Genomic DNA, 41,504 nt, shown 5'->3' on the forward strand with positions numbered 1-41,504 from the left:
CGCGCGGCGCCGGCCAGTTCGCCGCCGCGGCGTCGCCGGCCACGTCGCGGCCGTCGCAGCGCAGGCGGTACCACGTGCGCGCGCCGCCGTCCGCCGCGGCCATGCCGCGCGTCTGCGCATCGCCTTCCGGTTCGAGGCCGGCGCGTTCGAGACGCGTCAGCGCGGCCAGCGCCTGCGCGCGCGTCAGCAGCGCCTCGTCGAAGCGGCGCGCCATCTCGCCGTCCACGCGCCAGTCGATCACCCACGCGGCCACGCCCAGCACCAGCGCGGCGGCGAGGCCGACCAGCGCGCTGACGCGAGCGCGCAGCGAGAGTTGCGCGAGCGGCGGCGCGTTCACGGGATCAGATAGCCGGCGCCGCGGCGGTTCTCGATCAGCGCCGCGCAGCCGGCGGCGGCCAGCTTGCGGCGCAGGCCGAACACCAGCACCTCGACGCCGCGGTCGGAGGCGGTGCTGTCGCTGCCGGCCAGGCGCTCGTGGATCTCGGCGCGCGCCAGCACGCGGCCGCGGTGGCGCAGCAGCAGCTCGAGCAAGGCGAACTCGCGCGGCGTCAGCGCCAGCGGCGCGCCGTGCACGCACGCGTTGCGCGCATGCGAGTCGAGCGCCACGCCGGCGTGCTCGAGCAGCGGCGACTGCGCCAGCGCCGGCCGCCGCGCCAGCGCATGCAGGCGCGCCAGCAGTTCCTCGAAGGCGAACGGCTTGACCAGGTAGTCGTCGGCGCCGGCGTTCAGCGCGGCGACGCGGTCGCCGACCTGGTCGCGCGCCGACAGCACCAGCGTGCGCGGTCGCCGGCCGTCGCGCGGCAGCGCGCGCAGCACCTCGAAGCCGTCGCGGCGCGGCAGCATCAGGTCGAGCACGACGAGGTCGTAGTCGAAGCCGGCGAGAAAGCCCGCCGCCGCCACGCCGTCGGCGGCGGCGTCGACGACGAAGCCGGCGCCGGCCAGGCCTTGGCGCAGATTGCGGCGCAGGCGTTCGGAGTCTTCGACGATGAGCAGCTTCATCGCATCGCGTACCGCTGAACGAATGTGTCGGGAAACTTGCGGGCGCGGCCGGCCCGCCTCCATCGCCGACCTTCGCGCAGGACAAGTATCCACGACGGCGCGTTGCGCGTGACTTCCGGGGCACGCGGCCGCAAGCGCAGGCTTGCGGGCTGCCGGCACCGCCCGCGCGCGTGCCGCCATCCGACCCGGCGAGGAATCCGTGCACGTGCAACCACGCATCGCCCCGCTCGCCGCCGCCCTGGCGCTCGTTCTCGCGCCCGCCCTGTCCGCCTTCGCGGCGGTGGAAACCTCCCCGTTCGCGCACCCCGCCGCGCGCAACCTCGGCCGCGCGGCCGCCGGCGGCCGCGTCGCCGCGATGCAGCCCTCGCTGAAGACGTTCGAGCGCTCGTTCGACGGGGACGAGGACGCGGCGGCCAAGGCGCGCTACGCCGCCGCGCCGAAGCAGGCCAAGGCGCTCGACGACGAGCTCGGCAAGCTCAAGGACAACGTCTACGCGCCCACGGCGCGGCACGACGTGCTGGAGGACGACCTGCACCAGCCGACCGACCTGCACGCCGCGGTGTCGGCGCTGGCCGGCGGGCTCGCATCGTTCGGCACGCAGACGCCGATGCAGACGCTGCAGCAAGCATCGGACGGCAAGGTCGCCGCGGCGCTCGACCGTTTCAACGCGCTGCCGGCCGGCGACGTCGCCCGCTACAACCAGGCCGCTTACGCAGCCGGCGCGCCGACGCTGATGACCGGCGCGCCGATCGCGGTGAAGACCGCGGCGCCGTAGGCGTCACGCGCGCCGCCCTCTCGCGCGCGAGCTCCGGCGGCGAGGGCGGCGGCCGTTCGCCAGGATTGCCGTGCGTCGGCGCTGCGCATGAAGCGCAGGCCACCTTTACCGCTCAGCGCGAGGAGACGTACTTCTCGCGGCGGATGTGCGGCACCGGCAGGCCGGCTTCCTTCAGCACGGCGAAGGTCTGGTCGACCATGTTCGGATTGCCGCACAGATAGGCGATGTCGTGCGCGGGATCGGGCGCGAGCTCCGGCAGCACGTTCTGCACGTAGCCGAGACGGTCGTGCGGGCGCGGATCGGGGCGCGCGCCGCGGCTGAAGCACGGCACGAAGCGGAAGCCCGGATGCCGGCGCGCGAACGCCTCGAATTCCTCGCCGTACAGCAGCTCCTGCTCGTTGCGCGCGCCGTACAGCAGCACCGCCTCGCGGCCGGCGGCGGCGAGCTTCGCCAGCTTCGGCAGCATCGCCCGGTAGGGCGTGACGCCGGTGCCGGTGGCGATCAGCAGGTAGCGGCGGTTGGCGTCGTCGTCCATCAGGCAGAAGCGGCCGTAGGGGCCGCTGGCCTCGACGGTCTCGCCCTCCTTCAGGCCGCCGAGCAGCCGCGTGGCGGCGCCGCCCTCGACGTAGGACACGGCGATCTCGATCTGCTCGACCGGCCCGCTGCCGTCGCCGACGGTGCCCACCGAGTAGCTGCGCTTGGTCGGCTTGCCGTCGTCGTAATGGAAATGGATCTGCACGAACTGGCCCGGCACGAAGGCGAACGGCCGGCCGTCGGCGCGCTCGAACGCCATGTGGCGCACGCTGGGCGCGAGCATGTAGCTGGAGGCGAGGCGGAGCTGGAAATGGTCGGCCATGGCGGGCGGGCAGGCAGATCGGAAACGGCGCGTTCGCGCCGGCGCACGCGGGCGGGCGCGCAAAGGCCGATATAATAAGGGTCTTGCCCCTGCCCCGCACCCCATGAGCACCCTGCCTGCCCTGGAGGTCCGCGACCTCCGCAAGACCTATGCGAACGGCGTCGAGGCGCTGAAAGGCGTCTCGCTGACGGTGCAGCAAGGCGATTTCTTCGCCCTGCTCGGCCCGAACGGCGCCGGCAAGTCCACGCTGATCGGCATCCTGTCCTCGCTGGTCAACGCCAGCAGCGGCGACGCCGAGGTGTTCGGCATCTCGGTGACGCGCCAGCGTAGCGCGGCGATGCGCCTGATCGGCCTGGTGCCGCAGGAACTGAACTTCAACATGTTCGAGAAGCCGCTGGACATCTGCATCAACCAGGCGGGCTTCTACGGCATCCCGCGGCGCGTCGCCGCCGAGCGCGCGGAGAAGTACCTCAACGAGCTGCGCCTGTGGGACAAGGCCGAACAGCCGTCGCGCATGCTCTCCGGCGGCATGAAGCGCCGCCTGATGATCGCGCGGGCGATGATGAACGAGCCGAAGCTGCTGATCCTCGACGAACCGACCGCCGGCGTCGACATCGAGATCCGCCGCTCGATGTGGCAGTTCATCACCGGCATCAACCGCGCCGGCACCACGGTGATCCTCACCACGCATTACCTCGAGGAAGCCGAGCAGCTCTGCCGCAACATCGCCATCATCGACAAGGGCCGCATCATCGAGAACACCTCGATGAAGCGCCTGCTGGCCAAGCTCGACGTCGAGACCTTCGTGCTCGACCTGGCCGACGGCTGCGGCGCGACGCTGCCCGAAGTGGCGGGCGTCAAGCTCGGCCGCGTCGACGACCACACCCTCGAGGCCGAGATGTCGCGCACTCACGATCTGAATTCGCTGTTCACCGCGCTGTCGGCGGCGGGCATCACCGTCACCTCGATGCGCAACAAGGCCAACCGCCTGGAGGAGCTGTTCGTGCGCCTGGTCGAGGGCGGCGCCCGGGAGCAGGCCGCATGAGCACCTCCGCGAACCTGGTCGCGCTGTACACCGTCACCCGCCGCGAGGTGGCGCGCATCCTGCGCATCTGGAGCCAGACCCTGCTGCCGCCGGCGATCACGATGACGCTGTACTTCGTCATCTTCGGCACGCTGATCGGCGGCCGCATCGGCACCATGCACGGCTTCACCTACATGCAGTACATCGTGCCCGGCCTGGTGATGATGAGCATCATCACCAACAGTTACGGCAACATCTCCAGCTCGTTCTTCGGCTCCAAGTTCGGCCGCTTCGTCGAGGAGATGCTGGTCTCGCCGATGCCGAGCTGGGTGATCCTGAGCGGCTACGTCGGCGGCGCCGTGCTGCGCGGGCTGATGGTCGGCGCGATCGTGCTCGGCATCTCGCTGCTCTTCACCCATCTCACCGTCGCGCATCCGCTGGTCACCGTGGCGACCGTGCTGCTGGCGGCGACGGTGTTCTCGCTGGCCGGCTTCGTCAACGCGGTGTTCGCCAAGAAGTTCGACGACATCGCCATCGTGCCGACCTTCGTGCTGACGCCGCTCACCTACCTCGGCGGCGTGTTCTATTCGGTCGACCTGCTGCCGCAGCCGTGGCGCTCGCTGTCGTTCGCCAACCCGATCCTGTACATGGTCAACGCCTTCCGCTACGGCGTGCTCGGCGTCAGCGACGTCGGCCTGGCCGAGGCAATGCTGGTGATGCTCGGCTTCGCCGTGGCGCTGGCGGCGCTCGGCATGTGGCTGCTGAAGCGCGGCATCGGCTTGCGCAGCTGAGAGGCTGTAAAAACAGCCTCTCGGGCGAGCCATGGACGGCTCGCGCGCGAAGCGAGCGCGCCAGCGCTTGCTTCGCGGGAGTGAGTCCGGACATGTGCCGGGCTCACGACTGAAAAAACTCACGGGACGCGAGTTTTTTCACATGCGCTGAGCCCGCGCGCGGCGCGGCATCTTGTCGCCCTCTCCCCGACGGGGAGAGGGGCGGGGTGAGGGAGCCGTCCACGGGACGGACGCTGTTCTGCGGCAACCCGCAACGCATCACGGTCGCCTGCAACGACGCTCCCGCGGCCAGCAGCCGCGCAAGCGACCCGCTGCGCCCGCATCGACGCCATCGAACCGCGCATGACCCCCGGCGCTGGCCCGCGCGGCGGCGCTCTGCTAGAACGGCGGCTCCCCCACCCTCGGGAGATCCGCCATGCGTCCGCTGCCGCTGCTGCTGGGCCTCGCCCTCGCCGTTCCCGCCGCGCGGGCCGCCGATGCGCCGCCGCCGACCGAGCATCCGGTGCTGCGCGAGATCGCCGGTCAGGTCAGCCCCGACGCGCTGCACGCGACCATCGCGAAGCTGGTCGGCTTCGGCACGCGCCACACGCTGTCGGACACCACATCGAACCGGCGCGGCATCGGCGCCGCGCGGCGCTGGGTGCAGGCGCGGTTCGAGGCGTTGTCGAGGGACTGCGGCGGCTGCCTCGAGGTGGTGACGCCGTCCGACACCTTCACCGGCAAGCGCATCCCGCAGCCGACCGAGGTGATGGACGTGGTCGCGATCCAGCGCGGCAGCACCGATCCCGACCGCGTGATCGTGATCAGCGGGCATCTGGATTCGCGCGTCAGCGACGTGATGGACGCCCGCAGCGATGCCCCCGGCGCCAACGACGACGGCTCCGGCACCGCCGCGGTGATCGAGGCGGCGCGCGTGCTGTCGAAGTACAAGTTCCCGGCGACGCTGGTCTACGCCGCGCTGTCCGGCGAGGAACAGGGGCTGTACGGCGGCAAGGTGCTGGCCGCCTACGCCAAGGCGCACGGCTGGCGGGTCGAGGCCGACCTCAACAACGACATCGTCGGCAACACGCGCGGCCAGGACGGCGTGATCGACACCACCACCGTGCGCGTGTTCTCCGAAGGCACCAAGGCGACGGAGACCGCGCAACAGGCGGCGTACCGCCGCTACCACGGCGGCGAGAACGACTCGCCCTCGCGCAACGTCGCGCGCTACATGGCGGAACTGGCCGACGCCTACCTCACCCACTTCCACGTGCGCACGGTCTACCGCACCGACCGCTACGCGCGCGGCGGCGACCAGGTGCCGTTCCTCGAGGCCGGCTATCCGGCGGTGCGCGTCACCGAAGGCCACGAGAACTACACGCGCCAGCACCAGGACCTGCGCACCGAGGGCGGCATCCGCTACGGCGACACGATCGACGGCGTCGACTTCGACTACCTCGCGCAGGTGACGCGCCTGAATGTGATCACCATGGCGTCGCTGGCCTGGGCGCCGGCGCCGCCGCAGGGCGTGGCGATCGACGGCGCGGTGACGCCGGACACCACGGTCACCTGGCGGAAGGTGCCCGGCGCGGCCGGCTACCGCGTGTGGTGGCGCGACACCGCCGCGCCGCGCTGGCAGTACCACCGCTGGGCCGGCGACAGCGACAAGCTGGTGCTGAAGGACATCGTGATCGACGACTGGAACTTCGGCGTCAGCGCCGTCTCCGCCGACGGCTTCGCCAGCCCGGTGGTGTTCCCCGGCGACGCCGGCAGCTTCGTCGGCGCGGTGCCGGCGGAAGCGCCCTAGCGCCTCGCCTCGAGCGCCGAGGGCGGCAGACCCCTCGGCGCGACGCGTGCGCCGGCCCCGCACGTGGCGCCGCGCACAGACCGCGCGCGCCGCGCTTGGCGGCGCACCCGCGCTCTGCTACACAGCGCGGACGGTGCGCCCAGGGTCGGGGGATCCGGCACCGCTCCATCCAATCGACAGGGGAATCCACCATGTTCCGAGGCGCTATCGCCGCCGCGCTGGCGTGCCTGCTTGCCGTCCTGCCCGCCTTCGCCGCCGACGCCGACCAGACGCAGCAGGAAGCGAAGCTGCGCGCGCTGCTCGACTCCTTGCAGTTCCGCACCGGCGCCATCGCGATTCCGGGCGCGGACGCGACGCTGAACGTCGCACAGGGCTTCAGCTATCTCGACGCCAAGGACGCGCAGCGCGTGCTCACCGATCTGTGGGGCAACCCGCCGCAGCCGGACGTGCTCGGCATGCTGCTGCCCGGCACCGACAAGATGGCGGTGCTGGACGAGAACAACTACGCGGTGGTGATCACCCACAGCGACGACGGCTACGTGTCCGACGAGGACGCCGCCAAGATCGACTACGACCAGATGCTGAAGGATATGCAGGAAGGCACGCGCGACGCCAACACGGAACGCGCCAAGCAGGGCTATCCGAATGTCGAACTGGTCGGCTGGGCCGAGCGCCCGCACTACGACGCCGCCAGCCACAAGCTCTACTGGGCGAAGGAGCTGGCCTTCCAGGGCACCGACGTGCACACGCTCAACTACGACATCCGCGTGCTCGGCCGCGGCGGCTACCTCAGCCTCAACGCCGTCGCCACCATGCCGCAGCTCGCCAAGGTCGAGGCCGGCATGCAGCAGGTGCTGCCGATGATCGACTTCGACCAGGGCCACCGCTACGCCGACTTCGACGCCAAGACCGACAAGGTCGCCGCCTACGGCATCGCCGCGCTGATCGCCGGCGGCCTCGCCGCCAAGGCCGGCCTGTTCGCCAAGCTGCTGGTGGTGCTGGTCGCGGCGAAGAAGCTGATCATCGCCGGCGTGATCGCCGTCGGCGGCTTCCTCGCGCGGCTGTTCGGGCGCAAGAAGCAGGCTTGAGCGGCGCGCGTCGCCACGGCGGAATCCGCGGTGCGGATTCCGCCCCACCCGCCGAACGTGCGAAGCGCGGGAAACATCACGATCGCGCTGCACAACAAAATGAATACGAGCGCTTCGACGGCAAGCGCGTAGGGTGGGTTGAGCGCAGCGAAACCCACCGTCGTTGCGCGACACAGCGCCTCGACGGCACCGTCGCGATGGGTTTCGCTGCGCTCGACCCATCCTACCCGGGATCGCGCGGTGCGCTCAGCCGCGCGGCTTGGCTCGATGCGTCGGCGTGGCGCTCCAGGGGTCGTCGGGCCAGGGGTGCTTGGGGTAGCGGCCCTTCAGTTCCTTCTTCACTTCCGGGTAGGTGCGCTCCCAGAAGCCGCGCAGGTCCTGCGTGACCTGGATCGGGCGGCCGGCGGGCGACAAGAGGTGCAGCGTCACCGGCACGCGGCCCTGCGCGACGCGCGGCGTGTCGGCGAGGCCGAACAGTTCCTGCAGCTTCACCGCCAGCACCGGCGGCTGCTCCGGCACGTATTCCAGCTTGCGCGTCATGCCGCTGGGCACGGTCAGCGCGTCGGGCGCCTGTTCGTCGAGCGCGCGGCGCTGCGCGTAGTCGAGCATCGCCGCCAGCGCTTCCGACAATTCCGCCGGCGCGAGCGCATCCAGCTTGCGCTTGCCGGCGAGGTACGGGGCCAGCCAGGTTTCCAGCGCGGCCAGCAGCGCCTCGTCGGAGACATCGGGCAGGCCGAGTTCCGGCATCCAGCCGCGCAAGGCCTGGATGCGCAGGCGCAGACGCCGCGCCGCGTCGCTCCACGGCAATGCGTCCAGGCCTTTGGCGCGCACCGCGGCCAGCAGCGCCGGCACGGCGTCCTCCGGTTTGACCGGCACGCCGCGCCGCTCCAGCACCAGCGCGTCGAAGCGCTGCTCCTCGAACGCCTCGACCGCCGCGCTGGCCTCGTTCCAGCGCACCGCGCGCACGCGCGCGAAGCGCTCGGGATAGTCGCGCTCGAGCAGCGACGCATCGAACGGCGCGGCGGCGAGGATCAGGCTGTCGCGCGCCTCGAAGCGCAGGTCCAGCGCCAGCAGCCACGGCTCGCCGTGCAGCGCGGTGGCCTCGTGCAGGCGCGCGCCGCGGCCGTTGGCGAGCTGGTAGCGCAGCGGGTTGTTGGCATCGCGTTTTGCGACGCGGTCGGGAAAGGCGTGCAGCAGCAGGTCGCCGACCGCGTGGCTGTCGGGCACGCCGCTGGCGGCGCTGCGCACGCCGAGGCGGCGCCGCCAGCCGGCGCTGGTCTGCTCGATCGCGGCGAGCGCGCCGGGATCGCCGCCGTGGCTGCGCGCGGCGCGCGCGCCGCCGTCGCGCCAGGCGTGCAGCGCGGCGACGCGCGCGCGGAAGTCGTCGCTGCGCGCGCCTTCGCCGCGCAGCGGCGAGCGCGCTTCCATCAGCGCCAGCAGGTCGGCGACCAGCGGCCGCAAGGTTTCCGGCGCGCGCAACGCCGCGGCGGCGAGGCGCGGCGCCGCACCCAGTTTCAACATGGCGCGGCCGAGCGCGGTGATGCGCTGCGCCTCGTCCAGCGCGCCGAGCCGCTGCAGCAGTTCGCGCGCCTGCGCCAGCGCGCCGGCGGGCGGCGCGTCCAGCCACGGCAGCGCGTCGCTGCCCCAGGCCGCCAGCTCCAGCGCCAGGCCGGACAGCTCCACCTGCGCGATCTCCGGCGTGCGCGCGGCTTCCAGGCGCCGGCTTTCCGGCCACAGCCGATAGGCCACGCCCGGCGCGACGCGGCCGGCGCGGCCGGCGCGCTGGTCGGCGGAAGCCTGCGAGATGGTCACCGTCTCCAGCCGCGTCAGGCCGGAGCTGGGATCGAAGCGCGGCTCGCGCGCCAAACCGCTATCTACCACGGCGCGGATGCCGGGCAGCGTGACGCTGGACTCGGCGACGTTGGTGGCGAGGATCACGCGCCGCGTGCCCGGCTCCGCCGGCGCCAGCGCGGCGCGCTGCTCGGCCAGCGACAGCTCGCCGTGCAGCGGCAGCACCTCGAGCGCCGGAACGTCCAAGTTTGCCAGCACGTCCTGCGCGCGCGCGATCTCGCGACGGCCGGGCAGGAACGCCAGCACGTCGCCGCCGGTTTCCGCCAGCGCCAGTTCGACGGCGCGGCGCAGGTGCGATTCCCACGGCTCCTGCGTGCGCGCCGGCGGATGCGCGATGCGCACCGGGAAGCCGCGCCCGGGGCTGGCGATGCGCGGCGCGTCCAGCCAGCGCGCGACGCGCTCGCCGTCCAGCGTCGCCGACATCACGACCAGGCGCAGGTCCGGCCGCAGCGTCGCCTGCACGTCCAGCGCCAGCGCGGCGCCGAGATCGCCCTGCAGATGGCGTTCGTGGAATTCGTCGAACAGCAGCGCGCCGACGCCGGCCAGTTCCGGGTCGTCCTGCAGCATGCGCGTCAGGATGCCCTCGGTGACCACCTCGATGCGCGTCGCCGCGCTCACCTTCGCTTCGAAGCGGATGCGGTAACCGACGGTCCGGCCGACTTCCTCGCCGAGCTGCTGCGCCATGAATTCCGCCGCCGCGCGCGCGGCCAGCCGGCGCGGTTCCAGCATCACGATGCGGCGCCCGACCAACCAAGCCTCGTCGCGCAGCGCCAGCGGCACCTGCGTGGTCTTGCCCGCGCCCGGCGGCGCTTCCAGCACCAGGCGCGTGCCGGCGGCGAGCGCGGCGCGGATCTCGGGCAGCAGCGGAGTGATCGGGAAGACGGCGGACATGGGCCGCGCGGATGGTAGCCGATCGCCGCCGCGGCGCGGCGCTATACTCGGGGCGTCCGCCGCGCCGATGCGGGGAGATTCGCCGATGCCGCTGGGCCAGACCGCGGTGGAGCGCAAGGTGCTCGCGGCCTTTGCCGTGGCGGCGCTCGTACTCGGCACGCTCGGCGCCATCACCTATCGCCATGCGAACGCCTTTCTGAAACTGGAGGCGCAGCGCCTGCACGTGCGCGACCAGATCGCCGTCCTGCACGCCGTGCGCGCATCGGCGGAAGCGGCGGAAGCCGGCGTGCGCGGCTATCTGCTCAGCGGCGATGCCGCGCATCTCGAACCCTACCGGGACGCGCAGCGCGACCTCGACGCGCGCCTCGTCGCGCTGCGCCAGGCCTTCGCCGACGCGCCGGCGGACGCCCGATCCGTCGACGCGCTGACGGAGCGGACGCGCGCGCGCATCGAGCATCTCGGCCTGATCCTGGAGCTGTACCGCCGCGACGGCCTGGCCGCGGCGCAACAGGAAGTGCGCAGCGGCCGCGGCAAGCGGCTGATGGACGACATCCGCGGCGACGTCGCGCGCCTCGAGGCCGACCGCGAGACGCTGCTGGCGGACGCCGTCGCGCGCGCGGGCGCGAACATCCGCGCCACGCGCATCGCCGCGACGGCGTTGCTGGCGTTCGCGCTGCTGGCCTTCGTCCTCACCTACGTCGCGGTGGTGCGCGAGCTGCGCGAGAAACGCCGCCTGCGCCAGCAGCTCGGACTGATCGCCAGCCGCGATCCGCTGACCCAATTGCACACCCGCAGCGTGCTGCTCGACTGGATGCGCTACAGCCTCGCCCTGGCGCAGCGCGAGGGCGGCCGCACCGCGCTGCTGCGCATCAATCTCGACGGGTTCGCCGAGGTCAACGCGCGCCTCGGCGCCGACGCCGGCGATGCGGCGCTGCGCGAGGCCGCGCGGCGCTTCGCCGACACCGCGCGCGAATCCGACCTGCTGGCGCGCATCGACGGCGACGAGTTCGCGCTGCTGATCCCGAGCGCCATCAACGCCGGCGAGAGCGCGACGCTGGCGCGGCGCTTGATCGACGCACTCGGCCAGCCGCTGGTGTCCGGCCTGTTCGAGCACCACATCGGCGCCAGCATCGGCATCGCCGAATACCCGCTGGACGGCGCCGCGCCGGCGCACCTGATGCAGGCGGCGGACGAGGCCCTGCGCCGCGCCAAGGCCGAGGGCAAGAACCGCTTCTGTTTCTACAGCGACGCGCTGCAGGCCGGCGCCACGCGCCGCGAAATCCTGAACCGCGACCTGCAGCGCGCGCTGGACCGGCGCGAGTTCCATCTGCACTACCAGCCGCAGATCGCGCTGTCGGACGGCCGCGTGAGCGCGGTCGAGGCGCTGCTGCGCTGGGAGCATCCGCAGCTCGGCCGGGTCGGCCCGGACGAGTTCGTGCCGCTGGCCGAGCGCAACGGCATGATCCTGCCGATCGGCGTCTGGGTGCTGCGCACCGCGCTGGCGCAACTGGCGCAGTGGCGCGCCGCGCTCGCGCCCGGGCTGCGCCTGGCGGTGAACATCGCGCCGGAGCAGCTCGCCGACAGCCACTTTCCCCACGCCCTGCTCGACGCCCTGCAGCGGCACGGATTGCCGCCGGACGCGGTGGAGCTGGAGATCGTCGAGCGCGCCCTGCTGCAGGAGCACCGCAACAGCGAGCTGATGACGCTGAAGGCGTACGGCCTGCGCCTGGCGATCGACGACTTCGGCACCGGCTACTCCTCGCTGGGCTACCTCAAGCGCTTCGCCATCGACGCGATCAAGATCGACCGCAGCTTCGTCGCCGGCCTGCCGCACGACACCCACGACGCGGCGCTGACGCGCTCCATCCTGGCGATGGCGCGCGAGCTCGACATCACCGTGATCGCCGAAGGCGTGGAGACCCGCGCGCAGCGGGACTTCCTGCAGGCGCACGGCTGCGGCTTCGCGCAGGGCTTCCATTTCTGCCGCCCGCTCGACGCCGACGGGCTCGAGCGCTGGTACCGCGGCGGCGCGCGCGCCGGCGCGCCGGCCTGAACGGCGGGCGTTGCGCGCGGCGGCGCGGCCGGGATAATGCGCGCTCCGAAGCGGAGCGCGGCATGCAACTGGTCGACATCGGCGCCAACCTCGCCCACGAATCCTTCCGCCACGACCTCGACGCCGTGCTCGAGCGCGCGCGCGCGCACGGCGTGGTGCAGATGGTGGTGACCGGCGCCAGCCGCGACGGCAGCGAGCACGCGCTCGGCCTGGCGCGCGCGCACCCCGGCGTGCTGTACGCCACCGCCGGCGTGCATCCACACCATGCCATCGACTACGACGCCGACACCGACGCGCTGCTGCGCAAGCTGGTCCGGCACGACGAAGTGAAGGCGGTCGGCGAAACCGGGCTCGACTACTACCGCAACTACTCGCCGCGCGAAGTGCAGCTGCGCGTGTTCGAGCGGCAGCTGGCGATCGCCGCCGAGTGCGGCAAGCCGCTGTTCCTGCATCAGCGCGACGCGCACGCCGACTTCCTCGCCCTGCTCAGGCAGGCGCGCGACCGGGTGCCCGCCGCGGTGGTGCACTGCTTCACCGACAGCCGCGAGGCGTTGTTCGACTACCTCGACCTCGACTGCCACATCGGCATCACCGGCTGGATCTGCGACGAGCGTCGCGGCACGCACCTGCGCGCATTGGTGCGCGAGATCCCCGCCGACCGGCTGATGCTGGAGACCGACGCGCCCTACCTGCTGCCGCGCACGGTGCGCCCGCAGCCGGCGCACCGCCGCAACGAGCCGATGTACCTCGCGCACATCTGCGCGGAGGTGGCGCGCGACCGCGGCGAGGACGCGGCGACGACCGCCGCCGCCAGCACCGCCGCCGCGCGCGCGTTCTTCGGCCTCGCCGCGGCTGCGGCATAGGATGGATCGGCGCAACCGTTTCGCGGTGGACGCGCGCCGAGCCGGACTCAGCGCGTGCGGCCGACGCGCACGTGGAACTGCCAGCGCACCTCGCGCGGCGTTTCCGCCTCGCCCCACGCCGCCGCCATCGCCGGCGCGACGATCGCCACCGGGTCCTCGCCGCGCGCCTTCAGGTAGCGTTGCGTCGCCGACCACGAGCGCAGATAAGCGAGGAACTGCGGCAGCGTCCACACGACGCGCATGGTGAACGCGGGCGCGGCGATCTCCTCGAACGGGAACGGCAGCGTGCGGTAGCCCTGCTCCAGCAGGCGCCGCTCCGGCGGCCAGCAGTCGTCGAGCAGGTCGACGTACAGGCGGTCCTTGATGCGGTCGATGGCCGGTTCGATGCTGCAGTCGGCGTAGGCGGTGGCGGCGATCACCCCGCCCGGCTTCAGCACGCGCCGCGCCTCGGCGTTGAAGCGCGCGTGATCGAACCAGTGCAGCGCCTGCGCGACGTTGACCAGGTCGACGCTGCCGTCGGCGAGGGTCGACTGCTCGGCGGGTTCGACGCGGTATTCGACGCACGGATGCGTTTCGGCGTTGGCGATCTGCGCGGCGCTGGGATCGGTGCCGACCACGCGGGCGAATTGCGCGGCCAGCGCGACGCTGGCCTGGCCGTTGCCGCAGCCGGCGTCCCAGGCGAGCGCGCGCGCGGGCGCCTGTTCCGCCAGCCAGGCGTACAGCTCGGGCGGGTAGTGCGGGCGGGCTTCGCGATAGATCGCGGCGTGGCCGGAGAAGTGGTCCTTGAAGGACATGCGCGGGCCTCGGGCGGGAATTCCAGCATAGCCGCGCAACCGCGGCGCCGCCACGGCGGGAGGGCCAAGGCGGAATGTTTCGGACGCGCATTTGCGCGGACGGGCGCGGATGAAGCAGGGCCGAGATCCGCGTCGATCCGCGCCAATCCGCGTCCCCAAAGCCTCTCGCTCGGCTCAGGCGAGCACGCGCGTCATCCCCGGCGCCAGGCCGTCCAGCACCCAGTCGCCGATGCGCGTGCGGATCAGGCGCAGCGTCGGCAGGCCGACGGCGGCGGTCATGCGGCGCACCTGGCGGTTGCGCCCTTCGCGGATGGTGATCCGCAGCCACGCGGTCGGCACGGTCTTGCGGAAGCGCACCGGCGGATCGCGCGGCCACAGCCAGCCGGGCGCCTTCGCCAGCAGCTCGACCTCGGCCGGGCGGCACGGGCCGTCGTTCAGCACGACGCCGCGGCGCAGCGTCGCCAGCGCGGCCTCGTTCGGCACGCCTTCCACCTGCACCACGTAGGTCTTCGGCGCGTGCCTGCGCGGATCGGTGAGGCGATGCGCCAGCGCGCCGTCGTCGGTCAGCAGCAGCAGGCCTTCGGAGTCGTAGTCGAGGCGGCCGGCCGGATAGACGTCCTTCTGCGCGACGAACTCGGCGAGCGTGCACCGCCCCTCGCGGTCGGTGAACTGGCAGAGCACGCCGTAGGGTTTGTTCAGCGCGATCAGCATGCGGATGCCTGCTTCGTCCGTTGCGCGTCGGGTCGGGCGCAGACGGTCCGGCGGCAGCGGCTTTGCCGCTTCCGCCGGACACCCCTGCGTCCCGCGGCGGCAGCGCCGCCGCGCGGCGATTCCGCCCTACGGCGCCGCCGGCGCGTTCTCGGCCGGCTTGACGAAGCGCAGGGTCATGCGGTCGCTCTCGCCGATCGCGAGGTACTTGTCCTTGTCGCCGAGCTGCAGCGTCGGCGGCAGCGTCCACACGCCCTTCGGATAGTCCTTGGTGTCCTTCGGGTTGGCGTTGATCTCGCTCTGCGCGTCGAGCTTGAAGCCGGCGTCGGTGGCGAGCTTGATCACGAAATCCTGCGGCAGGTAGCCGGAGTCCTTGGTCTTTTCCACGTCGCTGCCCGGCGGCGCGCGGTGGTCGACCACGCCGAGCACGCCACCCGGCTTCAGCACGTCGAAGAAGGCCTTGAACATCGCCGGCGCGGTGCCCGCCTCGACCCAGTTGTGCGCGTTGCGGAAGGTCAGCACCATGTCCGCGGAGTTCGGCGCGCCGAGGTTGGGGGTCTTCGGATCGAACTCGATCACGTGCGCCCTGCCGTACTCGGCGGGATCGGCGGCGAACTTGGCGCGCAGCGCATCGGCCTGCTTCTTCGCGAAGTCGCTGCTGAGCGGCGAGGCCACGGCGGCGTAGTAAGTGCCCTCGTCCTTCAGCAGCGGCGCCAGGATCTCCGCATACCAGCCGCCGCCCGGGGTGATCTCGATCACCGTCATGTCCGGCTTCAGGCCGAAGAACGCCAGCGTCTCCTTGGGATGGCGGTAAGTGTCGCGCGCTTTGTTCTCCGGCGAGCGCCAGGCGCCGGCGAGGATGGGGTCGATGCGCTCGGCGTAGAGCTGCGCGGCGCTCTTCGGCGGCACCGGCTGCGCCGGCTGGTCGGGGGCCGCGCCCTGCGCCGGCGCGGCCGGCGGCTGCTGGCCGCCGCCGCAGGCGGCGAGAACGAACGGCAGGACGAACGCAAGGGCGAGCTTGTTCATCGGGATCCTCCTGAAGGGCGCCGCCTGAAGCGGACGCAACCCCGCAAGCCTAGCACAAGCCCCTGATGCACAAGGTGCTTTTCGACGCGTTCAGGGCGCGGCCGGGATCGGCTCACGGTCGATTCATGCGTCGGCGGGCTCCCTGAAAGGGCAACCGCGGCCGTCGTGTCCGGTTGCCTCAACCATGCAAGGAGGTCGACCGATGCGCAAGCAGACCCGATTCCATCGCAGCCTGATCGCCGCCGGCATCGTCGCGGCGCTGTGCGGACTGCCGCCGATCGCCGTGGTGGCGCAGACGCAGGGCGCCGCGCAGGACGTGCCGGTCGGACAGAAGATCGACAACGCCGCGATCACCGCGACGATCAAGACCAAGCTGATGGCGGACGGCCGCACCAAGGCGTTCGACATCAACGTCGACACCGACGGCACCGGCAAGGTGACCCTGCGCGGCACCGCGCCGACCGCCGCCTCCAAGGCCGCGGCGGAAGAGATCGCGCGCGGCGTGAAGGGCGTCACCGCCGTCGACAACGCGCTGATCGTCGCCCCGCCCGGCAGCGCCGCCGCGAAGAGCGCGGAGCCGGCCACCGCCTCGCAGAAGCTCGAGGCGCACGGCAAGCACGCCGGCAAGGCGATCTCGGACGGCTGGATCACCACCAAGGTGAAGTCGGAGTTCCTCGCCAGCCGCCAGGTGAAGGGCCTCGACATCAACGTCTCCACCCACGACGGCGTCGTCACCCTGGCCGGCGTGGTGCCCACGCAGGCGATGCGCAGCCGCGCGATCGAGATCGCCGCGGTGGTCGACGGCGTGAAGCGCGTCGATGCGCAGGCGCTGAAGGTCGAGGCGCCCGCGCAGAAGAAGTGACGCTGCGCTGCGGCCCGCATGCGTCGCGGCGCGCCAGGGACGGGCGCGCCGCGGGGGGCAGCGCGGCGCGCTCAGCGTCGCGCGCGCTTCTTCGCCGCAGGCGCCGGCGCCTTCACCTTCGGCGCGTTGGCGCGCTGCTCGGCGGCGGCGTAGACGCGCGCCTCCTCCAGCATCCAGTCGCGGAAGGCCTCGAACGCCGCCTGCCCGCGCATGCGCGGCGGATAGACCAGGTAGTGCTGGTACTGCGAGCGCATGCGCTCGTCGAACAGCGTCACCAGCATGCCGTTGTCGAGCAGCGGCCGCGCCATGGTCAGGCGGATCATCGCCACGCCCAGTCCCTCGCTGGCCGCCCGCTGCAGGGCCTCGCGATCGGAGAAGTGGGTGACGAAACGGCGCGGCGGCTGGCCGCCGTACAGCTCGAACCACTCCTTCCAGCTGCCGGACGGATCGCCCAGCAGCGGCCACTGGCCCAGCTCGTGCAGCTTCGGCCGGCCGAGGCGCTGCAGCAGCGCGGGGCTGGCCACCGGCGTCAGCCACTCGTCGAACAGGTGCTCGGCCTGCACGCCCGGCCACTGGCCGGGGCCGTAGCGCATGGCCAGGTCCACCGGCTCGCGGTCGAAGTCGACCAGCGCGCCGTTCGACTGCAGGCTCAGTTCGATCTGCGGATGACGGGCGACGAAGCGCGGCAGCCGCGGCACCAGCCAACCTGATGCCATCGACGGCATCAGGCTGACGGTGAGCGCGTTGTGACGCGGCGCGTGGTACTGCTGCAGCGCGTGCTCGATCGATTCCAGCGGCACGCCGATCAGGTCGAGCAGACGACTGCCGTCGGCGGTCGGCGCCACGCCGCGCGGGCCGCGTTCGAACAGGCGGCGGCCGAGGCGCTCCTCCAGCCCGCGGATCTGGTGGCTGAGCGCGCTGACGGTGAGGTTCATCTGCGCGGCGGCGCGCGACAGGTTGCCGGTGCGGGCGGCCAGCACGAAGGCCTGCAGGGCCATCAGGGGGGCGCGGCTCATGTTGAATGTCCCTCAAATCTGGCTTGCAAACATATCGCTTTTTCGCCGCATGCGCAGCGCCTATCTTGGACAAACCTAAAGACGCCCCGCGCGCCGGAGACCCTCCCCATGCTCGCCGAGATCGCCAAGGGCCTGTTGCTGATGCACGGCCACCTCACCGACCCCAAGCTGCTGAAGGCAGCCGCGCCGCAGCCTGCGACACGCGCCGCCGACGCGCCGCAGCCCGCGACGGACAGCGCCGGCCGCAGCGCCGCCACGCCGCGCCCGCTGCCCACGCGCGCCGCGGTCTGCTGCTGACGTCCCCGCAAACCGCCGCTCCCTCCTCCTCTACCCTGCGGCGGCCACCTCGACGGCCCGTCCGGTTCGCCGGCGGGCCGTCTTCTTGTCCGCGCCGGGGCGACGGAGGCGGGGATTCGCACCGGAACGACGGCGGAAAAACGAACGGGGCGCCGCAGCGCCCCATCCGCATGCGACAGCCCGATCGGCCGGCCTACAGCGCGGCGATCAGCGCGTCGCCGAACTCCGAGCACTTCACCTCGGTGGCGCCTTCCATCAGGCGCGCGAAGTCGTAGGTGACGCGCTTGGCGGCGATGGCCTTGTCCATCGCGGCGATGATCGCGTCGGCGGCCTCGTTCCAGCCCATGTAGCGCAGCATCATCTCGCCGGAGAGGATCACCGAACCCGGATTGACCTTGTCCTGGCCGGCGTACTTCGGCGCGGTGCCGTGGGTGGCCTCGAACACCGCGTGGCCGGTGACGTAGTTGATGTTGCCGCCCGGGGCGATGCCGATGCCGCCGACCTGCGCGGCCAGCGCGTCCGAGAGGTAGTCGCCGTTCAAGTTCAGCGTGGCGACCACGTCGTACTCGGCCGGACGCAGCAGGATCTGCTGCAGGAAGGCGTCGGCGATCGCGTCCTTGATGACGATGCCGGCGCCCGGCTTGCCCTCGGGGATGACGTGCCAGGGGCCGCCGTCCAGCTCCACCGCGCCGAAGAAGTCGCGCGCGACCTGGTAGCCCCAGTCGCGGAACGCGCCCTCGGTGAACTTCATGATGTTGCCCTTGTGCACCAGCGTGACCGACTTGCGCTTGTTCTGGATCGCGTAGCTGATCGCGCTGTGCACCAGGCGCTCGGTGCCGAGCCGGCTGACCGGCTTGATGCCGAGGCCGACCTCGACGCCCAACTCGCGGCGCGGCGCGCCGATGGCCTCGAGCTGCTTCTGCCAGCCGTCCACCTTCTGCTGCGTGCCGAAGCGGATCTTGTCGAACGCCTTGGGGAAGGCCTCGGCGAGGAACGCCATCAGCTTGGCGTTCTCCTCGGTGCCCGCGGCGTATTCGATGCCGGCGTAGATGTCTTCCGTGTTCTCGCGGAAGATCACCATGTCGACTTCCTGCGGCTTCTTCACCGGCGAGGGCACGCCCTTGAACCAGCGCACCGGGCGCAGGCAGACGAACAGGTCGAGCATCTGCCGCAGCGCGACGTTCAGCGAGCGGATGCCGCCGCCGACCGGCGTGGTCAGCGGCCCCTTGATGCTGACGAGATACTCGCGGCAGGCCTCGACCGTGCTGTCCGGCAGCCAGGTGCCGAACTGGTTGTAGCTCTTCTCGCCGGCGTACACCTCCATCCAGTGGATCCTGCGCTTGCCGCCGTAAGCCTTGGCGACCGCGGCGTCGAGCACGCGCACCGAGGCGCGCCAGATGTCGGGGCCGGTGCCGTCGCCCTCGATGAAGGGAATGATCGGGTTGTCCGGCACCTGCAGGCGGCCGTGCGCGTGGGTGATCCTGGCGCCGCCGGCGGGCGGCGTGAGCTTGGGTTCGGTCATGGAAACCTCCGGGGGCATGAATCGGAGCGGCCAGCGCCGATGCGATGGCAAACAGCCCATTGTCGCCTGTTCGGCGTGCGGATTGAAGCGACGCCCGCGCTTCGGCAGCCATCCATGGATGACGGGGCGGTCGAGCCGCAGCGTGGCCGAGAGGCGAAGGGGGCGTCCGCCTGCACATCGACGAAGCCGAGAGGCGCTGCTCGTGCCACCGTGGGCATCGTCGCATCTTCGCAGGACGTCACCCCGCATACTGCAGCCCGCTTGCAGGCACGGATGACCCCACTGCCCGGGCACCATCATCGGCAGCATCTCCCGGCCGCGAACCGGATGCCCTCGTTCCGGGCCACGGCGCGGCTCGGGCACCGCCAGAGCACTGATCTCTACCTGCTCGCGCCCACGCGGCATCACCAGGCCCGCCCCGCCACGTTCGGCCACGGGATGCCGCTGTCCAACGAGGCCGAGCGACATCGCTGAATCGAGCTTCTCACTTGATTCCCGGCAGTCGACCGGCACCCGACGCCGTGGTCGATGTTCGTCCGAGGGCGCCTTTCCGCGGCCGTTGGCAGCGAATCCAGAAACCGCGTTGCGAGCGCTTGGCTACAGACGCGCTCGATGGATAACGCCGTGGCCGGAGTACCGACATGCCTCGGTCACTCGCGCGACACGATTCGCAACGATCGCGTCTCATGTCGTGAGACACGCTCGTGGCATCGATTTGCCGCTCGGCGCGTGCCGGCCTATGCTGTCGCAGGGGGAAGCGTATGGATACGCAATACGCATATCGCCATCCGGCGAGACCGTCCTTATCCGCCCGTCCTGCCCTTGCGGCAACGCCACGGCTGGCATGGCGGCGGGCGGCAATTCCTCGTGCCCCCGCCGCGGCACGTAAACCTAGCCAAGCGGGCCATGCTGGCGACGTGTCAGGCGCCGTCGCTCCGATCCACTCCCGCTTCCGGGACCCTGACCGGCGAGCGCAAGAAGAAAAACCGACGACGCCCGTGCCTCAGCAAGGCCGCATCGTCCCCCGGCCAGGCGTTCTTCTCCGCCGCGCTGGCGCAGCACGCCAGCCCGATCGAGTTCGGCGCCGAGAACCGCGTGATCCCGGCCAGCCCGACCATCTCGATCGCCCTGCTCAAGGCGGTGGCCTACGGCTGACGTCAGGAAGCCCTGGCCAAGAACGCCGAAGAAATCGCCGTGCTCGGCAAAGACCTGTACGAACGCATCGCCAAGCTCGGCGAGCACTGGGCCAACGTCGGCGACCGCCTCAACAAGGCCGTCACCGCCTACAACGAAGCCGTCGGCTCGCTGGAGGCCCGCGTGCTGCCCGCCGCTTCCGCGAACTGCGCGCCGCCGGCGACGCGCGCGAGATCGAAACCCTCGAACCGCTCACCACCGAAGCGCGCGCGCTGACGGCGGAGGAGGTGGTTGGGACTATGAGGCAAGAATGACGACTGGCGAGAACAGATCCAACGCTTGCGGGATTTGTATCCGCCCAGAAAGAAGTCCAACTTGTTCTGCTTGGAAGAGCAGCAGCGAGCCTTTGACGCAATGGCGCGGAAGGTATGCGAGAAAGCCGGCTTGGTCTCTCGCTCGGACAAGCATGACGAGCACACAGACGAAGGGGCGTATCCAACCCGCGAGTGAACGAATATCCCCGCGGCTGCTGCATCGTGGTGAATTTTAGATGGCATCAACTGGAGAAAACCAATGTCCCTGAGTCTTGAGCAACTTAAAAAGTTTGTCGTCGACGACATAGTCGCTATTCGTGGCACGGCAATGCTGGAACCCGCGGGAGGGCCGGGAGACAAGATCTTCCCCCCAACCCATTCGGTGGATGACAAGAACAAGAGGCCTGGCGCCAAGTATGCTTTCGAAACTCGCCGTATCGACGGGCACGACGTGACGTGCGTGCTCATCGATTCCGTACAGAGTCAGGCGAATCGGATGGAAGAGGCGCTTCAGACGCTATGGGACGACGGAAAGATCGCGCTTCCGGTCATCAGCGTCGACTTCTCGTCCGTTGCACCCGAGGTGGGACGCGTCACCTCGCTCACAGCACCCCACCGCATCGCCGACGCGCTCCTGCGTGACAGTCTGCTCAACGATCAGCTCTTTCGGCTTTCGGAGATCGGCAAGTCGTTCACCGACGCGAGCACTAGAGATGCGACCGCCTTGTTCAAGGTCTGTCCGACAGGGCTCGTCTTCGGCCTGTGGGACAGCACGGGGCCGAAGGGTGGCCTCGGCGCCAAGTTCCAGCGCGCGCTGGTCTCGGAGATCGTCGGCATCAACGCCGTTTATGGCACGAAAACAGCTAGTCGAATAGATCCTCTCAACATCGCAAAAGACGCCGTCGTCCTGTACAAGGCATCCGACGGCAATGAGATGTGGACTGCAAATCCCGATGAGGCAGAGATCAAGGACGGCAAGCCCGTCAAAGTCGGCAAGTCAGAAAATGCCGGAAAACCGTCGGCGGTTCTTCACGGCAACATCGTGCCCAGCATCGACTCAGTCGGGGGAGGCGTGACGATCGACGATGCAAGGCACACCGTGGTGCTCTCGCTGGCGTCGCTGCGACGTTTGGGGTTCACCACGGGAGCGAAGGAAGCCCGTACGGTGCTGGCCGCACTCGGGTTGCTCGCCATATTGGCTGCGGAAAGCCGCGGACATGATCTGCGCTCCCGCTGCCTCCTCGTGCCGAAGAAGGGCTCCGCACTGAAGCTTGAAGCCGTCGCCCGCGATGGGAGTACGACTCCCGTAGATCTCGACCTCGCTGGGGCTATCAAGCTCTACAACGATGCAGTCGGCGAGCTCCCTGATGGCGTCAGGTTCGACAAACCTGCGGGCGAAGCGCTCGCGGAACTAACGCCCTCGCCTAAGCTCGCCGATCTCGTGAAGAAAAGTCGTGAGCTTGCTGCAACAGAAGCTGATTTCGGAGATGAATGATGCTCGCGATCGAGGTCGAGCTTCTTACTGGCCGCTACGCTGCGACCGCGCACAATGATCGGTGGCGCGCGGAGTGGCCACCACATCCCGCGCGGTTCTTTTCGGCGCTTGTCGCAGCGCTCCACGACTACGACAACGTTGATCAAGCCGAGCGGGAGGCGCTTCTGTGGCTTGAACGGCAGGGCGCGCCGTCGCTATGGGTCGATCTCGAGCCGAGGGTCGGAAGGCGGCAGGTGCAGGGCGTCTACGTGCCGGTCAACGACATCACGCTCGGCGGCGACGCAGCAATCCGTGAGGCTGAAGCCAAGCTGGCGGAGGCCAAGACGCCCGCAACCAAGCGGAAGGCCGAGGCTGCGCTCGAAAAGGCCAAGAGGAAAGCTGTGGCCGTCGACCCTCAACCTTCGGACAAGGCCCTCGAGACGGCCACGGCGCTGCTCCCCGAACGGCGCACACGCCGGGTACGCACGTTCCCTGTCGTGCTGCCCGAGACGCCCACCTTCGCGTTCCTTTGGCCCACTGTCGATCCTTCGCCGCATCGAGCCTCGCTCGAGCAACTCTGCGCACGTGTGACCCGCTTGGGCCACTCCTCCTCGCTCGTGCGATGCAGCGTCGTCGATCGCAACTTCACACCGATGCTCGTTCCAGGCGACGATGGCGATGTCGTCCTCCGTGTGGTCGGTTGCGACCAGCTTGAGCGCCTCGAGCAAACCTACAAACACCATCAGGGCGTCGAGAGCCGCGCACTCCCGGCGCGTTCTCAACGCTATCGCTCGGCATCCAAGGGCACTGCGCCTACTCCAACGGCGGAAAGCGTGTTCTCGAGCGACTGGGTACTCTTCGAACGTGTCGGCGGGCCACGACTGGTTGCCTCACGCGGAACCGATCTCGCGCGTGCGCTGCGTGGTGCATTGATCGAAGTCCACGGTAGCCAAAATCTTCCGGAAACGCTCTCGGGCCACACGGAGAGCGGCCCGACAGCACAGCCGCACGTCGCGTTCGTCCCGCTGCCGTTCGTCGGGCACGAGTACGCCGACGGCGCGATTATGGGTTGCGCATTGGTGCTCCCGCGTGGGCTTGCCAAGAACGATCGCGAGCTGCTGCTTCACCTCGTCGCGAAGTGGGAGAAGCAGCGCGCCGACCAGCGCGGCAACCTGACGCTCGCAGCTGGGACGCTCCCGCCTTTCATCGTTCGGCGAGTGGACTTGTCGGCGAAGACCACCCTCGATCCGGCGCGGTGGTGCCGTGCCTCCACGCGCTTCGTCACCGCGACGCCGATCGCACTCGACAAGAATCCGGGCAACCTGCGCAGCAACAAGGACGGCACCGCGCGCAAGGCTGCGCTGGAGGCGCAACAAAACATCAGCGACGCATGCCTGCGCGTCGTCGGGGTCCGTCCCTCCTTAGTCGAGGTGTCGCTCGCACCGCTGCTCCCGGGCGCGCAGCATGTGCGTGATTTCCTGCCATGGCCCGGACGCCCTGGTCGAACGCCCCGTGTGCGCGTCCACGCCGACATCCGGTTCGAGGCGCCGGTGAGAGGCCCACTATTGCTTGGCGCCGGGCGTTACTTCGGCCTTGGGCTTTGCCTACCCGTGGAGGACCGATGACACTCTCCACCTCCGGCTTCGCTGCCTTTCACGCAGCCGTGCATGGCGGGAAGCCTCCCTTCGACTGGCAGCAGCGCCTGCTTGAGCAGATAGTTCAAGACAAGGCATGGCCGCGCGTACTCGACTTGCCGACCGGCGCTGGGAAGACGACCTGCATCGACATCGCGCTGTTCGCGCTCGCTCTCGACGCTGCCAATGCAGCCGCAGAGCGTTGGTGTCCGCGTCGCGTCGCGATGGTCGTGGACCGGCGCATCGTCGTCGACCAGGTCGCGGAGCGCGGGCGCTCCATCTTGCGCGCATTGACGACGAGCACAGAGCCCGTAGTCGTCGAGGTCACCAGGCGGCTGCGATCCTTGACCCGCACGGGCGAAGAGCCCCTCGGCGTGTTTACGCTGCGCGGCGGCATGCCGAAGGACGACGGCTGGGCGCGCACGCCCGATCAGCCGCTCGTCATCGCCTCCACAGTGGATCAGGTCGGCTCGCGCATGCTCATGCAGGGCTACGGCGTGAGCCAGGGCATGAAGCCGGTGCACGCGGGCCTGCTGGCCAACGACACGCTGCTTCTCCTCGATGAGGTGCATCTCTCCGAGCCCTTCCGGCAAACACTCGATCAGCTCGCGTGTCTGCGAACGCGCTTCTCGGGCAGCGGCCTGAAGACGCGCTTTGCGCACGCTTTCTTGTCAGCAACGCCGGGAGATGGCGGGCAGCAACCCTTCGCGCTGCTCGACGATGAGAAAAAGCTCGATTCACCACTCGGACCGCGCCTGCATGCGAGTAAGCCCGTGCGTCTCGTCGAAGTGGACGATCGGACCGAGTTGGAGAAAGAGTGCGTCACTCAGACGAAAGCCCTGCTCGAACGGCATCGCACAATCGCCGTGGTCGTAAACCGCGTCGCAAGCGCCAGCGTGATCGCGCAACAGCTCGGTGAGATGCTAGGCACTGATGCGACGGTCACGCTGCTCACAGGCCGCATGCGCCCACTCGACCGTGACGACATGCTCCGCGAGCTGCGGTCCGCTGTGCAGACGGAACGCGAGCGAAGCGATGACAGTCCGAAGCGCGTCATTGTGGGAACCCAGTGCATCGAGGCCGGCGCGGACTTCGATTTCGACGCCCTCGTCACCGAGGCGGCGAGTATCGACAGCCTGCGGCAGCGCTTTGGTCGTGTGGACCGACTCGGTAAGTACGGGAAGGCCGAAGGCGTTATTGTCTGGGACACGTGCGCCAAGATGAAGGAGGAGTTGAAGCGTCGTGGAGAGAAGCCCTCGCTCGCGGACGACGATCCGATCTACGGCAAGGCACTCGGCGAGACAGCTAAGTGGCTCAAGAAGAAAATAAAGGCACGTCGCCCCACCGTCGACTTCGGCGTTCTCGGACTCGCGGTCCCAACGGGCGAGGACCTGACCAAGCTGCTCGCGCCGAAACCCAACGCGCCGACGCTACTCCCCGCATACCTTGACTTGTGGGCGCAGACCTCGCCTGCGCCGAGCCAGGTGCCCGACGTGAGCCTTTGGCTGCACGGACCGAGTGCGGGGCCAGCCGATGTGCAGGTTGTCTGGCGGGCCGACCTGACGGAGGAGGTGCTCGTGCGAGGAGACGTCGAAGCTGCAACGGCCATCGTCGCGGCGGTCCGACCTTCCAGCCTCGAAGCGATGTCGCTGCCTTTCGCGACGGCACGAGCATGGCTCGCGAGCCAGCCCACCCGCGACCTGGGTGATACAGAAGGCGCGACTTCCGAGGACAGCGATGAGCCAAAGACTGCAAGGCGACGCGCGCTCCGCTGGAGAGGCGATGATAGTGAAATCGTCTGTGCGCAGTCCGACTCGGAGCCCTCGCTGAAGCCTGGTGACACCATTGTCGTGCCTGCGACCTATGGCGGCATCCGCAGTGGCTGCTTCGACGCCACTGCGACCGAGCCGGTTCAAGACCGTGCGGAACAGGCTGAGCTGTTCGCGCGTGCGCGGCCTGTGCTCCGGCTTCATCCCGTCGTCGTCGATAAACTCGGGCTCTCGCTGCCGCTCGACGATCCCGACGAGGCGCGCACCGCGCTAGGTCTCCTCGCTGCAAATGACGACTGGCCAGCGTGGAAGCGCCTTTGGGCCGAGAGGCTCGCCAAGGGACGCGGTTCGCTCGTCGTGCCCGGTGAGCCTTCGTGGACCGCAATCGAAGCGAAGCGAGTGTCGCTCGCCGCTCTTCGAGACGTCCTTCAACCTGAGGAGACACTTGAAGACGGCGTCGAGCTGACGACCGACGGGGACGACTCGTTTTATGCGGGGCGGGCCGTCTCGCTCGCCGAGCACAGTGCGGACGTCGAGACGTTCGCGCGTGATTACGCGACGCACTGCGGGCTGGGTACGTGGCTCGCGGAGCACGTCGCGCTTGCCGCGTGGCTGCATGACATTGGTAAGGCCGATCGGCGCTTTCAGCTCATGCTGCGAGGTGGGAGCGAGATCGAGTATTTCAAGAACGATACGCCGTTGGCCAAGTCGGCGATGCCGGCCGGCGCGCGTCAGGCGCATCGGCTCGCGCAGCAGAAGAGCGGCTATCCACGAGGAGCGCGCCACGAGGCACAGTCGCTCGCAATGCTTCACGGACAGCTGGGGGTCGTAAAGAACGCGTTGAAGCAAGCACTGAAGAAAGTGGACGAGGCGAAGGAGTCCGATCTTGATCTGGTGCTCCATCTCGTCGCGAGCCACCACGGCTACTGCCGCCCCTTTGCACCTGTCGTGGTCGACAAGAATCCGGTTGATGTCGCTCTGAGTAACCACGAAAGCGAGGTGTTCGGTGCAATGGAGTTTCCGGCGACGACTTCGGAACACGGGCTGCATAGGCTCGACTCACCGCTTGCCGACCGTTTCTGGAAGCTGGTCGCGAAGTACGGCTGGCTCGAACTATGCTGGCTGGAGGCAATTCTTCGTCTCGCCGATCACCGCGCCAGCGAAGAGGAGCAATCGAAGTCATGAACCAGCAATCCCTTACTGAAATCGATACTGGGATCGATGGGCAGCACCTCTGGGGCTTCCTCACGGCGCTTGGCACGTTGTCTTTGCTCCATGAGCATGCGCGTGAGAAAAACCTCAATCCTCCGCGGCTCAAATTCCAAGAAGATGGAACTGCGGTGCTGCAGAGCCCGGTCGCAAGAGAACAGCTTGCAGCGGTGTTGCTCGCCAAGCTGAGGACCCTGCTGCCCTATCTCGATGGGAACCTGCGGAACGTCGACAAGCCCTCTGACTTCACTAGGTCGAGCTACGAGACGATCGCGCGCGAAAGCGACGACGCGACCGTGGTTGATCTCCTCGCTGGCTTGGCCTGCGTCGTGGGCGAAGAAACGTTCGAATCCACGCTGTGCGCAGCGAACGGAGCGGGGCATCAGAATCTCGTTCAGTCCATGCGTGACGTGCTCAAGCTCATCGAAGAGGAGCACGTACGGCTCGCGCTCTTGGAAACGTGGAGGAAGTCGTACCGAATACCTGATGATAAGCGCAAGGAACTCAACCTCGGCACTAGGAAACCCACCCTCCGCCTCGATCCTTCCGACGAGCGGCTCTATGCGCTCCGGCTCTCCAATCCGACGACGACGGACGACTTCTGCACCGAGCTCGGTGCGCAAGCACTGGCTATTCCCGCGTTCGCGTTGCTGCCCGTCATCCCCACCAAACGGCCGGTCACCGTGGCGTCCACGCGGCATGACCAACGGGTCACTTTTTCCTGGGGACTCTGGAACATCTTCGCAACGCTTCGCACAGTGCGATCGTTCGTGTGGGAAGGGCCCGGACAACCTCGAAGTCAAAGGGAGAGGGGAGTCTTCGCTACATTCAGTGTCGATCGTGTTTCCGGCCCGAAAGGAAAGCTTTCGTTTGCGCCAACACAAGGGCTGTGGTGATGATTTCCAAGCTCGGAAAACCTTATTTCGCGCCTGTCTTCGAGATTGACCGGCGGGGATGACGACCTTCGAGGGCGTCCGGTGCGAGCAATTGCGCCGCTGGTCGAAGCTACCACTGGAGGGCGTGATTCGCAGCCTGGAGGAAATGGAAGAACTCGCGCGGCGGTTGCAGGCTGGACGCAACGCGGCGAAACCGGATCCCACGCAACAAAGGTAAAATTCTCCGCATGCGGCAATCCGTCACCCCTCCATCGCTGGCCGAACTTGCCGAAGCGCGAGTATTTGCTGAACTCTGGCAAACGCGCGCCGGGCTGCCGGACCGCGAGCGCCTGCGCCGCTTGCGCGCCCTGACCGAACTCGAAGCAGCGCGATGCTTCATTCTGCTCCAAGGTGATATACCCGGGCCGTCGCGGCCAGCCAGCGGCCTCGTGGAACAACAGCGTCTTTTCTCCCGCTTGCGACGGGCGTCAGCGTGAGTCTGGGCCCGGTTCTGGATGCCGCACTGATGACCCAGGAGGTCTGCGAGTCAGCCGGCCTGCGCGCTTGCGTGATTGGCGGCATCGCGCTACAGCGCCGAGGCGAGCCGTGCTATACCGCCGACGCGGATCTTTCCGTGCTGGTCGAGCCCGGGCACGAAGCCGCGGTTGTGGACGCCTTGCTCGCACGGCTTGCGCCGCGCATCGAGAATGCAGCGGCGTTCGCGGCGCAGTCCCGCGTGATTCTGGCGCGCGCCCAACGGCGTGGACATCGATATCGTGCGGCAGGGCTTCCGTACGAGGCGCGGGTCATGGAGCGTTCGAGTCCATGGATACTTGGCGCAGGCGCACATCTGCGCACGTGTTCAGCCAAGGATCTCTGGGATGAAAACCTTCGCCGGAAGAGACAAGGATTGGGCGGACATCACCAGTGTCCCAGAACGCCAGGTCGCCCGGCTCGATCTGGACCTCATGCGCCGCGAATTGCGCCCGTTACTCGCCGCCAAGGAAGCCCCGAGCTTGCGCAGGAGTTGGAGCGCAGGATCGAGCGGCACCTCGGCCGCCCGTGATTCGTTCCATCCACCTTCTTCAGCGGTGCTCCCACATGCAACCCGGCCGTAACGACCCCTGCCCTTGCGGCAGCGGCAAGAAGTACAAGCACTGTTGCCTCACGGCGTCGCAGGTGGTTGCGGCGGCGCCGGAGGAGCTGGTCTGGCAGCGGCTGCGGCGGCTCAAGGACGGCAGCTACGCCACGATGATGTTTCGCTTCGTGCGGGATGCCTACGGCGAAGCGGCGGTCGGGGAGGCATGGGATGAATTCACGCTGTGGGAGGATGAGCCCTTCGATCCACGCTCACCACACATTGCCGTATTCATGCCGTGGCTGTTCTGCCACTGGGCGCCGGACCCGCAAGAAACCCGGGTTGCGGACGCCGCGCTGTACGGCGTCGCACCGGCGCGCGCGCTGTTGCAGCGCAAGAGGCGCAACCTCGACCCGCTGCTCCGCGAGTACATCGAGTCTTGCCTGGCCTCGCCCTTCAGCTTCCACGAGGTGTTGGCGAGCGAGCCAGGGCGCGGGCTCAAGCTGCGCGACGTGATCACCGGCGACGAGTACGACGTGCACGAGCGCTCGGCCTCGCGTCACCTGCAGGCCGGCGACCTGGTGTACGGTCAGCTGGCGAGCGCCCAGGGAGTCACGCTGCTGGAAGCCTGCGGGCCGGTCGTGATTCCGCCGATCGACAAGCTCGCGGTGATCGAGTTGCGCCAGCAGATAGAGCGGGGCTCCGCTGCTGCGCCCCGCGAAAAGCTGCGCGAGTACGACTGCGAGCTGCGCGAGCTGTATCTCGATCTCACCGACCGCCTGCTGCATCCGCAGATGCCCGAGTTCCAGAACACTGACGGCGAGAAGATGGTGCCGCAACAACTGATGTTCGACATCGAATCCGCGCAAGAGGCCTACGAGGCACTCAAGCACCTGGACTTCGAGGCGGGCGCCTCGGATGTGCCCGAAGACGCGGAGTACACAGCCGACGGCCGCCTGCGCTGCGCGACCATCGCTTGGAAGAAGCCCGGCAATAGCAAGAACAAGGGTTGGAGCAACACCGTGCTCGGCCACATCCGCATCGAAGGCCAGCGCATGACCGCCGACGTGAATTCGCACGAGCGCGCGGAAGCCTTCCGTAAGATCGTGGAAGAGAAGCTGCGAGCGCGCGCACGCTATCGCCTCGCGCAGTTGCAGTCGGTGGAAAAGCTGCTGGCAGAGGCCGACGCGGGTGCCGGCACGGAACGCGCGCGAGAGCGCCGCGAGCTCGAGGAGCACCCGGAGTTCAAGGCACGCATCGCCGAGATGATGGCCCGCCACTACGAGCAGTGGATCGAGGACAAGATCCCCGCCTTGGGCAACCGCACGCCGCTCGAGGCGATGCGGGAACCTGACGGACCGGAGAAGGTCGAGGCCCTGTTGTGTGATGCCGAACGGCTGGGCCGCCGTATGGATCCGCCGGTGGACGAGGCGGTATTCCGCCGGTTACGGCAGCGGCTGGGTCTGCCGCTGTCGTAGCGAGGTGTAGGCTGGAGCCGTGTGATGGAGCCTCAACAACGCGAGCTCGCCTTGCCTTTCCCGGAACTATCCGGCGACCAGCCGCTGATTCCCGTGCGCATGCTCAACGAGCACGTGTACTGCCCGCGTCTGGCCTATCTCATGTGGGTCCAGGGCGAATGGGCGGATTCGGCGGACACCGTCGAAGGCCGGCACCGGCACAAGCGCGTGGACACCCCTTCGGGCGACCTGCCCGATGCGGCGCAGGCACGGGCGGAAGACGTCGAAATCCATGCCCGTTCGGTCACCCTTTCCTCGAACTCGCTCGGCCTCATCGCCAAGCTCGACCTGATCGAGGGTGAAGGCGATCGGGTCACCCCGGTGGACTACAAGCGTGGCAAGCGCCCGCACATCGCGCGCGGCGTCTACGACCCCGAGCGTGTCCAGCTCTGCGCGCAAGGGCTGCTGCTGCGTGAGCACGGCTACGTATGCGAGGAAGGCGCTATCTACTACGTGGAAAGCAAGGAGCGCGTCGGCGTGCCTTTCGACGACGAACTGATCGCGCAAACCCGCAACGCCATCGCCGAATTGCGCGCCATGGCGGCGGGAGGGAGGATCCCCGACCCTCTCGTGGACAGCCCCAAATGCCCACGCTGCTCGCTGGTCACGATCTGCCTCCCTGACGAGGTCCAGTTTCTGCGCCAAGGCGAGCTGGCGCCGCGTCCGTTGGCCGTGCCGCACCATGAAGCTTTGCCGCTGTACATCCAGCAACACAACGCCAAGCTGTCCAAGAAGGGCGGCGTGCTGGAAGTGAGCAAGGACGACCAGGTGCTCGCTACCGCGCGCATCGGCGAGGTCTCGCAGGTAGTGGTGATGGGCAACGTCTACATCACCGCGCCCTGCCTGCAGGAGCTGATGCAACGCGACATCCCGGTCACCTGGCACAGTTACGGCGGCTTCTTCTTCGGCCATACCATAGGCAACGGCCACAAGAACGTGGAATTGCGCACTGCGCAATACCGCGCCAGTTTCAACGACCGCGCCTGCCTGCGCCTCGCGCGCTCGCTGGTCGCCGCCAAGATCGCCAACTGCCGCACGCAACTGCGCCGCAACTGGAAGTTCGAGGACAAGCCGGAACGGGCGCTGGCCGACTTGAAACGCATCCAGCAGCAAGCTGCCGAAGCGGATTCCCTGGACGTGTTGCTGGGACTGGAAGGCCACGCCGCTTCGATTTACTTTGCGCACTTCCGCGGCGTGCTGAAACCCGCCACCGACGAAGACGGTCCGCTTCTCGCTTTCGACTTCGCCAAGCGCAACCGCCGCCCACCCTCGGACCCCGTCAATGCCATGCTGTCGCTGGCCTACAGCATGCTGGCGCGTACGCTCACCGTCACCTTGCAAGCCGTCGGCTTCGACCCCTTCCGCGGCTTCTACCACCAGCCGCGCTATGGTCGTCCGGCGCTCGCTCTCGATCTGATGGAACCGTTCCGACCGCTGCTCGCCGATTCCACCGTGATCCAGGTCATCAACAATGGCGAAGTGCATCCCAGCGATTTCGTCAGCGCCGCCGGCAGCGTCAACCTTGCACCCGACGGACGCAAACGATTCATCGCCGCCTTCGAGCGCCGACTCGACCATGAAGTGACGCATCCCATGTTCGGGTACCGTCTCAGTTACCGTCGATTGCTCGAATTGCAGGCGCGTCTGTTGGGCCGGCACCTGCTGGGCGAACTCGCCGAGTACCCCAACTTCACCACGAGGTGAAGCCATGGACGAACATCTCTATCTGATCACCTACGACATCCGCGATGAAAAGCGCTGGAGACGCGTCTTCAAGCTGATGAAGAGCTTCGGGGAATGGCTGCAACTGTCCGTGTTCCAGTGCCGCCTCAGCCGCAGGCGGCATGCCGAGCTGGTGCAACTGCTCGATGGCATCATCAACCATCGCGTGGATGCGCTGCTGGTGATCGACCTGGGTCCCGCCGACAAGATCAAGCCGCGCGTGGTCAGTTTTGGTGGAAAGTTCGAACCCGTCGCCCGCGAACCCGTCATCGTCTAACCTGAAGGACCCCAATGCTCAACCGGCCCAATGACCGTTCGTCTTGAGCGTAGGCCGCAGGACAGGAGCCGAAGGGCTGCACGGGCGGGCACTGGCGGCCGAGCATCGAGGTTGACCGAGTCGTCCGATGACTGATCGATCCGCCAACGTCGTCTGGCCCCCTATCCGCCGTTGCCGCGCGAGCGCTCCGGTGCTGCCCCGAAACGAGGCGACCGCTCGCGCCGGCTTGTTCTTTGAAAACCAGTCGTTTACGCTGCACTACTGCGACACGGCGCGAACTCGCACCCGCCGGTTCGTCCTGTCGCCTGCCAGCCCTCGCGACAACCTGCAAAGCCGCCAGCCTTCGCAGGACCTTGCGCGAGGGCTGTGATCCGGAGCGAATCGCTCCGGCCTCATTGAAGCAGAAACTTGGTCAGGAATTCGCGCATCGAGTCGCCGTGATCCGGAGCGAATCGCTCCGGCCTCATTGAAGCTGTAAAGTAACGGATATGACCCGCTATTTACATAAGGTGATCCGGAGCGAATCGCTCCGGCCTCATTGAAGCTCGGCGCCATCGCCAGTCGCGCGCGCGGCGCGCTGCGTGATCCGGAGCGAATCGCTCCGGCCTCATTGAAGCCCCTTGGCGCGGGCGACGATGCGGTCGAGGAACTTGGTGATCCGGAGCGAATCGCTCCGGCCTCATTGAAGCGCCAGGTTGTGCAGCGACTTTGCGCGGTTGATCGCCTGTGATCCGGAGCGAATCGCTCCGGCCTCATTGAAGCATCCGCGGTGGGAACCTGAAAATCGCCTAGCGCGCTAGGTGATCCGGAGCGAATCGCTCCGGCCTCATTGAAGCGCTCGTGTCGCGATAGAAAAAATATTTCATTGCCATGTGATCCGGAGCGAATCGCTCCGGCCTCATTGAAGCTGGCTCTGCCGATCCGCAAGCGCGTACCGTTTGACGGTGATCCGGAGCGAATCGCTCCGGCCTCATTGAAGCCATGCCGCGGCCGCGGCGCGCGCCTCGTCGCGTTCGCGTGATCCGGAGCGAATCGCTCCGGCCTCATTGAAGCAAGCAAGACACCGTACGCTCGACGATGGGCGCGATCGGTGATCCGGAGCGAATCGCTCCGGCCTCATTGAAGCCTGCAGGATCACCTTCTGCGCTTCGGCCACCTGGCCGTGATCCGGAGCGAATCGCTCCGGCCTCATTGAAGCCTCGCACGCCCGGCGGGCCAGCGTCGTCCGGCCCGCGTGATCCGGAGCGAATCGCTCCGGCCTCATTGAAGCGTCCTGAAACGTGCGCAGGTATTCCAGCGCCACATCAGTGATCCGGAGCGAATCGCTCCGGCCTCATTGAAGCGGCAGGAAAAACAATAGCTTATGACTCAGCGGACGGCGTGTGATCCGGAGCGAATCGCTCCGGCCTCATTGAAGCGCGAGCAGGATCGCAGGCGCCCGAAGTAGTCGCGCGTGATCCGGAGCGAATCGCTCCGGCCTCATTGAAGCCAGATGGAGCACTTCGTCGATCGCGTCAAGCGCGGGTGATCCGGAGCGAATCGCTCCGGCCTCATTGAAGCGGGAAACTGCTGGGCGGCGGTGCGGGCGCTGTCGACGTGATCCGGAGCGAATCGCTCCGGCCTCATTGAAGCGTGGGTGGTCATGTCCGCATCTCCGCCAGTCACGCCCGTGATCCGGAGCGAATCGCTCCGGCCTCATTGAAGCTGCAGGCTCGGCACCGACAGGCGAATGCGGACCGCAGGTGATCCGGAGCGAATCGCTCCGGCCTCATTGAAGCTGGACGGCCGTGTGGTCGCATAAACGCGGCCTGCGCGTGATCCGGAGCGAATCGCTCCGGCCTCATTGAAGCAGCTGAGGTGCCGCCGCGAACTTGTAGACCATCACGGTGATCCGGAGCGAATCGCTCCGGCCTCATTGAAGCGTGCGTATCGGTTATCGGTCTGGACAATGAGGCTGCGGTGATCCGGAGCGAATCGCTCCGGCCTCATTGAAGCGGCCTCGGTTGCGGCGGTGGCCGCGGCCCTGGCCTCGGTGATCCGGAGCGAATCGCTCCGGCCTCATTGAAGCATGCCGGCCAGTATCTTCTTTCGAGTAAGGTCAGGGGTGATCCGGAGCGAATCGCTCCGGCCTCATTGAAGCCCGGCTGACCGGATCGATCTTCTCGACGAACTGCCGGGTGATCCGGAGCGAATCGCTCCGGCCTCATTGAAGCTCTCAACCTGACGGTGCAAAAAAACAGGTGCGGCGAGGTGATCCGGAGCGAATCGCTCCGGCCTCATTGAAGCACCTTGCCTTGCGCTACCGGCGTCAGCCCGAAGTGTGATCCGGAGCGAATCGCTCCGGCCTCATTGAAGCGCCCAGCGGCTCGTAGGGATTGCCTTCGACCTTAAGTGATCCGGAGCGAATCGCTCCGGCCTCATTGAAGCAAGTCGCACGAGTGGGGCGATGCCGGCACCGACGAGGTGATCCGGAGCGAATCGCTCCGGCCTCATTGAAGCAGTTGCAGGGCCGCGGTCTCGCCGCTCACCGGGCGCGTGATCCGGAGCGAATCGCTCCGGCCTCATTGAAGCCGCCGAGGATTCGCGGCCGGTCAAGTGGCCACCCAAGCGTGATCCGGAGCGAATCGCTCCGGCCTCATTGAAGCAGTTCTTCCTCGCGCAGATTTCGTTTGCCGACGAACGTGATCCGGAGCGAATCGCTCCGGCCTCATTGAAGCCGAGGACGGCAATGGTGGCCATGACGCGGCGTCAGAGTGATCCGGAGCGAATCGCTCCGGCCTCATTGAAGCGGGATACTGTTGCGTGTTCATGCGGCATGGCTCCACGTGATCCGGAGCGAATCGCTCCGGCCTCATTGAAGCATGGCCTTCGCCAACGCATCAGGCCAGGTGCTCGACTGTGATCCGGAGCGAATCGCTCCGGCCTCATTGAAGCCTGACCGCTGACTGCCGAATGCCCAGCTTCGCCGCCAGTGATCCGGAGCGAATCGCTCCGGCCTCATTGAAGCCGCGGGCGGTAGATCAGTTCGGCGGCCGTGTAGTCCAGTGATCCGGAGCGAATCGCTCCGGCCTCATTGAAGCTGGAGCAAGTGGGCGGTTAACAGCGATGTTAACCCAGTGATCCGGAGCGAATCGCTCCGGCCTCATTGAAGCGGTCACACCTACGGCTAGATGGTCGAGCGCCATCACCGGTGATCCGGAGCGAATCGCTCCGGCCTCATTGAAGCGGGTCGGCTCGTGTTTCGGAAAGCGTGCGCTCCACGGTGATCCGGAGCGAATCGCTCCGGCCTCATTGAAGCGAAGCAAAGGGGCCCTCGCTCCCGACGCACCGGGCGGGCGAGCCGATCCGCTGCATGGGGGTGCGTCCCGCCGCGGGTGGCCGAGGCTGTAGTGTGGCAGCCACGTGGTCCAAAGTGAATCGTTCCGGCCTCATCGAAACCGGGGCTCGTCCATCTTCCTGATTAGGCCCAATGCTCAGCCGTTTCCGGCGGCGGCATTGGGGGTTGGTCCGCTCCCACGCCGGGACGATGACCTGCGGGCCTGACGTGCGCAGGCACCGGGGTCTCTTTTCCCGTCGTGGCGCGTGCGAAGCACAGTGCGCTAGTCTCGCGCCAGAACCCTCCGCAGGCTGGTGCGACCAAGCCCTCGAGCGCGTCGCTCCCCAGGTATCCCGCAGGGTCCGCCATTGCGCGCGCCATGCGCTTGCCGAGTCCGCGGCCGGCGATGCCGCTGCCGGTCAGCCTCGAAATCGCCGCACACCCCCGGGCAATTGGAGCCCGGACCGCGCGGCGATTTCGGGGTTCGATTTTTGATCGGTCACCGTCGCTTTCAATGCCGCTCACGCGCTGCGCGGCAGCGGCGTCTCGCCGTCGGGGTCGATCCAGGTGTCGGGGGTCAGCGGCGGCAAGCCGTGGGCGGCGCGCGCGCGGTCGCACTGCGGGCTGGGCTCGCCGTGTTCCCACGCCGGCGCCAGCGCGGCGCACGGCGAGGGCCGCCGCGCATAGATGTCGCAATGCACCACTTCGCCGACCCGCCCGCGCAGCGCCACGCAGCGCGGCTGCCGCGCCTGCGTGCCGCGCATCGCCACGCGGTGCGGGTCGAGCTTCTCGGTCAGTTCGGCGGGCACGCTGCCGCCGAGGAACGATTCCGTCTCCGACCAGTGGAACGCCACCCGGAAGTGCGCGCAGCAGGCGCCGCAGCTCAGGCAGGGATGGTTCATCGACGTGAAGAACGACGGTGTGCGGCGGATGCGCGCGACGCCCAGTGTAGCCGGAGGCCGGCGCTGGTAAAGCGGCTCAGCGGGCGGGTTCGGCGCCCGCCGCCGACGCGCCGCGGAAGGCGCGCACGAACGCGTCGAGGTCCGCCGCCGCGGCGTCGGACACGGCGAGGTAGTGCATGCCGTCCTCGTTCCACTGCACCACGCGATAGCCGTCGCGTTCGCGGGTGCCGGTTTCGCCGTCGGCGGCCGGCCACTGGTACAGGTTGATCACGTGCCGATGGCGGCGGTAGACCAGCGCGGCGACGCGCCGCCCGTCCAGCACATCGAGACGGCCGCCGGCGAGCGGGAAGCCTTCGGCGACGAGGTCCTTCACCTGCGGCGCGTAATCGAGGCGGCCGTCGAACCACGGCTTGACGGTGTGCTGGTCGGAACTCGGCACGTCGAGCAGGTGCTCGGCGAGCAGCGCGCGCACGTGGCCGGACACCGCTTCCGCCACCAGCGCGTCGCCGGCCGGCGCGCGCGGGCGCAGCGTCTGCCAGGTCGCCAGCGTCACCGTCAGCGCCAGCGCGGCGGCGAGCGCCGCGGCCAGCGCCGGCCAACGGCGCGCTGCGCGCGCTGCAGGTTGCGGTGCAGGCAATCGCGCGGCGAGGCGCGCGCGCAGCGCCGCCGGCGCCGACACGCGCAGCGCCGGATCGCGCAGCGCCTGCTGCAGGCGGGCGTGGCCGCGATAGCGTTGCGTGCAGCCCGCACAGCCGGCCAGGTGCTGCGCCATCGCCAGGCTGGCGGCCGCGTCCAGTTCGTCGTCCAGGTAGGCGTGCAGCAGCACGCGTGCTTCCTCGCAGTTCATGGCGATGCCTCCGCGGCCGGCTCCAGCAGACAACGCGCCAGACGCTCGCGCGCACGCGCCAGCCGCGACATGACCGTGCCGATCTTCAGTTGGGTGATCGCGGCGATCTCCTTGTAGGAGCACTCCTCGAATTCGCGCAGCACCAGCACCTCGCGGTATTCCGCCGGCAGCCGCGCCAGCGCCGCGCGCAGCCGCTCGGCGTCGGCGGCGCGCGCGAGCAGGGTTTCCGGATCGGGCGCGCCGTCCTCGCCGCCGTGCAGCGTCTCGTCGAACGCGTCGTGCGCGGACGGTGCCGGTGCGGCGGCGCGCAGCGTGTAGAACGTGTTGCGCACGATCGCCAGCAGCCACACACGCGCGTCGCCGCCGCGGAAACCGCCGAAGAAGCGGTACGCGCGCAGCACCGCTTCCTGCACCACGTCCTCGGCGTCCTGCTCGTTGCGCGCCAGCCAGCGCGCCAGGCCGTAGGCGGCGTCGAGGTGGCGCATGACGCTGGCCTCGAACGCGCTGCGCGCATCGGGGCCGGCGGGCGTGGAGAACGGCAGATCCATCGGCGAGCAGACCGGGGCGTGCGCGGATTTATTCCGGCCGCCCGGCGGCGGGAATAAGCCGTGCGTCGCGCCGGTAAGGCTGGGCGTACGGGTCGCTTCCGGCGGCCCGTCGCCCCTTCCCTGCTGCGAGTAGACGACCATGAACGACGACCACCGCGACGACAACACCCGCACCCCTTCCCGCCGCCGCTTCCTCGAATGCATGGCCTGGGCCGGGGCCGGCGCGCTGTGGATGGTGCAGGGCGGCGTGGCGCAGGCCCGCCTGCTCGGCGCCGCCGGCGACGGCACGCCCGCGCCGGCCGCCAGCTTCGGCTTCGTGCAGATCAGCGACAGCCACCTCGGTTTCCACAAGGCGCCGAACCCGGACCCGGTGCGTTCGCTGCGCGAGACCATCGCGCGCATCAACGCGCTGCCGCAGCGCCCGGACTTCATCCTGCACACCGGCGATCTCACCCACCTGTCGAAGCCGGAGGAGTTCGACACCGTCGCCGAACTGCTGAAGGAAGCGAAGACCGGCCAGGTGTTCTACGTGCCGGGCGAGCACGACGTGATCGGCGACAACGGCAAGGCGTTCTTCGCGCGCTTCGGCCATGGCGCCAACGGCGGCGGCTGGTACAGCTTCGACCACGGCGGCGTGCACTTCGTCGCCCTGATCAACGTGCTGAACCTGCAGCCGGGCGGGCTGGGCTTCCTCGGCGCGGACCAGCTCGCGTGGCTCAAGCGGGATCTCGCCGGCCTGTCGGACAGCACGCCGATCGTGCTGTTCGCGCACATGCCGATGTGGTCGCTGTATCCGGCCTGGGGTTGGGGCACGCAGGATGCCGCCGAAGCGCTGGCGCTGCTGAAACGCTTCGGCTCGGTCACCGTGCTGAACGGCCACGTCCACCAGATCCAGCAACAAGTCGAGGGCCAGGTCACGTTCTACACGGCGCGCTCGACCGCGTACCCGCAGCCGCCCCCCGGCGCCGCCGCGACCCCCGGACCTCTGCAGGACCTGCCCGCCGGCGATCTGCGCCACGCCATCGGTCTGCGCGAGGTGCGCCACGTGCGGGGCGCGCAGCCGATCGCCGTCACCGATCGGGCGCTCGATTGAGCGCTCTTCCGCCATCGACGAAAGGAATTCCCATGCTGCGCACTTTCTTCTCCTTCCTGCTGTGCCTGCCGCTGGCCGCCGCCGTGCACGCGGCGTCGCCCGGCGCCACGACCGCGCACCGCGACGGCTACCAGGTCGACATCCACGAATTCCGGTTTCAACCCGCGCAGCTCGTCGTACCGGCGGGCGCGCACGTCACCTGGACCAACCGCGACGAGGAACCGCACATCGTGGTCAGCGCCGGCAACGGCTTCGCCTCGTCGCCGGCGCTCGACACCGGCGACCGCTACACCGCCACCTTCGCCAAGCCCGGCACCTACACCTACTTCTGCTCGATCCATCCGCAGATGGTCGGCACGATCGTGGTGAAGTGAGGCAGCGCAGCGCCGGGAGCGCGCGCGCTCAGGCTGGCAGCCGCCCGCGCACGCTCTCGGCGTCGAACGGGCCGGGCGCGGCGATCAGCGCGCGCGCGGACTCGACCTGGCCCCAGGTGTTCCACAGCAGCACGCCGCGCACGCGGCCGGCGTCGAGGTAGTAGACGACGCCCTCGCGGAACGGCTGCGCCCACTGCTCGACGGTCTCGAGGCGCGCGTCCAGCGTGCCGACGGCTTCGTAGCCGAGGTCGAACAGGTCTGAGTAGAAGAACGGCAGCTCGTCGTAGGGCGCGTCCTGTCCGGCCATGCCGAGGCCGGCGCGGTGGCCCTGGGCGATCGCCGCGTTCTCGTGCTCGACGCGCAGGCGCCGGCCCAGCGCGGGCGCGGGAAACGCGGCGACGTCGCCGGCGGCGTAGATGTCGGGATCGGAGGTGCGCAGGTGCGCATCGACGACGATGCCGTCGTCCACCGCGAGCCCGGCGCGCGCGGCCAGCTCGACGTTCGGCGCGATGCCGAGGCCGGCGACCACGATGTCGGCGCGCAGCGCGGTGCCGTCGGACAGCGCCAGCTCGAAGCCGCCGTCGCGCGCGGCGCCGTCGACGGCGGTGACGCCGCAGCGCACGTCGACGCCGCGGCCGCGGTAGTAGTCGGTGACGAAGCGCGCCAGCGCCGGTGGATACACACGCGCGCCGATGGCGTCCTCGGGGAACAGCATGGTCACGCGGCAGCCGTTCAGCGCCAGTGCGGCGGCGATCTCGCTGCCGATGAAGCCGCCGCCGACCACGGCGGCGCGCGCACCCGGTGTGACGGCGGCGCGCAGGCGGCGGTAGTCGTCGAGCGTGCGGTAGTGGATCACCGCGTCGCCGCCGAACGCGAGCCTGCGCGGCGTGCCGCCGGTGGCGAGCAGCAGCTTGCGGTAGCGGTAGACGTCGCCGGCGTCGTCGGCGACGGTGTGCGCGGCGCGGTCCAACGCCACCGCGCGGCGGCCGAGGTGCAGCAGCGCGCGCGCCTTGGCGACCGGTCGCCACACCGAATCCTCCTGCGCGTCCTTCCACAGCGCCTTGCTGAGCGGCGGGCGGTCGTAGGGCGGATACGGTTCGGCGCCGATCAGGCCGATGCGCGCGTCCGCGTCGACCGAGCGCAGCGCCTGCGCCGCGGCCTCGCCGGCCATGCCGGCGCCGACGATCAGGTAGTCGTAGTCGTGCTGCATGGGCATCTCCCGCTTCCCGCAGGTGCGGCGAGCCTGGCGCGCGCCGCATCGAGGATACTCCGATCCCGCCGCGCGGGCGCCACGGACGCGGACGGATCGGGGCATCCGCTGGCGCGCGAAACCGCCTATTGCCGCGCCGTGCGCGGGTTGCCCGCCTCGCCGTAGCCGGGGGTGGCGCGGAACGGATTGATGTCGAGGCCGCCGCGGCGCGTGTAGCGCGCGTACACGGCCAGTCGTCGCGGCGCGCAGCGGCGCAGCAGGTCGACGAAGATGCGTTCGACGCACTGTTCGTGGAAGTCGCTGTGGCGGCGGAACGAGACCAGGTAGCGCAACAGGCCGGCGCGGTCGATCGGCGCGCCGGCGTAGCGGATCTGCACGCTGGCCCAATCCGGCTGGCCGGTCACCGGGCAGTTCGATTTCAGCAGATTCGAGACCAGCGCTTCCTCGACCTCGGCGCCCGGCGTCGTCGCCAGATACTCCGGCCGCGGCGGGCCGTAGTCGTCGATGGCGAGGTCGAGGTCGTCGATGCAGGCGCCGGCGAGCGGCGCGAGGCGCGCTTCGCCGAAGCGCGCGGCGGGCAGCAGCGTCACCGCGACCTCGGCGCCGGTGGCCGCGGCGAGATCGGCGGCGATGCGCGTGCGTACCGCCTCGGCGGCGTCGAAGCGGGTCTGCGTGTAGCCGTTGAGATACAGCTTCAGCGACTTCGACTCGACGATGCGCGGCGAATCCGCCGGCACGCGCAGCTCGGCCAGCGCCACCGCCGGCTTGCCGCGCGCGTCCAGCCAGGACAGCTCATAGGCGTTCCACACGTCGACGCCGGCGAACGGCAGCGGCGCGGCGAGGCCGAGCTCGGCGCGCTTGTCGGCGCGCGCGATCGGGAACAGCAGCGAGGGGTCGTACGTCTCCGGGTAGGCGACGGCGCGGCCGAGCGGGGAATCGGTGGGGCGGTTCATGCGCATCATGGTGACAGCGGTCGCCGCCGTCGCGCCAGCGCCGCCGGCGGCGG

37 protein-coding genes and 1 CRISPR repeat array are annotated in these 41,504 nt (G+C 69.0%); of the genes, 22 read left to right on the plus strand and 15 right to left on the minus strand.

The features are described 5' to 3' along the window. Both MBSD_RS15390 and MBSD_RS06860 read right to left on the minus strand, forming a co-directional pair. Positions 1-337 (minus strand): sensor histidine kinase N-terminal domain-containing protein (locus MBSD_RS15390; protein WP_187300572.1); only part of this gene is annotated, 337 nt, incomplete at its 3' end. Next, complete coding sequence (locus MBSD_RS06860) at positions 334-999, minus strand: response regulator transcription factor (RefSeq protein ID WP_062536316.1); 666 nt, start codon at positions 997-999, stop codon at positions 334-336. The genes MBSD_RS15390 and MBSD_RS06860, both read right to left, overlap by 4 nt. 205 nt (positions 1,000-1,204) lie before the next feature. Between MBSD_RS06860 and MBSD_RS06865 the strand changes: the two genes are divergently transcribed. Further along, positions 1,205-1,774, plus strand: a complete 570-nt coding sequence (locus MBSD_RS06865; protein WP_148667827.1) for a hypothetical protein — start codon at positions 1,205-1,207, stop codon at positions 1,772-1,774. Between the two features lie 112 nt (positions 1,775-1,886). Here the strand turns inward: MBSD_RS06865 and MBSD_RS06870 are convergent, their stop codons facing one another. Continuing rightward, complete coding sequence (locus tag MBSD_RS06870) at positions 1,887-2,630, minus strand: FAD-binding oxidoreductase (protein ID WP_062536319.1); 744 nt, start codon at positions 2,628-2,630, stop codon at positions 1,887-1,889. Between the two features lie 103 nt (positions 2,631-2,733). Between MBSD_RS06870 and MBSD_RS06875 the strand changes: the two genes are divergently transcribed. The 4 genes from MBSD_RS06875 (at position 2,734) to MBSD_RS06890 (ending at position 7,322) form a co-directional block, all read left to right on the plus strand. Then, on the plus strand, positions 2,734-3,675 hold the full coding sequence (locus tag MBSD_RS06875; RefSeq protein WP_062536322.1) for an ABC transporter ATP-binding protein: 942 nt from the start codon (positions 2,734-2,736) through the stop codon (positions 3,673-3,675). Next, positions 3,672-4,445, plus strand: a complete 774-nt coding sequence (locus MBSD_RS06880) for an ABC transporter permease (RefSeq protein WP_062536323.1) — start codon at positions 3,672-3,674, stop codon at positions 4,443-4,445. Before MBSD_RS06875 ends, MBSD_RS06880 begins: the two co-directional genes overlap by 4 nt. A 415-nt stretch (positions 4,446-4,860) precedes the next feature. Further along, the gene (locus tag MBSD_RS06885; RefSeq protein WP_062536325.1) at positions 4,861-6,234 is read left to right on the plus strand and encodes a M20/M25/M40 family metallo-hydrolase; all 1,374 of its coding nucleotides are present in this window, start codon (positions 4,861-4,863) and stop codon (positions 6,232-6,234) included. A 191-nt stretch (positions 6,235-6,425) separates the two neighbouring features. Beyond that, positions 6,426-7,322: a DUF2167 domain-containing protein gene (locus tag MBSD_RS06890; RefSeq protein WP_062536326.1), complete on the plus strand. Its 897-nt coding sequence runs from the start codon at positions 6,426-6,428 to the stop codon at positions 7,320-7,322. Positions 7,323-7,568: 246 nt separating this feature from the next. On the opposite strand, the gene hrpB is transcribed toward MBSD_RS06890, so the two are convergent. Continuing rightward, on the minus strand, positions 7,569-10,064 hold the full coding sequence (gene hrpB / locus MBSD_RS06895) for an ATP-dependent helicase HrpB (RefSeq protein ID WP_062536328.1): 2,496 nt from the start codon (positions 10,062-10,064) through the stop codon (positions 7,569-7,571). A gap of 85 nt (positions 10,065-10,149) precedes the next feature. On the opposite strand from hrpB, the gene MBSD_RS06900 reads away from it, so the two are divergent. Together MBSD_RS06900 and MBSD_RS06905 are read left to right on the plus strand one after the other, a co-directional pair. Continuing rightward, entirely contained in the window at positions 10,150-12,117 is a 1,968-nt protein-coding gene (locus MBSD_RS06900; RefSeq protein WP_062536330.1) for a putative bifunctional diguanylate cyclase/phosphodiesterase, read from the plus strand. Between the two features lie 62 nt (positions 12,118-12,179). Continuing rightward, on the plus strand, positions 12,180-12,980 hold the full coding sequence (locus MBSD_RS06905) for a TatD family hydrolase (RefSeq protein WP_062536332.1): 801 nt from the start codon (positions 12,180-12,182) through the stop codon (positions 12,978-12,980). Between the two features lie 47 nt (positions 12,981-13,027). Here MBSD_RS06905 and MBSD_RS06910 read toward each other — a convergent pair whose 3' ends face one another. The 3 genes from MBSD_RS06910 to MBSD_RS06920 form a co-directional block, all read right to left on the minus strand. Then, positions 13,028-13,774, minus strand: coding sequence for a class I SAM-dependent methyltransferase (locus MBSD_RS06910; protein WP_062536333.1), 747 nt, complete (start codon positions 13,772-13,774; stop codon positions 13,028-13,030). A gap of 174 nt (positions 13,775-13,948) precedes the next feature. Further along, on the minus strand, positions 13,949-14,485 hold the full coding sequence (locus MBSD_RS06915; RefSeq protein ID WP_062536335.1) for a pseudouridine synthase: 537 nt from the start codon (positions 14,483-14,485) through the stop codon (positions 13,949-13,951). A 126-nt stretch (positions 14,486-14,611) separates the two neighbouring features. Then, positions 14,612-15,508 carry a class I SAM-dependent methyltransferase gene (locus MBSD_RS06920; RefSeq protein WP_062536336.1) on the minus strand — a complete coding sequence of 299 codons (897 nt, stop codon included), beginning with the start codon at positions 15,506-15,508 and terminating at the stop codon, positions 14,612-14,614. Positions 15,509-15,710: 202 nt separating this feature from the next. Here MBSD_RS06920 and MBSD_RS06925 point away from each other — a divergent pair, with 202 nt between their 5' ends. Further along, positions 15,711-16,370, plus strand: a complete 660-nt coding sequence (locus MBSD_RS06925; protein WP_062536338.1) for a BON domain-containing protein — start codon at positions 15,711-15,713, stop codon at positions 16,368-16,370. A 71-nt stretch (positions 16,371-16,441) separates the two neighbouring features. On the opposite strand, the gene MBSD_RS06930 is transcribed toward MBSD_RS06925, so the two are convergent. Then, positions 16,442-17,386: a LysR substrate-binding domain-containing protein gene (locus MBSD_RS06930; protein WP_062536340.1), complete on the minus strand. Its 945-nt coding sequence runs from the start codon at positions 17,384-17,386 to the stop codon at positions 16,442-16,444. 108 nt (positions 17,387-17,494) lie between these two features. Here MBSD_RS06930 and MBSD_RS06935 point away from each other — a divergent pair, with 108 nt between their 5' ends. Further along, the gene (locus MBSD_RS06935) at positions 17,495-17,683 is read left to right on the plus strand and encodes a hypothetical protein (protein WP_062536341.1); all 189 of its coding nucleotides are present in this window, start codon (positions 17,495-17,497) and stop codon (positions 17,681-17,683) included. Between the two features lie 193 nt (positions 17,684-17,876). On the opposite strand, the gene icd is transcribed toward MBSD_RS06935, so the two are convergent. Next, complete coding sequence (gene icd, locus MBSD_RS06940) at positions 17,877-19,205, minus strand: isocitrate dehydrogenase (NADP(+)) (protein WP_114693217.1); 1,329 nt, start codon at positions 19,203-19,205, stop codon at positions 17,877-17,879. A 273-nt stretch (positions 19,206-19,478) separates the two neighbouring features. Between icd and MBSD_RS15395 the strand changes: the two genes are divergently transcribed. The 7 genes from MBSD_RS15395 (at position 19,479) to MBSD_RS06970 (ending at position 27,635) form a co-directional block, all read left to right on the plus strand. After that, positions 19,479-19,679: a hypothetical protein gene (locus MBSD_RS15395; RefSeq protein ID WP_187300573.1), complete on the plus strand. Its 201-nt coding sequence runs from the start codon at positions 19,479-19,481 to the stop codon at positions 19,677-19,679. 432 nt (positions 19,680-20,111) lie between these two features. Then, the gene (locus tag MBSD_RS06945) at positions 20,112-20,360 is read left to right on the plus strand and encodes a hypothetical protein (protein WP_062536347.1); all 249 of its coding nucleotides are present in this window, start codon (positions 20,112-20,114) and stop codon (positions 20,358-20,360) included. A 12-nt stretch (positions 20,361-20,372) separates the two neighbouring features. Next, positions 20,373-20,615, plus strand: a complete 243-nt coding sequence (rmuC, locus tag MBSD_RS06950; protein WP_082306536.1) for a DNA recombination protein RmuC — start codon at positions 20,373-20,375, stop codon at positions 20,613-20,615. Between the two features lie 297 nt (positions 20,616-20,912). Then, positions 20,913-22,148: a type I-G CRISPR-associated RAMP protein Csb1/Cas7g gene (gene cas7g, locus MBSD_RS06955; RefSeq protein WP_082306537.1), complete on the plus strand. Its 1,236-nt coding sequence runs from the start codon at positions 20,913-20,915 to the stop codon at positions 22,146-22,148. After that, complete coding sequence (csb2, locus tag MBSD_RS06960; RefSeq protein ID WP_187300574.1) at positions 22,148-23,752, plus strand: type I-G CRISPR-associated protein Csb2; 1,605 nt, start codon at positions 22,148-22,150, stop codon at positions 23,750-23,752. Before cas7g ends, csb2 begins: the two co-directional genes overlap by 1 nt. Next, positions 23,749-26,715 (plus strand): type I-G CRISPR-associated helicase/endonuclease Cas3g, encoded by a 2,967-nt coding sequence (gene cas3g, locus MBSD_RS06965; protein ID WP_062536353.1) that lies wholly within the window; start codon positions 23,749-23,751, stop codon positions 26,713-26,715. Before csb2 ends, cas3g begins: the two co-directional genes overlap by 4 nt. Continuing rightward, on the plus strand, positions 26,712-27,635 hold the full coding sequence (locus MBSD_RS06970; RefSeq protein ID WP_062536355.1) for a type I-G CRISPR-associated protein, Cas3-extension family: 924 nt from the start codon (positions 26,712-26,714) through the stop codon (positions 27,633-27,635). The genes cas3g and MBSD_RS06970 overlap by 4 nt, the downstream gene beginning before the upstream one ends. 565 nt (positions 27,636-28,200) lie before the next feature. Here the strand turns inward: MBSD_RS06970 and MBSD_RS15400 are convergent. After that, positions 28,201-28,383 (minus strand): hypothetical protein, encoded by a 183-nt coding sequence (locus tag MBSD_RS15400; protein WP_187300575.1) that lies wholly within the window; start codon positions 28,381-28,383, stop codon positions 28,201-28,203. Between the two features lie 112 nt (positions 28,384-28,495). On the opposite strand from MBSD_RS15400, the gene MBSD_RS15140 reads away from it, so the two are divergent. Genes MBSD_RS15140 through cas2 form a run of 4 tightly spaced genes read left to right on the plus strand, consistent with a single transcriptional unit; the run spans position 28,496 to position 32,208 of the window. Next, the gene (locus tag MBSD_RS15140; protein ID WP_148667828.1) at positions 28,496-28,732 is read left to right on the plus strand and encodes a hypothetical protein; all 237 of its coding nucleotides are present in this window, start codon (positions 28,496-28,498) and stop codon (positions 28,730-28,732) included. Next, positions 28,716-30,170: an SEC-C domain-containing protein gene (locus MBSD_RS06975; RefSeq protein WP_062536357.1), complete on the plus strand. Its 1,455-nt coding sequence runs from the start codon at positions 28,716-28,718 to the stop codon at positions 30,168-30,170. Before MBSD_RS15140 ends, MBSD_RS06975 begins: the two co-directional genes overlap by 17 nt. Positions 30,171-30,194: 24 nt before the next feature. Then, on the plus strand, positions 30,195-31,913 hold the full coding sequence (locus MBSD_RS06980; RefSeq protein ID WP_062536359.1) for a CRISPR-associated endonuclease Cas4/Cas1: 1,719 nt from the start codon (positions 30,195-30,197) through the stop codon (positions 31,911-31,913). 4 nt (positions 31,914-31,917) lie between these two features. Further along, complete coding sequence (gene cas2, locus MBSD_RS06985) at positions 31,918-32,208, plus strand: CRISPR-associated endonuclease Cas2 (protein ID WP_062536361.1); 291 nt, start codon at positions 31,918-31,920, stop codon at positions 32,206-32,208. A 366-nt stretch (positions 32,209-32,574) separates the two neighbouring features. After that, a CRISPR array of direct repeats spans positions 32,575-35,506; the repeat unit is 36 nt; unit sequence GTGATCCGGAGCGAATCGCTCCGGCCTCATTGAAGC. A gap of 539 nt (positions 35,507-36,045) precedes the next feature. Here the strand turns inward: cas2 and MBSD_RS06990 are convergent. From MBSD_RS06990 to MBSD_RS07000, 3 genes are all read right to left on the minus strand, one after another. Further along, positions 36,046-36,426: a YkgJ family cysteine cluster protein gene (locus tag MBSD_RS06990; protein WP_062536363.1), complete on the minus strand. Its 381-nt coding sequence runs from the start codon at positions 36,424-36,426 to the stop codon at positions 36,046-36,048. A 76-nt stretch (positions 36,427-36,502) separates the two neighbouring features. Next, a complete protein-coding gene (locus tag MBSD_RS06995; protein WP_062536365.1) occupies positions 36,503-37,273 on the minus strand; it encodes an anti-sigma factor family protein in 771 nt (256 codons plus the stop codon). Continuing rightward, positions 37,270-37,821 carry a sigma-70 family RNA polymerase sigma factor gene (locus MBSD_RS07000; RefSeq protein ID WP_062536367.1) on the minus strand — a complete coding sequence of 184 codons (552 nt, stop codon included), beginning with the start codon at positions 37,819-37,821 and terminating at the stop codon, positions 37,270-37,272. Before MBSD_RS07000 ends, MBSD_RS06995 begins: the two co-directional genes overlap by 4 nt. 139 nt (positions 37,822-37,960) lie before the next feature. Between MBSD_RS07000 and MBSD_RS07005 the strand changes: the two genes are divergently transcribed. Next, entirely contained in the window at positions 37,961-38,914 is a 954-nt protein-coding gene (locus MBSD_RS07005) for a metallophosphoesterase family protein (RefSeq protein WP_062536369.1), read from the plus strand. 32 nt (positions 38,915-38,946) lie between these two features. Next, the gene (locus tag MBSD_RS07010; RefSeq protein ID WP_062536371.1) at positions 38,947-39,288 is read left to right on the plus strand and encodes a cupredoxin domain-containing protein; all 342 of its coding nucleotides are present in this window, start codon (positions 38,947-38,949) and stop codon (positions 39,286-39,288) included. Positions 39,289-39,316: 28 nt separating this feature from the next. On the opposite strand, the gene MBSD_RS07015 is transcribed toward MBSD_RS07010, so the two are convergent. Together MBSD_RS07015 and queF are read right to left on the minus strand one after the other, a co-directional pair. After that, positions 39,317-40,498, minus strand: coding sequence for an NAD(P)/FAD-dependent oxidoreductase (locus MBSD_RS07015; protein WP_062536373.1), 1,182 nt, complete (start codon positions 40,496-40,498; stop codon positions 39,317-39,319). 125 nt (positions 40,499-40,623) lie between these two features. Then, complete coding sequence (gene queF / locus MBSD_RS07020) at positions 40,624-41,451, minus strand: NADPH-dependent 7-cyano-7-deazaguanine reductase QueF (RefSeq protein WP_062536377.1); 828 nt, start codon at positions 41,449-41,451, stop codon at positions 40,624-40,626. Positions 41,452-41,504 lie beyond the last annotated feature (53 nt).

The organism is Mizugakiibacter sediminis, assembly GCF_000953855.2.
In the GTDB taxonomy this organism is placed as follows: Bacteria; Pseudomonadota; Gammaproteobacteria; order Xanthomonadales; family Rhodanobacteraceae; genus Mizugakiibacter; species Mizugakiibacter sediminis.

What these genes read in the sequence shown, in the direction of transcription:
- MBSD_RS06875 (WP_062536322.1), top strand. Translation starts at nt 2,734, where the DNA reads ATGAGCACCCTGCCTGCCCTGGAGGTCCGCGACCTCCGCAAGACCTAT.
- icd (WP_114693217.1), bottom strand. Translation starts at nt 19,205, where the DNA reads ATGACCGAACCCAAGCTCACGCCGCCCGCCGGCGGCGCCAGGATCACC.
- MBSD_RS06890 (WP_062536326.1), top strand. Translation starts at nt 6,426, where the DNA reads ATGTTCCGAGGCGCTATCGCCGCCGCGCTGGCGTGCCTGCTTGCCGTC.
- MBSD_RS06930 (WP_062536340.1), bottom strand. Translation starts at nt 17,386, where the DNA reads ATGAGCCGCGCCCCCCTGATGGCCCTGCAGGCCTTCGTGCTGGCCGCC.
- MBSD_RS06925 (WP_062536338.1), top strand. Translation starts at nt 15,711, where the DNA reads ATGCGCAAGCAGACCCGATTCCATCGCAGCCTGATCGCCGCCGGCATC.
- MBSD_RS07015 (WP_062536373.1), bottom strand. Translation starts at nt 40,498, where the DNA reads ATGCAGCACGACTACGACTACCTGATCGTCGGCGCCGGCATGGCCGGC.
- MBSD_RS06885 (WP_062536325.1), top strand. Translation starts at nt 4,861, where the DNA reads ATGCGTCCGCTGCCGCTGCTGCTGGGCCTCGCCCTCGCCGTTCCCGCC.
- MBSD_RS06910 (WP_062536333.1), bottom strand. Translation starts at nt 13,774, where the DNA reads ATGTCCTTCAAGGACCACTTCTCCGGCCACGCCGCGATCTATCGCGAA.
- cas2 (WP_062536361.1), top strand. Translation starts at nt 31,918, where the DNA reads ATGGACGAACATCTCTATCTGATCACCTACGACATCCGCGATGAAAAG.
- cas3g (WP_062536353.1), top strand. Translation starts at nt 23,749, where the DNA reads ATGACACTCTCCACCTCCGGCTTCGCTGCCTTTCACGCAGCCGTGCAT.
- MBSD_RS06975 (WP_062536357.1), top strand. Translation starts at nt 28,716, where the DNA reads ATGCAACCCGGCCGTAACGACCCCTGCCCTTGCGGCAGCGGCAAGAAG.
- MBSD_RS06935 (WP_062536341.1), top strand. Translation starts at nt 17,495, where the DNA reads ATGCTCGCCGAGATCGCCAAGGGCCTGTTGCTGATGCACGGCCACCTC.
- MBSD_RS15395 (WP_187300573.1), top strand. Translation starts at nt 19,479, where the DNA reads ATGACCCCACTGCCCGGGCACCATCATCGGCAGCATCTCCCGGCCGCG.
- queF (WP_062536377.1), bottom strand. Translation starts at nt 41,451, where the DNA reads ATGAACCGCCCCACCGATTCCCCGCTCGGCCGCGCCGTCGCCTACCCG.
- MBSD_RS07005 (WP_062536369.1), top strand. Translation starts at nt 37,961, where the DNA reads ATGAACGACGACCACCGCGACGACAACACCCGCACCCCTTCCCGCCGC.
- MBSD_RS06880 (WP_062536323.1), top strand. Translation starts at nt 3,672, where the DNA reads ATGAGCACCTCCGCGAACCTGGTCGCGCTGTACACCGTCACCCGCCGC.
- MBSD_RS06915 (WP_062536335.1), bottom strand. Translation starts at nt 14,485, where the DNA reads ATGCTGATCGCGCTGAACAAACCCTACGGCGTGCTCTGCCAGTTCACC.
- MBSD_RS15140 (WP_148667828.1), top strand. Translation starts at nt 28,496, where the DNA reads ATGAAAACCTTCGCCGGAAGAGACAAGGATTGGGCGGACATCACCAGT.
- cas7g (WP_082306537.1), top strand. Translation starts at nt 20,913, where the DNA reads ATGTCCCTGAGTCTTGAGCAACTTAAAAAGTTTGTCGTCGACGACATA.
- MBSD_RS06870 (WP_062536319.1), bottom strand. Translation starts at nt 2,630, where the DNA reads ATGGCCGACCATTTCCAGCTCCGCCTCGCCTCCAGCTACATGCTCGCG.
- MBSD_RS06920 (WP_062536336.1), bottom strand. Translation starts at nt 15,508, where the DNA reads ATGAACAAGCTCGCCCTTGCGTTCGTCCTGCCGTTCGTTCTCGCCGCC.
- MBSD_RS07000 (WP_062536367.1), bottom strand. Translation starts at nt 37,821, where the DNA reads ATGGATCTGCCGTTCTCCACGCCCGCCGGCCCCGATGCGCGCAGCGCG.
- MBSD_RS06990 (WP_062536363.1), bottom strand. Translation starts at nt 36,426, where the DNA reads ATGAACCATCCCTGCCTGAGCTGCGGCGCCTGCTGCGCGCACTTCCGG.
- MBSD_RS06995 (WP_062536365.1), bottom strand. Translation starts at nt 37,273, where the DNA reads ATGAACTGCGAGGAAGCACGCGTGCTGCTGCACGCCTACCTGGACGAC.
- MBSD_RS06945 (WP_062536347.1), top strand. Translation starts at nt 20,112, where the DNA reads ATGCTGGCGACGTGTCAGGCGCCGTCGCTCCGATCCACTCCCGCTTCC.
- MBSD_RS06970 (WP_062536355.1), top strand. Translation starts at nt 26,712, where the DNA reads ATGAACCAGCAATCCCTTACTGAAATCGATACTGGGATCGATGGGCAG.
- MBSD_RS06980 (WP_062536359.1), top strand. Translation starts at nt 30,195, where the DNA reads ATGGAGCCTCAACAACGCGAGCTCGCCTTGCCTTTCCCGGAACTATCC.
- csb2 (WP_187300574.1), top strand. Translation starts at nt 22,148, where the DNA reads ATGCTCGCGATCGAGGTCGAGCTTCTTACTGGCCGCTACGCTGCGACC.
- MBSD_RS06860 (WP_062536316.1), bottom strand. Translation starts at nt 999, where the DNA reads ATGAAGCTGCTCATCGTCGAAGACTCCGAACGCCTGCGCCGCAATCTG.
- hrpB (WP_062536328.1), bottom strand. Translation starts at nt 10,064, where the DNA reads ATGTCCGCCGTCTTCCCGATCACTCCGCTGCTGCCCGAGATCCGCGCC.
- MBSD_RS06905 (WP_062536332.1), top strand. Translation starts at nt 12,180, where the DNA reads ATGCAACTGGTCGACATCGGCGCCAACCTCGCCCACGAATCCTTCCGC.
- MBSD_RS15400 (WP_187300575.1), bottom strand. Translation starts at nt 28,383, where the DNA reads ATGTCCACGCCGTTGGGCGCGCGCCAGAATCACGCGGGACTGCGCCGC.
- MBSD_RS06900 (WP_062536330.1), top strand. Translation starts at nt 10,150, where the DNA reads ATGCCGCTGGGCCAGACCGCGGTGGAGCGCAAGGTGCTCGCGGCCTTT.
- MBSD_RS07010 (WP_062536371.1), top strand. Translation starts at nt 38,947, where the DNA reads ATGCTGCGCACTTTCTTCTCCTTCCTGCTGTGCCTGCCGCTGGCCGCC.